Raw genomic sequence first — 49508 nt, forward strand, 5'->3', positions numbered from 1 at the left:
TCGCCGCCGGTGCGAACACCGAGCCCTACAGCCCCTGGTTCATCGCGTACGGCACCGGCGCGGCCCCGCTGAACTGCCGGATCAACGGCAACAAGTGCGACGGCAGTGCCGACCGGGCCCCGGGCACGCCCACCGGGGTGACCGTCACCGGCCGCACCACGCGCACCGTCGCGCTGTCCTGGACCGCCGCCGCGGTGACGGACTTCCCGATCGCCGGCTACGACGTGCTGTCCGGCAGCACGGTCGTGGCCGCCAGCGCCACCACCGGCGCGGTGGTCACCGGGCTGAACCCGAACACCGGCTACACCTTCATCGTGCGGGCGCGCGACACCCGCGGCAACCTGTCCGCGGTCAGCGCGCCCGTCAGCGCCACGACGCTGAACCCGGCGAACGACACCACGCCGCCGACCGTGCCCGGCAACCTGCGCTCGACGGCGAAGACCGCCACCTCGGTGACCCTCGCCTGGAACGCCGCGACCGACGCCAACGGCATCGCCGGCTACGACGTATACACCGGCACGACCCTGCGGGCCAGCGTCACCGGCCTGACCGCGGTGGTCGGCGGGCTGTCGCCGATGACGGCGTACGCCTTCACGGTCAAGGCCCGCGACACCTACGACAACCCCTCCGCCGCCACCAACGCCGTCACCGTCACCACCGACGACGTCGTCGGCGCGGGCAACTACGCGAAGGTCGGCTACTTCGTGCAGTGGGGCATCTACGGCCGGCAGTACTTCGTGCGCAACCTCGACACCAGTGGCGCGGCGGCCAAGCTGACCCACCTCAACTACGCCTTCGCCAACATCGACCCGGTCAACCTGACCTGCCTGCAGGGCGTCACCCGCGGCACCACCGCCAACCCGCAGGACCCGGACCAGGGCACGGGCGCTGGTGACGCCGACGCCGACTACGGCCGCCCGATGGCCGCATCGCAGTCCGTCGACGGGGTCGCCGACACCGGCTGGGAGCCGCTGCGCGGCAACTTCAACCAGCTGCGCAAGCTCAAGGCCAAGCACCCGCACCTCAAGGTGCTCATCTCGATCGGCGGCTGGACCTACTCGAAGTACTTCTCCGACGTCGCGGCCACGCCCGCGTCGCGGGAGAAGTTCGTCAGGTCCTGCATCGACATCTATATCAAGGGCAACCTGCCGACCTACAACGCGGCGGGCGGGCCGGGCAGCGCCGCCAACATCTTCGACGGCATCGACCTCGACTGGGAGTGGCCGGGCTCGGAAGGCCACCCGGGCAACCACGTCAGCCCGGCCGACAAGGCCAACAACACCGCGCTGTGTGCCGAGTTCCGGCGGCAGCTTGACACGCTGACCGCCACCACCGGCAAGCGGTACCTGCTCACCGCGTTCACCCCGGCCGACCCGGCGAAGGTCGCCGCCGGCTGGGACATCAGCCCGACCGGCGTATTCGCGTCGATGGACTTCGCGAACGTGCAGGGCTACGACTTCCACGGCTCGGGCTCGGACAACTCGTGGGAGCCCAACCGCACCGGCCACCAGGCCAACCTGTACCGCGACCCGCAGGACCCCTACTCGTTCGAATTCAGCGTGGACAAGGCGATCCAGACCTATCTGGACGCCGGGGTCAGTCCGCGACGGCTCACCATCGGGGTGGCCTTCTACGGGCGCGGCTGGCAGGGCGTCGCGGCGGGCGGCGTCAACGGCGAGTGGCAGACCGCGACCGGCGCGGCGCCCGGCCAGTTCGCCGAAGAAGCCGGGACCAGGGGGTACGCCAACCTGCTGTCGGGTGTGCCCGGCTGCACGGTGTACCACGACGTGCAGTCGGTCTCCAGCTACTGCTACACCGGCGCGGGCGGCCAGTGGTGGAGCTTCGACGACGCCTGGTCGATCGCGCAGAAGACGGCCTGGCTCAAACAGAAGAACCTGCTCGGCGGCATGATCTGGGAGATGTCCGGGGACACCGCCACCGGCACCCTCATGACCGCCCTCCACTCCGGCCTCTGACCACCGCCAGGCGGCCGAACGCCGCCGAACCGGGCCACGGGCCGCAACTTTCACGGAGTTGCGGCCCGTGGGCTCTCCGGAAGGCGCGAATCTCGCAGAGTCGCGCCAGGCGGGGGAGGCGGGCGGGGTCAGCGGCCGGCGCGGCGGCGCATGCCGGCGGCGAGGGGGGCCTGGTCGAGGTCGCCGGCGGCGAGGCGGGCGGTGATGGTGCGGCGCACGATCGCGGCGGCCACCGAGGGCAGGTGGCGGGCCAGGAACAGCTCGATGCGGCCGCGGCCGGTGGTGGCGACGTCGCGGGGGGCCCTGCGCGCGGTGGCGGCGCCGAGGATCGCGGCGACGACGCCCTCGGCGGGCTCGTACCGGGAGACGCCCTGCAGGGACAGGCCCGCCTCGGCGGAGGCGTCGTGGATCGGGGACGCGACCATGCTCGGGTAGACGACGCTGACGCCGATGTGGGAGCCGACCTCCAGCCGCAGGGCGTCGGCGTAGGCGACCAGGGCACGCTTGCTGACGCCGTACGCGGCGGCCAGTGGCAGCGGCAGCAGGGCCATCCGGCTGGACACGAACACGATCCGGCCCCGGCTGCGCTCCAGCGCGGGCACGGCCGCGGCGGTGGTGTGCCAGGCCGCGATCAGGTTGACCTCGAGCTGGCGGCGGGCGGCATCGCCGGGCGGCAGCTCGGCGGGCGCGGGACCGCCGACCCCGGCATTGTTGATCAGCAGGTCGAGCCCGCCGAGGGTGTCCACGGCCTGCGCGACCGCGCCGGGCACCGCGGCGCCGTCGGTCAGGTCGCAGGCGATGACGGGGGTGGTGCCGACGGTGTCCGCGCGCAGGTCGATGCCGGCCACGCGGGCTCCGGCGAGTTCCAGCCGCGCGCACAGCAGGCGGCCGAAGGTGCCGTTCGCGCCGGTGACGATGACGCGCTTGCCGTGGAGGGTCCTCATCGGGTGATCTCCCTGTAGTCGCCGCCTACGACGTTCATCGGGCGGTGTGCCGGTCCGGTGAGGCTGCGTGCAGGCCGGTCGGCGACGAGTGTGCTCATCGGACGGTCGCCTTGCGGGTCCAGGTGACGCCCTGGCCGCGGCGGGCGCGGGAGGCGCCGTCGGTCAGTTCCTTCGCGGCGAGCGCGAGGTAGGCGTCGAAGTCGATGCGCATGGCGGGGCGGCGCTCGCCCCAGCGGTCGCGGGCGGCGCGCTGCTCGGCGGCGATGTCGGCGGTCTGCCCGGCGGCGTCGGGCAGGTTGTACTGCCCGGCCAGGTGGGCGGCGGCCAGCCGGGCCTGGGCCTCGACCACGGGCAGGGCGGAGCCGGTGGACTGCATCAGGCCGACGAACATCAGGCCGGGGGCCTGTTGGTGGAACACGTGCCGGTAGAGCGGCAGCCGGTCCGCGCCGTCGCCGAGCAGCGCCGGGTCGAGGAACGGCAGGTCGATGTCGTAGCCGGTGCACCAGACGACCAGGTCGATCTCGTCGGCCGTGCCGTCGGCGAAGTGGACGCGGTCGCCGTCGAAGCGCGAGATCGCGGGCCGGACGGCGATCTCGCCGTGGGTGATGCGCGACAGCAGCGAGTCCGACAGGGTCGGGTGGTCCTGCAGGAAGCCGTGTTCCGGGGCGGGCAGGCCGTACGCGGCGGGCCGGCCGACGGCGAAGCGCAGCATGGTCTGGCTGATGCGCTGGCGCAGCCGCCAGGGCAGGCGCTTGGCCAGCGCCCCGTTGAGCGTGTCCGAGGGCTTGCCGAGCAGGTGCTTGGGCACGATCCAGACGCCGCGGCGCAGCGACAACAGGGTGCGCGGCGCGACGTGGGAGGCGTCGACGGCGATGTCCATGGCCGAGTTGCCGCCGCCGACGACCAGCACCCGCCGCCCGGCGAGCTGCTCGGGACCGCGGTAGTCGTGGCTGTGCAGCTGTTCGACGCCGAGCTCGCCCGGATAGGCGGGGGAGGGCAGCCTGGGGCGGCTGTTGTGCCCGTTGGCCACCACGACTGCCTCGACGTGCACGGTGGTGGCGCCGTCGGGGCCGAGTGCGGTGACGCGCCAGCCTGCGCCGTCGCGGGCCGCCTCGGTGACCGTGTGCCGCAGCCGCACCGTGTCGAGCAGGCCGAAGCGCTGGGCGTAGTCGTGCAGGTAGCCGGCGATGCTGGTGTGGTCGGGGTAGTCGGGCCAGTCCGCGGGCATGGGCAGGTCGGCGAACTCGGTGCGGGTGCGCGAGGTGTTCAGGTGCAGCGTGCGGTATGCGGAGGAGTGCGGTGCGCCGTACACCCACAGGCCGCCGACCTGTGCCGCGGCGTCGAAGGCGACGGCGGGCACGCCGCGGTCGGCCAGTGCCTTCAGCGTGGCCAGCCCGGCCGGCCCGGCGCCGATCACGGCGACACGTGGCGTCATGCGTACCCTCCCCAATATCCAACGTCCGTTGGATATTGCGTCGGCAGGGGCCCCCGCGTCAAGCGCCCGCCGCCCGTGATCGCTCGGCTTGCCGGGCAGGTGTGCGAATCATGGGCGGGCTTTCGCCCACTTGCCTGGCAAGTCGAGCGATCAAGGCGGTCAGGCCGGGGGCGGGTACATGCGGTCCAGCCAGCGGTGGGCGAAGGCGCGGAACTCGCGGCGCTGGCGGGCTCCGTTCGCGCCGGACAGCAGGCCCACGACGTGCGCGTGCACGGACCAGACCAGGCTGCGTACGGCCAGGTGCGGCTGCGGCTCGCTGAGCACCCCGGCCGCGTCGGCCTCGGCCAGCACCTGCTCGACCGCCTGGTAGAGCGGCTCGCTGTAGCGGGCGTCGAGTTCGGCGTGCCGGTCGGGCTCCAGCCAGCGGCGCAGCCACAGTCCGGTGACCTCGGGGCGGTCCTCTAGGAAGTCGATGAACACGTCGACCAGCTCGTGCAGCCCGGCCAGCGCCGGGCCGGGTCCGGCGGACAGGCCCTCCCGGGCGGTGGCGACAGCCCTGGTCAGAGCCTCGCTCTCGGCCGCGAACACCCGCGCGAAGCAGCACTCGTACAGCGCGGCCTTGGTGCCCATGTGGTGGTGCACGGTAGCGACGTCCACGCCGCAGGCCGCGGCGACCTCGCGCATGCCGACCGCGTCGAAGCCGCGTCGCGCGAACAGGCCTGCCGCCGCCTCGATGATCACGTCGGGCGTGGCGCGCTGGTCGGCGCGTCGGGGGCGGCCCGGTCCCCGTCGGGGTGTAGTCATGCGTTCCATCGTGCCCTACTATCCAGCAAACGTTGGATTACACCCGCGGACAGGCGAGGAGAGGGTATGGACGAGGCGGCGCGGCTACCCCGCGGCGGCATGCTGGCCTTCGCGAGCGGGTCACTGGGCATGGGCACCTGGGTCACCGTACCCGGCCTGCTGCTGCTCTACTTCCTCACCGACGTGCTCGCCGTCGCGCCGCTGGTCGCCGGATTCGTGCTGCTGCTGCCCAAGATCGCCGACGTGCTGCTGCACCCGTGGGTGGGCCACCTCTCCGACGCCGACCTGGCCCGCCGCGGTCACCGCCGCATCCTGATGATGCTCGGCTGCGGCCTGCCGCTGGCCTTCGCCGCCCTGTTCCTGGTGCCCGGCGGCCTGATCGGCAACTCCGCCGCCGGCTGGGTCGCCGTCGCCTTCATCGCGGGCAACCTGCTGTTCGCCGCCTACCAGGTGCCCTACCTGTCCACGCCCGCAGACCTCGCCATCGGCTACCACGAGCGCACCCGCCTGATGGGCTTCCGGATGGTCGTGCTCACCGTCGGCATCCTGCTCAGCGGCGTGCTCGCGCCGATGATCGCGGGCAAGGAGGACCCGACCCGCTCCGGCTACGCCCTGATGGGTCTGGTGCTCGGCGCGTCGATGCTGGTCACCATGCTGATCGGCATCGGCGGTGTGCGGCGGCTGACCGCGGCCGCCCCGAGCCCGGTGAGCGCCGGGCACGGCAAGCCTGGCCTGCGTACCCTGCTGGTCGCGCTGCGCGACCCGCAGTTCCGCTGGCTCGTCGGCTCCTACCTGGCCATGTCCACCACCAGCCACCTGGTCCTGGCCGCCGTGCCCTACTTCGCCGAATACGAGCTCGGCCGCCCCGGCCTGACCACGGTGCTGGTCGCCGCGTTCGTCGCGCCCGCGCTCATCGCCACCCCGGTCTGGGTCGTCGTCGCCCGGCGCATCGGCAAGCAGCCCGGCCTGCTCATCGCCCAGGGCGCGTTCGTGGCGGGCTCGGTCGTGCTCGCCTTCGGCAGCGCCGCGGGCCTGCCCGTGCTGATCGGCGCGGTCGCGGTGCTCGGCGTCGCGTTCGCCGCGATGCAGCTGCTGCCGTTCTCGATGATGCCCGACGTGATCCGCGCGAGCGGCGCCGACGGCACCACCCGTGCCGGCACCTACACCGGCGTGTGGACCGCGGCCGAGGCCACCGGCGGCGCGCTCGGCCCGTACGTGTACGCGGCCTGCCTGGCCATCGGCGGCTTCGCCGCCAGCAGCGCCGGCACCGAGGTCGTGCAGTCCGAGTCCGCGCACACGATGATCCGCCTCGGCTTCGGCGTCGTCCCGGCGGTGCTGATGGTCGTCGCGATGCTGCTCCAGCGCCGCTACACCCTGGACCGCACGCTGCGCTGAGCCCGGTAGCCTGTGCGTATGCGGAAGACGGCGGCCGAAGGGCGCACCGGTGGCTGACGCGGACGACGTGCGCCGGCTGGCGCTGGCCCTGCCCGAGGTGACCGAGATCGACAGCGAGGGCTTCGACTTCCGGGTCGCGAACAAGGGCTTCGTCTGGTCCTACCCGGAGCGCCGGCCGGGCAGACCCCGCGTCATCCGTACCGACGTCGCGGTGCTGTACGTCGGCGACGAGGCGGAGAAGCAGGCCCTGCTGCTCGGCGAGCCCGACCTGTTCTTCACCACGCCCGGCTACGACGGGTTCCCGCTGGTGATGCTGCGGCTGCCCCGGGTGGACGTCGCCCGGCTCACCGAACTCGTCACCGACGCGTGGCGCATGCGCGCCCCGGCCGAGCTCGCCGCCCTGCTCGACGAGGCCGATCAGTCGCATCCGGCTGCGGGCTGAACGAGGCACGGGCGACCGCGGCAGGGCCTCGTCGACCGCCACCGCCCCGGCGAGGGCCATGCCCCGAGCCGCGCCGCCGTAGCATGAACGGCGGCAATCTTCGGGGGAGTGGTCGGGATGGGATCAGCAGTGGATCTGCGGACGGCGTCGGCCGCTGACGCGGAGGCCGTCGCGACGCTGCACGCGGACAGCTGGCGCCGCCACTACCGGGGCGCGTTCGCCGATACGTTCCTCGACGGAGACCTCGTGGCCGACCGGCTCGCGGTCTGGTCGGAACGCCTGCGGTCGCCGAAGCCGGATCAGGTCACGATCGTGGCCGACGTCGACGACGAGCCCGTCGGGTTCGTGCACGTGGTCCTGGACGACGACGTTCGCTGGGGTTCGTTCATCGAGAACCTGCACGTCACGAACGCGCTGCGGCGCGGCGGGATCGGCTCCGCCCTGATGACCCGGGCGGCGCAGGTCGTGGCGGAGCGGGGCAGGACCGGCGGGCTGTACCTCTGGACCCTGGAGCAGAACACCGCCGCGCAGGCGTTCTACGTCGCGCACGGCGGGAGCCCGATCGAGCGGGCGTACGCGGCCGAACCGGGCGGTGTGCCCGGACGGCTGAACGGCCGCCCCGCGAAGCTGCGCATGGCCTGGGCGAACGCGCACGACCTGCGCAGACGGTGACCGGTCCGGACGACTTGCCGCCGGACCTCCTCACCCGGGTCAGGCGCTCGCCGTGTCCTGAAGCTGGAAGTGCCAGATCACCACGACCGGGCTGCCCCGGTGGGCCGCCTCCGCCGCCTCGGGGCACCAGGTCAACAGGTCCCAGGACATGTCCGTCGGCCGTGTGTCGAGCCCGCGGGTGATGGAGGGCGGCCGGGTGGGCTCCTCGCAGTGGCGCACCTGGAAACCCAGCGGCAGCGCCGCGGCGAGGTAGGCGCTCAGCGGCCGGTGATACTCGGCGAGGATGCTCGGTCGTCCCTCGTGGCCCGGCGGCCGTGGCCCGGTGGGCCGCAGGTATGACAGCAGCAGGTGCGAGTCGGAGACGACCAGGTGCCCGCCCGGACGCAGCACCCGCGCGAACTCGGCCAGCACCTGGCCGAGGTCCGGCACGTGGGCCAGCGCCAAGGCGCACACGACGGTGTCCACGGCGTCGTCAGGCAGCGGGATCCGGTCCAGCCCCGCCTGGTGGAACTCGGCCTCCGGCAGGCGCTCGCGGGCGATCGCGAGCATCTCGGCGGACGCGTCGACGCCGACGACCCGATGGCCGAGCGCGCTCAGGTAGGCCGCGTGCCGGCCGGTGCCACAGGCGGCGTCGAGGGCGACGCCGACGGGCAGCCCGTCCAGGATGCGGCGGACGATCGGCTCCTCCAGCTCGATCATGCCGTTGCCGGGCTGGTCGTAGGTCGCGGCCCAGTCCCGGTACACCTCGGCCGTGCTGATGCCGCCGGGCACGGCCGTGACGCCGCCGGCCCGGGCCAGGTCAGGGGAGTCCAGCAGGGCCCGGATCTCGGCGATTCGGGCCTCGACGAAGGCCTGGTCGGCGTTGCCCTCGCGGATCCCGCGCAGCAGAGCCGCGCCCTCGATCCCCAGCAGGTACGCCAGCGGGCTCAGGTAGGTCACGGGTGGACGGTAGCGCCGTGCCTTCTTCTGCCGCCACGGCTTTTGCCGTGGCCCACGCGGTCACGCGCCGCCGAACCAGTTTCGGTGCAGGGCCAGGGCCAGCCGTCGTTTCCAGACCTCGCCGTCGCCGGCGACCGACGGGTACTCGTCGGTGAAGTTCTCCCAGTCCACGTCCCACTCCAGCACGGATCCCGCGGTGAAGGCGTCCGCCTCCTCGCGCAGCTCGGGCCGCATCAGGTCGCGGACCAGCGCCAGGTCCACCGCGGTGTGCTCGGCGAGCAGGACCGCGTCGTAGAGGTCCTTGCCCTGCGGGTACCGGTCGGTGGCCAGCCACATCAGCTTCCACGCCAGCGACAGCGCGGGCGACGCGGCCCGCATCGCGACGTCGACGCCGTCCAGCAGCACCGCGACCGGCTCGATCGGCAGGTGCTCGTTGAACACGAAGTCGACCTGCACTGATCCGCCCGGCACGCCCGGCGCGGTGAACGGGATGACCAGGCGGCGTCCGTCGGCCCGCTCGTAGGTCCAGATCTCCTCGACCTTGACCTGCTCCGGGTCGAGACCCGCGCCGGGCCGTTCCCGCAGCTCGGCCACGATGCCGTCCAGCATCGCGGTGGCCTCCGGGCTCCTGCTGGCCATGGAGAACGGCTCGACCACGAAGTCGACGTCGCCCGGCTCGCGCGCGTCGCCGCCGAACCAGGCGGACATGGTGACGCTGCCGCGCAGCACGAGCTGCCCGGCCCATGGCGTGCGCAGCACGGCGTTGAGCAGGTGCGCCATCGCGGTCCGCCGGGCCCGCGTCCACTGCCGCCACGCGCCGCGATCGGCGAACTCCGGCTCGCCCGCCCGGTAGGCGTTCGCATGCTGCTTCAGCGCCGGGTCGAACGCCGCACGCTGGGACATGCCGGGGGTGTCGGGCAAGGGGCGACAGGTGGCGGGGTATCCCGCCGCACCGGCCGGGGCGACCCGCCGCTGGTCCTCCCATCGCCGCCGGTGTTCGGGCACCGGGTGCTCCACCAGCCAGTCCGCGTCGAGGGACAGGTGGTCGTCGTACACGACGTACTCCTGCTCGACCGAGGCGATCTCCCAGGAGGCCTCGCGCAGCGCCGCGACGAGCCGGTCGAGCAGGTACCGCGCGGACTCTCGGCCGACGCCGTGGCAGCGCTGGGTCAGGAAGCGCTCCTGTCGGCCGTCCGCGCGGACGCGGCGCGCGTTGCGCGACAGCCGGGCGCCGTGCTGTTCGCCGACGGCGGCGACGGCCAGCAGGGCCGCCACGTCCTCGGCGGGCAGCAGCAGCTTGACGTGGTGCTCGAAGTAGCGCCCGGCAGGCTCGGCCGCCGCCTCGGCATCCGTGGCGGGCACGCCCGTGCACCAGGGCGCGGCCTCGATCTTCGTCCGCGCCGGGTGCAGGCCCACGTCGCGCAGCTGCTTGGCCCAGTTTCCGGCGAGCGAGTGCTGGTCGGCCAGGGAACCGGTCCCGGCCAGCGTCAGCATGGGCTGGGAGCGGGTGATCCCGCGGTCCAGCACGACGTGCACGTATTTGAGCCCATGCCGGGCGGCGAACTCAGCCAGGCGGCTCGACCCGTAGTCGTGCACGGTCAGGTGGATCTCGAAGTCGCCGGTGATCTCGGGCTGCTCGGACATGGCGCACACGATACAAAAGGCGACCTTGTCGCCACGGTCCATTTTCGGGCCGCCGGTGCCGGATCGCCTTGTACGGAACCCGCCCGGCGTCGCGTCAGGGGGCACCGGCATGATCCACGCGGTGGGCGCGGGTGACGCGTCACGGCTCAGGGAGGCAACATGACCGGATCTGCCGCGACGGCGCACGAGGCCGCGTTCGAGGAGCTGAAGGAGTTCCTGCTGCTGCCGGAGGAGGACGCCCATCCGGTGCACGAGGTGCGCGGGTGCGTGTGCCGGCAGTGCGGCGGCCGGTCGTTCGAGGTCGCCGTCATGGCCGAGGACGAGGGTTCGGTGCGCCGCACCTGCGTGTCCTGCGGCGTGCACGGGTTCATCGCCGACAGCGCCGAGTACTGGGACGACGACGAGGAGATCGAGGTCTGCGCCTGCGCCTGCGGGCACGAGGCGTTCGCCGCGGCGGCGGGCTTCTCCCTGTACGAGGACGGCGAGTCCGACGACGTCCGCTGGGTGTACGTCGCCCTGCGCTGCGAGGCCTGCCAGGAGATCGGCGTCTACGAGGACTGGAAGATCGGCTACGGCCCGAGCGGCCTCCTGCTCGACCAGGTCTGATCCGCGGCTCGGCCGTGGCCGGACGAGTGCGGGCCGTGCACGTCATGCGGGCCTGCCACAGCATCGCTTGCTGCGGCAGGCCCGATCCATGCCCTGCGGACGGTGCCCTCGTTCAGACCCGGCCGAAGAACCAGTTGCCGGGGGCGGTCTCGTCGGCTCCGATGTAGAACTGGCGTACGCCGAGCATGAGTTCCTCGATGGTGAGGTAGCCGTCCTCGTCGGCGTCGAGCTTGTCGAAGGCGAGGTTGATCTCGCCGACCGGTGTGCCGAACGCGCGCTGCATGGTGGCGAACTCGTCCCGGCTGACCCGTCCGTCGTCGTCGGTGTCGGCCAGGTGCAGCACCGCGAGGGCGCCGGGGCGGAAGCTGCGGTCGAAGGCGTCGCCGTGTACGAACGCCGCGGTCATGCCCTGCCGCCACTCCTGCGGGCTGAGCCGCTGGTCGTGGTCGACGTCCAGCGCCTTGGCCAGCTCCTGCCAGAACGTGGAGAAGTCCTCGGCGATCCGCTGCGCCTTCGGCGCGTCGTGTGCGGTGCCGAACTCCGCCAGCAGGCGTACGCCGAGATTGGTGAGGTCCTGCTGCTCGACGAAGCCGCTGCGGTCGTGGTCGAGGTGGCCGAAGGCCTTGTCCAATTTGCGGAGCTGCATCTCAGTAGCCATACCCGAAATCTATGGTGTATCCGCGTATAAAGTCGATATCGGGCAAACACTCTTCATTCGGAAGGGTGGTGACCGCCTCCGGCCACTTGACCTGCGGCGGGAAAGTCGGTTGCCGCGGGCCACGGACGCCACCCATGATTCTGCCGTGCGAAATGGCGTAACGAGAGTCGGGCAGCGGTGACGAGGTGGTGACACGCCTGGCCGAACGTGAGTGGCCGGTGCTGGTGAGCACGGTCCGGCTCGGGGAGCACCGCTACCGGGTCGTCCGCTCCGCCCGGCCGCCGGCGTTCGCCGGTCTCCGGGAGGGTCGCCTCGGCGCGCAGCTCTGCGTGGACAAGCACTCGGCGGCGATGTTCGCCATGGCCTGGGGGCTGGCCGCCCGGTCGCCGCACACCATCGTCTACCTTCCGTTGCGGGCGGCGGCCGCGGCCGACCCGTGCGACTGGGGACGACCGCTGGATCTGGTGCTGCTGCACCACAGCCTGGCGTTCCCACCCTCACGGTGGAAGGAGGTCCGCACCCGGCTGGGCGCGGGCAGGCCGCACACCGTCACCCTGCCCGCCGAGGCGTGGCCGAGCCGCCCGGTCGCCGACCATCACCGGACCTGGCACCAGGAATACCGTGACCACCTGCTGTGGTCGGTCGCCGCCGACACCCTGGTGCTGACCGGCAGCCGGGAGGCGTACGAGCTGCAAGCCGCGCAGGTCCGCGAACTCGCCGAGGACAGCCCGGCGTACCTCGCACAGACGCCGGACGCGCACTGCTGCGCCGAGATCCCGATGGGCGTCGCCCACCGCTTTCCGCAGCTGCGGCGACCCTACGGCGAACTGCACATCCAATACTGCCCGTGAGCATCGCCCGCATCGATCTGACGGAGCACCTGCGTGACGGACGGATCGCCGCGCACTTGTGAAGAACCGGCGCCCGACCACGGACTGAACCGGTCGGGTGCCGAGACTCAGAGGCCGGTCATGCGCTCCATATGCTCGGGGTAGCGGGCACCCACGACCTCGATCTGCTTGGTGGCCTGCTCGATCTCGGCGAGGTCGGCGGGACTCAGGTGCACGTCGGCGGCGCCCATGTTCTCGGCGAGGCGCTCGACCCGGCGCGTGCCGGGGATCGGCACGATCCACGGCTGCCGGGCCAGCAGCCAGGCCAGCGCGATCTGCGCGGACGTCGCGCCCTTGCCCGCGGCGATGGTCGCGAGCAGATCGACCAGGGCCTGGTTGGCCTTGCGGTTGTCCTCCGTGAAGCGGGGGATGCCCGCACGGATGTCGGAGCCGGTGAACGCGGTGTTCTGGTCGATCGTGCCGGTGAGGAAACCCTTGCCGAGCGGGCTGAACGGGACGAACCCGATGCCCAGCTCCGCCAGCGTGGGCAGGATCTCGGCCTCCGGGCCGCGTGTCCACAACGAGTACTCGCTCTGCAGCGCGGTGACCGGCTGCACGGCGTGGGCACGGCGGATCGTCTGCGCGCCCGCCTCGGACAGGCCGAAGTGCCTGACCTTGCCGGCTCGAATCAGCTCGCCGACGGCCCCGGCGACGTCCTCGATCGGCACATCCGGGTCGACGCGGTGCTGGTAGAACAGGTCGATCGCATCGACCCGCAGCCGCCGCAGCGACGCGTCGGCGACCTGTCCGATGTGCTCGGGCCGGCTGGACAGCCCGGTCTGGCGGCCGTCGTCGTCGAAAGCGAAGCCGAACTTGGTCGCGATGACGACCTCACCGCGGAACGGTGCCAGGGCCTCGCCGACCAGCTCCTCGTTGACGAACGGGCCGTACACCTCCGCGGTGTCGAAGAAGGTGACCCCGCGCTCCACGGCGGTCCGGATCAGCGAGATCATGTCCTGCCGGTCGCCGGGGTTCGGGCCGTAGCTCTGGCTCATCCCCATGCAGCCGAGGCCGAGGGCCGAGACCTCGAGGCCGCCGGTGCCGAGCGTGCGCTTCTCCATTGCCGCGAGACTCCCGTTCTGGACGACTGCCTGCGCGTTCCCAGGGCCGGGTCCGGTCGCCGGGCTGAACAGCACACTACCGCGCGGCGCCGCTACTTCTCCGTCAGCCGGGGATCGCCCAGTGCCACGTCGGCAGCGGTCTCCGGCTGGCAGGCGATATCGAATCCGAGGCGGATGACACCGGTGACGTCCAGCTCCACCGCGACGGGCTCGGTCAGCTTGACCTTGATCGTCTTGACCGGTTTGCCGTCGGCCAGGATGCGCAACACCCCGGGCTCGGTGAATCGGCTGTCGTCGTCGATGCCGACCGTCGTGAGAAATCTCGTGTACCGGGCGCTGAGAGCGTACTCCCGCAGATGTCCGCATCGCGGGTAGGCGTAGATGAAGCCGGTCGTGAACTCCGTTCCGTTGATGGTGACCGGCTGGTCCCGCCAGACCCGCTCCGAGCCGTACATCTGGTCGCGCACCGGGTGCAGATCGGCGAGCAGGACGCTTGCCGGGGCTGAGCTTGCCTGGCTCGGGGTGGGTGACGCCGAAGTCCCGGACCCGGCCTGTTCCAGGGTGGCACCCGCGACGGGGGTTTCGCTGTTCTTCGTCAAGGGCTGGGCGGACCCGGCCGGTGCGAGCGGTCGCTGATCGGCGAGCGTGGTGATGAGGACCAGCAGCAGCGCGCCCGTGGCGACCAGCCAGACGATCATCGCGGTGCCGAGCCGGCCGCGCGTGCGGTCGCGAACCCCCTGCCACAGCACGCCGGTCACCGCGAAGCAGGCGAGCGCGGCACTGATCTTCGCCAGCGGCGATTGCAGGGTCACCAGCGCCGCGAGCGCCCCGAACAGTCCGCCTGCCGTACCCACCAGGCCGGCCAGCCATCCCCACCGACGCTGCTCTGCCTCATGGCTGTTGTCGATCACGGGATTGGAGTTCACCGCAGAATTGTGCATCGCCGTGTCCAGTCACGACAGTCGGCTCGGGGCGCGGCCTGCCGCCCCTCGCCTGCGGGCTGCGGCGATGCTGGACCAGAAGTTCTCCGACATCTGTTGGCGAAGGTCGGCTGAGCTGGTTATTCTGGCCGAGTGGGAACAGCTGTCAGGGCCGAGCTGTGGGGCACGCACAGTCGCGATCCCAGGGCCGTGCGCACCCGAGCCCGGCTCGCCCAAGCGTTCGCCGCCGTCGCGGGACGCCACCCCGGCGCGCCGGTGTCGGTCAGCTCGATCGTGGCGGAGGCGGGCCTGAACCGGTCCTCCTTCTACGCGCACTTCGACACCACCGGCAGCCTGGCCGTGTACGTCCTGGAACAGGCCCTCCAGGCCATCTCCGAGCAGGACGTCCAGGTCCGGCTGGTCGGCGAGACCACCGGACGGGACGCCTCCCGGATCGTCCTCGGGCACATCCTAGACCAGGTCGAAGGGCAGCGCGCCGAACTGCTGGCGGTCTTCGGCTCGGCCGAGGGCGGGGCCGCGACGGCACGGTTCGGGCGGCGGCTCGCCGACAACATCGGCTACTACTTCCAGCGCCTGCATATCGCGCGGCCCGGCGGCGAGCTGGCGACGACCGCCGTGTTCCTCGGCCACGGCCTGGCGGCCGCGATCGTGGACTGGCTCACCGCGGCCGACCCGTGCCCGCGCGACGACCTGGTCGACATCCTCGTCGGCCTGGTGCCGACCTGGGTGGACTCGGCCCCACGCTGACCGTGACACCGCCACGACGAGATCAACAGGGGGACTCCCATGGCGAACAACTGGCTCATCACCGGAACCTCCAGCGGTTTCGGATACGAACTCACCCGGGCCGTGCTGGAGCACGGCGACAACGTCGTCGCTACCGCTCGTCGGCCCGAAACCCTCGACGACCTGGTGCGCAAGTACGGCGACCAGATCCGTGCGCTGGCGCTCGACGTCACCGACCCCGCCGCGGCCCGCGCCGCCGTGCAGGCCGCGGTCGACGCGTTCGGCAGGCTCGACATCGTGGTCAACAACGCCGGCTACGCGGTGTCCGGGTCACTTGAGGAGACGTCCGACGAGGACTTCCGGGCCCAGATCGAGACCAACCTGTTCGGCGTCGTGAACGTCACCAAGGCCGCGCTGCCGGTGCTGCGCGGGCAACGGCACGGGCACGTCATCCAGTTCTCGTCCATCGGCGGGCGGGTCGGCGGCACGCCGGGGCTCGGGGCATACCAGACCGCGAAGTTCGGTGTGGAGGGCTACTCCGAGGTGCTGGCGAACGAGGTCAAGCCGTTCGGGGTGAAGGTCACCATCGTGGAGCCCGGCGGGTTCCGCACCAAGTGGAGCGGCGGGGCGTCGCAGCTCGCGGCCCCGGTCGGGCCGGACTACGAACCGTCGGTCGGCGCGATGCTGAAATACCGCGAGCAGTACGTCGAACCCGGTGACCCGGTCCGCGCCGCCAAGGTGCTCATCGACATCGCCGGGTCCGATGATCCGCCGCTGCGGCTGCTGCTCGGCTCCGACGCGCTGAGCCGGGCCCGCGAGTCCTCGGCCGCCCGCGCCGCCGAGGCGGAGAAGTGGGCCGACGTCACCGTCTCCACCGACTACCCGGCACAGGCCTGACCGGCCGGGTGGGGCTGGGCTCAGCGGCCGACGGCGTCGAGTTCGGCGACCACGTCGGCGGGCAGGTCCAGGTCGGCCGCCGCGATGTTCTCGCGCAGGTGCTCCCGCGACGACGTGCCCGGGATCAGCAGGATGGTGGGGGAGCGTTGCAGCAGCCACGCCAGCGCCACCTGGTGCGGCGTCGCACCCAGCCGGGCCGCGATGTCGTCGAGCACCCCCGACTGCAGTGGCGTGAACCCGCCCAGCGGGAAGAACGGCGTGAACGCCATCCCCTCCCGCGCGCAGCGGTCGACCAGGTCGTCGTCGTCGCGGCGGGCCACGTTGTAGAGGTTCTGCACACACACCACCGGCGCGATCGACTGCGCCTCGGTGAGCTGCTCCGATGACACACCGCTCACGCCCAGATGCCGGATCAGGCCCTGCTCGCGCAGCTCCGCGAGCACGGTGAACGGCTCGGCGAGCGACCCCGGCGTCGGCCGCTCCGTGCCACCGATCCGCAGGTTGACCACGTCCAGCGTGTCCACGCCGAGCCGGCGCAGGTTGTCGTGCACGGCGTCGATCAGCTCCGCGCGCGACAGCGCCGTCGGCCACGACTTGTCCGGTGCGCGGCGGGCGCCGACCTTCGTCGCGATCCGCAGCTGTGCCGGATAGGGGTGCAGCGCCTGCCGGATCAGCTCGTTGACCGTGTACGGCCCGTAGTAGTCGCTGGTGTCGATGTGGGTGACGCCCCGGTCCACCGCCTCGCGCAGCACGGCGACGGCTTCGGCGGGATCGCGGGGCGGCCCCCACACCCCCGGCCCGGCCAGCTGCATCGCGCCATAGCCCATCCGGCTCACGGTCAGGTCGTCGGCGAGCGTGAGCACGCCCCCGGGAACCGATGTCGACATGTCGTCCCTCTTCCGTGCCTCCGGCCGTCCTCATGACCAACGACCGGAGACCGCGGGCGGGACATCAGCATCGTTGATCAAGTAGTCGTTCTGGTCCGCTCCACGGCGGCGGCGAGCTGCTCGGCGGTGATCAGCTCCTCGTGGGTGCCCGCCGCGCCGCAGGCGAACGCGCCCGAGACCGACCCGGCCAGCACGCATTCCTCGATCGGCCGCCCGGTCAGCCAGCGGCTCATGAACGCGGTGCTGAACCCGTCGCCCGCGCCGTTGCTGTCGACCACGGGCCGCTCGGGGGCGACCGCGGGAAACCGGCGGACCTCAGAGGTGTCCCGGGTGGCGACGCGGCAGCCGGCCGCGCCCTCGGTCGCCACGACGACCTGCGCCCGGCCGCTGCCTAGTACGGCGAGCATGATGTCGTCGATGCGCTCCGGCGCCGCCTCGGCGCTGAGGAACACCAGGTCGGCGGCGCGGGCGAGGGGCCACACCCAGTCGAGCTCGCCGTCCCACGCGTGCAGGTCGGTCGAGGTGGTGACGCCCAACCGGTGGGCGTCGGCGAACGCGCCCGCGGCCCGGGGCGCGGCGATGTGGGCGTGCCGCGCACGCTGCAGGTATGGCAGGTAGAAGTCCTGCGGCAGCACCAGATCGTGGGGGTGGCGGCCGTCGAAGAACGAGAACCGGCGGCCCGCCTTGTCGACCAGGTTCACCGCTCGCGGGGTGCCGTTCGGGGCGGTGACGTGGCTGAAGTCCAGGCCCAGCTCGGCGTATCGGGCCAGCACCAGCGCGCCGAGCATGTCGTCGCCGAGGAAGTCGACCAGTTTGGTGCGCAGGCCCAGCGCGTGGAAGCCCAATGCGACACCGTTGCCGGAGTGCGCGACGTAGTCGCGGATCGGCGGCACGGGGAGGAAGTCACCCGGCGGCACCGCCAGCTCCGGCACCTGCACGATGGTGTCCACCCCGACACCGCCGAGCACCAGGACGTCGTACTCGGACATGACAGACCGCCTCCCCGAAGTGTGTGGTCGTGCACCCGGAGCGGCGGGCTCGCCCACCCTAACCGCACATTGATCCTCCCGCAGTCCCTTGGCCACGAAGCCGCGTGTCTTCCAGCGACGGCCCGCATGCCTCCGAGACCCTCCTATATTGCGAACGTCGTTCGCGGTTAGAGTGGTGGGGTGACGGTTGGTCAGCAGGGGCGCGGCCCGTCGATCTGGGCCAGACCGCAGCGCGGGACGCGCGGTCCCTCGCCGGAGTACCGGCTCGCCGACATCGCCGCGGCCGCGATCCGGCTGGCGTCCGCGGGTGGGCTCGCCGCCGTCTCCATGCGCGCCGTCTCGGCCGAGTTGGACACCACCGCCAGCACGCTGTACCGCTACGTCGCCTCCCGTGACGAGCTGCTCGATCTCATGGTCGACAACGCACTGGCCGGCTTCGTCCACACCCCCCGCTCCGGTGAGGACTGGCTCGGCGAACTGGTCCGGCTCGCCGAGGCCACCCGCTCGCTCTACGTGTCGCAGCCCTGGCTGCTCGATGCGGTCCCCACCGGCTCCGCGCCGGGACCGAACACCTTGCGGTGGTTCGAGCACTGCCTGCAGGCGATCGCGGCACTGGACCGGACACCGCTGCAGAAGATGGAAGCCGTCGGCGTGCTCAACGGTGTGATCATGCTGTTCGCCCGCAGCGCCGCCGCACCCACGGCCATCGACTTCGGTGCCATGGACCCGGCCCGCCACCCGCTCCTGACGTCGGTGCTCACCGGCACCGCCCCCGGCCTGCCCACCGCTGACCTGTTCGAACGCACCATCCGCGCCGTGCTCGGCGGCCTGCTCGACGACCGCGCCGGATAGGACTGCCGCCACTCTCGCCGAGCTGCGCGCAGCAGACGGCAACGGGGCAGGCGCAGCGCCGGTGATGCCGCACCGGACCGACGAGAGCCAGGACTGAAATCCGCGTTGTGGCGTGCGACGGTCGCCGCATCGGCCGCGGCCATGGCGTTGACGATGTCGCCGAGGCAGCCGGCGCGAGCGCGCCGGCTGCATCGTGCAGTTTCGGGGAAACTGCACGAGGGGAGGCACTGATTCGTGCAGTTTCCCCGGAACTGCAAACGGGGAGGGTGGTCAGCGCTGCGGTTGCGTTGTGGGACATAGGATCGCGGCGGGACGTGGGCGAGGGGGGCGATGTGGACATTGTGCGGATGGTCGTGCTGGTCGGGGCGACGGTGACGATGGGGATCATGGCGGGCGTGTTCGGCCTGTACTCCCACACCGTCATGCCCGGCCTGCGGCGCGCCGACGACCGGACGTTCGTCGGCGCCTTCCAGGCGCTCGACCGGGCGATCATCAACCCGTGGTTCATGCTCGGCGGCTTCCTCGGCGCGCTCGTGTTCACGGCCGCGTCCGTGGTGCTGCTGCTCGGGCCGGGCGGCCCGGCACTGATCTGGACCATCGCCGCGCTGGTGCTGTACCTGCTGGTCGTCGTCATCACGGGTGCCGTCAACGTGCCGATGAACAATGCGCTCAAGGCCGCCGGGGATCCGGACGAGATCGCGGACCTGGCGGGCGTGCGAGCCCGGTTCGACGAGGCCAAGTGGTCGCGGTGGAACCACGTCCGCACCGTGGTGACCACCGTCGCGCTGATCTGCCTGGCCGTCGCGCTCCTGCGCTACGGCCGCTGAGTCAGCCGAGCAGTTCCAGGGCCGCCTCCGGCCGGGCCAGGGTGCGGTCGGCGGGTTCCTGCGCGTCGTACAGGTGGCCCCAGGCGGCCGCCGCGCCGACACTGCCCGCCGCCGCGGCCGCACGAAGGTCCAGCGGGGAGTCGCCGATGTACGCGACCGCACCCGGCACGACGCCCAGCCGCTCGGCGGCCAGCAGCACGCCGTCCCCGGCCGGCTTGGGCCGCCGCACGTGGTCGCCGCCGATCAGCACGTCGACGGTCAGCCCGGCCGCGTCGAGCAGCATCCGGGCGCCCCGGGTGCTGGCGCCGGTGAACACCGCCACCGCCCGGCCCCGCGCCCGCAGGGCGGTGAGCGCCTCGACGATCCCCGGATAAGGGGCAACCTGCGCGCCGAGCAGTTCCTCGTAGTAGAGGTCGGTCTCGTGCGGGCCGAGCGGCCGCCCGACCAGGTGCGCCAGGATCACCTCGGGGGTGCCCAGCGGGTACGCGGCGACGGCCTGCGCCGGACTCACCGGCTGACCACCCAGGCGTCCTGCCGCGCGCACGAAGGCCGCCGGCACCACGATCGTGGAGTCGAGCAGCGTGCCGTCCATGTCCCAGACCAGTTCCGCGACCGTCATGCCGCCATCCTCCGACGGGCGCCTCAGAAGATCAAATATGTGCCCATGGGTGTCCCGCGTTAGGCCGGGACACCCATGGGCCACCATGGTGACCATGGCACGAGCACGCAGGAAGCCCGACCCGCAGCCCGCCGCCTGCCCCTGCGGGACCGGCCTGCCCTACGACGAGTGCTGCGGGCGCTGGCATCGCGGCGGCGACGCCCCGACCGCGGAGCAGCTGATGCGTTCGCGGTTCAGCGCATTCGCGCTCGGCGACGCGGCATACCTGCAGCGCACCTGGCACTCCAGCACCCGGCCGCGGGAGCTGGACCTGACCGGCGGCCCGCGCTACACCGGGCTGGAGGTGCTGGCCACCGACCGCGGGAGCATGTTCGACACCGAGGGGACCGTGCTGTTCCGGGCCCACTACCGCGACGGCGGCCGGCCGGGCGTGCTGGAGGAGCACAGCCGCTTCCTGCGCGAGGGCGGCCAGTGGCGGTACGTGAACCCGATCTGATCAGCGCGGCGATATGAGCGGCTCAGGCCCCGAAGAACTCGGCCAGCACCGGGGCGAGCGCCGGCGCGGCCACGTCGTGGGTCTGGTCGTCGAGGGTGCGGTGCTCGGCGCGGGGGAGCGCGTCGGCGGTGGCCTTCGCCGCCTGCTGGAGCGCCGACGGGCTGGCCGACCCGGCCAGCACCAGCGCCGGGACCCTGATCGTCGTGGTGAGCTCGCGTGGCACGCGGCTGCCTGCCATCAGCTGATCGTCGTAGGCGAGCGTCGGGCCGATCGCCGCGGCCGAAGCCGCCCAGCCCGGGTTGGCCCGCATCCCGGCGATGACCTGCTCGGGCACGCCGACGTGGGTCATGAACAGCACGACCGCGTCGACGGCGCGTCCGGCGTCGAGCAGTTCGCGCAGGCCCTCGGTGTACGCGGCGAGCCGGGCGCCGTCCTCGACCTCGGCCAGGAACGGGGGCTCGTACAGGGCGATCGCGGTGATGCCGGGCTCGACGGCCGCGGTCGCCAGGGTGAGCGCGCCGCCGGAGGACATGGCGTACACGAAGGCCTCGCCACCCGCCACGGCGATGAGCGCCCGCAGGTCCTCGATTTCGCGCTCGACCGCGTACGGCAGGGTGTCCGAGCTTTCGCCGCGGCCGCGCCGGTCGTAGGTGTACACGGTGAAACGGCTCTGCAGCAGGGCCGCGAGCGGCCCCATCGGTCCCGCCGTGCGGTGGCACATGGCGCCGTCGACGAGGACGATCGCCGGGCCGCTGCCGGCGCGCTCGTAGGCGATCGTGGTGCCGTCGGCGGAGGTGACTGTCGGCATGGGATGCTCCCTCACTCGGGTCGGCCGGACAGGCCGGCCACGTAGACGTCGAAACGGTCGAGGCTGGTGGCGAACCCGGCCTGCGCCTGGGCCGCGAGGTACGCCTCGGGCACGTTGGTCTGGTGGACGACGACCTCGGTGCGGCCGTCGCCGAGGTCGGTGAAGGTGACCGTGGTTCGCATGCCGCCCTCGACGTCGGCCTCGACCCAGACGAGGCGATCGGGCCGCTCCACCTCGGCGTACACGGCCCGCATGGTGTGCGAGCCGTGGCCGGCGTCGCTGACCATGGTCGTCTCGAAGACCCCGCCGGGCCGCAGGTCGACGGTGATGTTCTCGGCCGGGGTGGTCGTGCCGGTGGGACCCCAGAAGCAGGCGAGGTGTTCGGGTGTGGTCATGCATTCGAACAGCAGCTCGGGTGTCGCGCGGTGGACGCGCCGATAGGTGAGCTCGCCGGTCATGGTGCCTTCTCCTCGTGCTGGTGCTGCCGGGCGCGCAGGTTTTCCAGGTGCGCGTCCAGCCGGTCGTGTCGGTCCGCCCAGACTTGCCGGTGCCGGTCGATCCAGCCGACGGCGGTGTCCAGGCGTTCGGTGTCCAGGGCGCAGGGCCGGGCCTGGCCGCTGCGGGTCCGGGTGATCAGGTGGGCGCGTTCCAGCACCTTGAGGTGCTTGGAGACCGCCTGCTGGGTCAGCGCGAACAGCTCGGTCAGCTGGTTCACCGTCGCGTCGGCCAGGGCCAGGCGTTCGAGGATCGCGCGCCGGGTGGGGTCCGCCAGCGCGGAGAACACCAGGCTTAGTTCGTCGTCGACCACGGTCACACCACGACCCTATACACAACCCAACAGTTGTACAACTGTGTAGTTGTTAAACGCTCGCGAGAAGTGGGATAGCGCAGAATAAATCAAGCACGCTTGACTTTTTTATGGCCCGGAGGAAGGGTGGAGCGGACTGGAGGGAGCACCCCTGATGGCCGAACTCGAGGCGCTGCTGGCCGATCTCGACGCCGAGAGCGCCGACGCCGACCGGCTCGTCGCCGACCTGGCACCGGACCGGTGGACGGCGCCCACTCCAGCCGCCGGCTGGACCGTCGCCCACCAGATCGCGCATCTGCTGTGGACCGACGAACGCTCGCTGCTCGCCGCCGCCGACCCCGACGCTTTCGGCGAGGCACTGCAGGAGATCGCGAACTCACCAGACCCGCTGCGCTTCGTCGACGCCGGAGCCGAACAGCTCGCCGTGCTCCCACCCGGACAACTGCTCGGCCGCTGGCGGGAGACCCGTGCCAAGCTGCGGGCCGCGCTCGCGGCCGTTCCGCCCGGCACCCGGCTGCCCTGGTACGGCCCGCCGATGAGCGCCGCCTCCATGGCCACCGCACGCATCATGGAGACCTGGGCCCACGGCCAGGACCTGGCCGACACCTTCGGGGTCACCCGGCCGCCCACCGGGCGGCTGCGCCACGTCGCCCACATCGGCGTACGCGCCCGCGACTTCGCCTTCGCCGCCCACGGCCTCGACGCGCCCAGCGCACCGTTCCACGTCCGGCTCACCGGTCCCGACGGTGACGAGTGGACCTGGGGACCCGACGACGCCGCGCAACGCGTCACCGGCCCCGCGCTCGACTTCTGCCTCCTGGTCACCCAGCGGCGGCACCGCGCCGACCTCGCCGTACGCGCCGAGGGGCCCGACGCCGACCGCTGGCTCGACGTCGCCCAGGCCTTCGCCGGACCGCCCGGCACCGGCCGCGCTCCCGGCCGGTTCACCGCGGAGGGCGTCGCATGAGCGAGCGAACCGTGTCGTCGCACTCCCCGACCGGAGCGCGCGCGAGCGGGCCGTTGCGGATCGCGAACATCTCCGGGTTCTACGGCGACCGGGCGTCGGCGATGCGGGAGATGCTCGAAGGCGGCCCGATCGACGTGCTCACCGGCGACTACCTCGCCGAGCTGACCATGCTCATCCTCGCCCGCGACCGGATGAAGGACCCGGCCACCGGCTACGCCAAGACGTTCCTGCGGCAGCTGGAGCAGTGCCTCGGCACGGTCCTGGACCGCGGCGTAACCGTCGTCACCAACGCCGGCGGGCTCAACCCGGCCGGACTCGCCCAGGCGGTCGGCACGCTGGCCGGGCGGCTCGGCCTGAGCCCGCGCATCGCCCACGTCACCGGCGACGACCTGCTCGGCCGCGCCGACGAGCTGGGGCTCGGCGCGCCGCTGGCCGCCAACGCCTACCTCGGCGCGTGGGGCATCGCGCACGCCCTGCGGCAGGGGGCCGACATCGTGGTCACCGGCCGGGTCACCGACGCGTCGCTGGTCGTCGGCCCGGCCGCGGCGCACTTCGGGTGGGCGCGCGACGACTTCGACGCCCTCGCCGGGGCCGTGGCCGCCGGGCACGTGATCGAGTGCGGCGCACAGGCCACCGGCGGCAACTACGCGTTCTTCACCGAGCACCGCATCGGCCTGCCCGGGTTCCCGATCGCCGAGGTGCACGCCGACGGCAGCAGCGTCATCACCAAACACCCCGGTACCGGCGGCGTCGTCACCACCGGCACGGTCACCGCGCAGCTGCTGTACGAAGTGGACGGCCCGCGCTACCTGGGACCCGACGTCACCACCCGCCTCGACACGATCGTGCTGGCCGACGACGGTCCCGACCGGGTGCGGATCACCGGTGTGCGCGGCGAAGCGCCGCCGCCGACGCTGAAGGTCGGCCTGAACTCGCTCGGCGGGTTCCGCAACGACGTGACGTTCCTGATCACCGGACTCGACGTCGAAGCGAAGGCCGCGCTGGCCCGTGCGCAGCTCGAAGCGTCGCTGAAGCGCCCCCCGACGGAGCTGGTGTGGCGGCTCGCCCGCACCGACCACCCCGACGCGGACGGGCAGGAGGAGGCGAGCGCGCTGCTGCACGCCACCGTCAAGGACACCGACTCCGCCGTGGCCGGGCGCGCCTTCAGCGGGGCCGCCGTCGAGCTGGCACTGTCCAGCTACCCCGGTTTCACGCTGCTCGCCCCACCCGGCGAGGCGACCCCGTTCGGCGTGTTCACCTCGGCGGCCGTCCCGGCCGAACTGGTCCCGCACCTGGTGGTCCTGCCCGACGGCACCGAGCAGGCCATCGAGCCCTTCGGCACGACCGGCCGTGCCGCGCACGACACCCCGGCGCGGGTCGGAGCCGTGCCAGGCCCGGCGGGCCCAGGTGACGCAGGTCAGGGAGCCCGGACGGCGGTACCGCCGTGGACCGGGAGCGGGCCGGCGCGACGAGGGCCGCTGGGGTTGGTCGTCGGGGCGCGCAGTGGGGACAAGGGCGGCAGCGCCAACATCGGCGTCTGGGCGCGCGGCGACGCGGCCTACGCCTGGCTGGCGGCGACGCTCACCGTCGACACGCTGGTGAAGCTGCTGCCCGAGGCGGCGGGGCTGCCGGTCGCCCGGCATGTGCTGCCGAACCTGCGGGCGCTGAACTTCGTCGTCGACGGGCTGCTCGGCGACGGCGTCTCCGCGGGCACCCGGTTCGACCCGCAGGGCAAGGGCCTGGGCGAGTGGCTGCGCTCGCGGCATGTCGACATCCCGGAGGAGCTGCTGTGATCCTGCGATCCACCCTGGACACCGGCGCGGCCGCGTACGCGGGCAACCGCGGCGCGCTGCTGGACAAACTCACCGCGCTCGACGCCGAGCACCACAAGGCGCTGGGCGGAGGTGGGCCGAAGTACGTCAAGCGGCACCACGACCGGGGCAAGCTGCTGCCGCGCGAGCGCATCGAACTGCTGGTGGACCGGGACTCGCCGCTGCTGGAGCTGTCGGCGCTGGCCGCGTACGGCACCGACTATCCGGTCGGGGCGAGCGTGGTCACCGCGATCGGGGTCGTCGAGAACACCGAATGCATGATCATCGCCAATGATCCGACGGTGCGCGGTGGCGCGTCCAATCCGTACACCCTGCGCAAGACCCTGCGCGCGATGGACATCGCGCGGGAGAACCGGCTGCCGCTGGTGAACCTGGTCGAGTCGGGCGGCGCGGACCTGCAGAGCCAGAAGGACATCTTCATCCCCGGCGGGCGGCTGTTCCGCGACCTGACCCGGCTGTCCGCGGCGGGCATACCGACGGTGACGCTGGTGTTCGGCAACTCCACCGCGGGCGGGGCGTACGTGCCGGGCATGAGCGACCACGTCGTGATGATCAAGGAGCGGTCGCAGGTGTTCCTGGCCGGGCCGCCGCTGGTCAAGATGGCCACCGGCGAGGATGCCGACGAGGAGTCCCTGGGCGGCGCGGCCATGCACGCCCGGGTCTCCGGCCTGGCCGACCACCTGGCCGACGACGAGGTGCAGGCCATCGGCATGGGCCGGCGCATCGTCGCGTCGCTGCGCTGGCGCAAGCTCGGCGCGGCCCCGACGTCGGCCGCCGACGAGCCGTTGTTCGACGCCGAGGAGCTGCTCGGCATCGTGCCGCCGGACCTGCGTACCCCGTTCGACCCGCGGGAGGTGATCGCCCGGGTGGTCGACGGTTCGCGCTTCGAGGAGTTCAAACCCGAGTACGGTGCGAGCCTGGCCACCGGCTGGGCGAGCGTGCACGGGTTTCCCGTGGGCATCCTGGCCAACGCGCGCGGCGTGCTGTTCAGCGCGGAGTCGCAGAAGGCGACGCAGTTCATCCAGCTCGCCAACCAGACCCGCACGCCGCTGCTGTTCCTGCACAACACCACCGGCTACATGGTCGGCAAGGACTACGAGCAGGGCGGCATCATCAAACACGGCGCGATGATGATCAACGCGGTGTCCAACAGCACCGTGCCGCACATCTCCGTGCTCATCGGCGCGTCCTACGGCGCCGGGCACTACGGCATGTGCGGGCGCGCGTACGACCCCCGCTTCCTGTTCGCGTGGCCCTCGGCGAAGTCCGCCGTGATGGGCGGCGCGCAGCTGGCCGGGGTGCTGTCGATCGTGGCACGGCAGTCCGCGGCCGCCGCGGGTCGGCCCTACGACGAGGACGCGGACGTGGTCGTACGCACCATGGTCGAGAACCAGATCGAGGCCGAGTCGCTGCCGATGGTCCTGTCCGGGCTCGGCTACGACGACGGCGTCATCGACCCGCGCGACACGCGCACCGTGCTCGGCATGTGCCTGTCCGCGGTCCAATCGGCACCCGACCCCGGCCCGGGTCCCTACGGCGTCTTCCGGATGTGACGAGATGATCTCCCGACTGCTGGTCGCCAACCGGGGCGAGATCGCCCGCCGCGTCTTCCGCACCTGCCGCGAACGCGGCATCACCACCGTCGCCGTGCACTCCGACGCCGACGCCCGCGCCCTGCACACCCGAGAAGCCGACATCGCGGTACGCCTGCCCGGCGTCACCGCCGCCGACACCTACCTGCGGGCCGACCTCGTCATCGAGGCCGCGCTCGCGGCCGGCGCAGATGCGGTGCACCCCGGCTACGGCTTCCTGTCCGAGAACGCGGCGTTCGCCCAGGCGGTCATCGACGCCGGGCTGACCTGGGTCGGGCCGTCGCCGGACGCCATCGACGCGATGGGCTCGAAGATCGCGTCAAAGAAGCTGATGGCCGCCGCGGGCGTGCCGGTGCTGCCCGAACTCGACCCGGCTGCGATCACCGAGGCCGAGCTGCCGGTGCTGGTCAAGGCGTCGGCGGGCGGCGGTGGCCGCGGCATGCGCGTCGTGCGGACTCTCGCCGAGCTGGCCGACCAGGTCGAGGCCGCCCGTGTCGAGGCCGCCGCCGCGTTCGGCGACCCGACGGTGTTCTGCGAGCCCTACCTGGCCACCGGGCGGCACATCGAGGTCCAGGTCATGGGCGACGTGCACGGCACGATCTGGGCGCTGGGCGAGCGCGAGTGCTCCATCCAGCGCCGCCATCAGAAGGTGGTCGAGGAGGCCCCTTCGCCGATGGTCGACCCGGCGATGCGGGAACGTCTGCACGCCGCGGCCACCGCCGCGGCGGCCGCGATCTCCTACCGCGGCGCGGGCACCGTCGAGTTCCTGGCCGCCGAGGACGGATCGTTCCACTTCCTGGAGATGAACACCCGCCTACAGGTCGAACACCCCGTCACCGAACTCGTCACCGGCCTCGACCTGGTCGCCCTCCAACTCGACATCGCCGAAGGCCTCGCGCTCCCGCTCACCCCACCCCCCGTCCACGGCCACGCCATCGAGGTCCGCCTCTACGCCGAGGACCCCGCCCACACCTGGCGCCCCCAAACCGGCACCCTCCACACCTTCACCCTCCCCGCCGCCACCACCGAGTTCGGCACACCCCCACCCTGGCCGACTCCCACCTCCACGCCCGCACCCGCACCCGCGTCCGGGTCCGGGTCGGGGTGGGGGGCCTGTTCGGGGCAACGTCCGCCAAGGGCGGGGTAGATCCCCCCCCTTCCCCCGAAACTGCAGGGCCACGGCGCGGCAGGTGGCGTCGTGGTGCGGCTCGACAGTGGGTTCACGGGTGGGGACGTGGTCGCGGCGCACTACGACCCGATGCTGGCGAAGGTGATCGTGTGGGCGCCGACGCGGGCGCAGGCCGCGCGGGCACTCGTGGCGGCGCTGGCGCAGGCGAGGATCCATGGGCTGGTGACCAACCGGGATCTGCTCGTCAACGTGTTGCGGCATCCGGCGTTTCTGGCCGGGCGGATCAATACGGCGTTCTTCGAGCAGCACGGGCTCGACATGCTCGCGCGGCCGCTGGCCGACGAGGACGCGCAGCGGCTGTCGGCGATCGCCGCCGCGCTGGCCGCGTCGGCCGCCGAGCGGGCGGGTGCGACCGTCGTGACCGGACTGCCGGGCGGCTGGCGCAATGTCGCCGCTGCGCCGCAGACCCGTGCCTACCAGGGACCGGCCGGTCGGATCGACGTCGGCTACCGGCGTACCCGGGACGGGATGCAGGTCGAAGGGGAGCCGGATCTCGTCGTCGGCGAGGTCACGGCGACCCGGGTCGAGCTGGGCCGCGGCAACGTGCGCCACGTGTTCGCCGTCGCGGCGTACCCGGATGTGGTCTGTGTCGACTCGGTGCTCGGGCCGGTCAGCCTGCGGCCGGTCGAGCGCTTCCCGGAGGCCGATGTCCAGGTCGCGAGCGGTTCGCTGCTCGCGCCGCTGCCCGGGGCCGTCATCCGGCTCGCGGTCGCCGAGGGCGACCAGGTCAGCGCCGGCCAGCCGCTGCTGTGGCTGGAGGCCATGAAGATGCAGCACGAGATCACCGCACCGACCGACGGCACCGTGACCAGCCTGCCCGTGGCCATCGGCCGGCAGGTCGAGGTCGGTGCGGTGCTCGCCGTCGTCACCCCCGCCGACCCGGAGGCCCACCCGTGATTCTTGAGAGCGACGAGCGCCAGGCCCTGCGCCGCGCCGTGTCCGATCTGGCCGGCAAGTACGGCCACGACTACTACCTGCGCTGCACCCGGGCGGGGGAGAAGACCACCGAGCTGTGGCAGGAGGCGGGGCGGCTCGGCTACCTGGGCGTGCACGTGCCCGAGGAGTACGGCGGCGGTGGTGGTGGCATCGGCGACCTGGCCGCGGTCTGCGAGGAGCTCGGCGCGGCGGGCTGTCCGCTGCTGATGATGGTCGTCTCCCCGGCGATCTGTGCCACGGTGATCTCCCGTTTCGGCACCGATGCGCAGAAGCAGCGCTGGCTGCCGGGCCTGGCCGACGGGACGAGGATCTTCGCGTTCGCGATCACCGAACCCGATGCCGGATCCAACTCGCACAAGCTCACCACCACCGCGACCCGTGACGGCGACGGCTGGCTGCTGTCCGGCCGCAAGACCTACATCTCCGGTATCGACGAGGCCGAGGCGGTGCTGGTCGTGGGGCGTACCGCCGACGAGCGCACGGGTCGGCTCAAGCCGGTGCTGTTCGTCGTGCCGACGGACGCGCCAGGTTTCACCGCCACGCACATCCCGACGGAGCTGGTCGCGCCGGAGAAGCAGTACAACCTGTTCCTGGACGAGGTGCGGCTGCCGGACGACGCCCTGGTCGGCAGCGCCGACGCGGGGCTGCTGCAGCTGTTCGCCGGGCTCAACCCGGAACGCATCATGGCCTCGGCGTTCGCCCTCGGCATGGCCCGGTACGCGCTGGCGCGGGCCGTCGGGTACGCCAAGACCCGCACCGTGTGGGGGCCGCCGATCGGCGCGCACCAGGCCATCAGCCACCCGCTCGCGGCCTGCCACATCGAGGTCGAACTGGCCCGGCTGATGACCCGCGAGGCGGCGTACCTCTACGACAGCGGCGACGACCAGGCCGCCGGCGAAGCGGCGAACATGGCCAAGTACGCCGCGGGGGAGGCCACCGTGAAGACGGTCGACCAGGCCATCCAGACCCACGGCGGCAACGGGCTGGCCACCGAGTACGGGCTGGCCACGCTGCTCGTCGCGTCGCGGCTCGGGCGGATCGCCCCGGTCAGCCGGGAGATGATCCTCAACTTCGTCGCCCAGCACAGCCTGGGCCTGCCCAGGTCCTACTGAGCCCGGGTAGCGTGATCGCCGTGCCGACCGCCCCCGTACGTGAACCGCGCCAGGACCGCAGCCGTGCCACCCGCCGGCGGCTGCTGGAAGCCTCGGTGCAGTGCATGGCCGAACTGGGGTGGTCGGGCACGACGGTCGCCGTCGTCGCCGAGCGCGCCGGGGTCTCGCGCGGCGCGGCCCAGCACCACTTCCCGACCCGGGAAGACCTGGTCACCGGGTTGATCGAGCACATGTCCGAGGTGCGTGCGGCCGAGATCGAGGCGGCTGTCGCCGGGTTGCGCAGCGGACCGCGGCGCACCGAGCAGGTGCTGGTCGTGCTGGTGGGCCTCTACCGCGGGCCGCTGTTCCGGGCGGCGCTGCACGTGTGGACCGCGGCCGCGGTCGACGAGTCGCTGCGGGCCCAGGTGCGCCCGCTGGAGGCGGCGCTCGGGCGCACCGCGCACGGCATGGCGGTGGAGCTGCTGCGCGTCGACGAGCAGACACCGGGCGCGCGCGAGACGGTCCAGGCGACTTTGGACCTGGCGCGCGGCCTGGGCCTGGGCGAGCTGCTGCACGACGACACGGCCCGCCGGGCCCGGGTGCTGCGCCAGTGGGCCGCCACCCTCGACACGGTCCTGCCGCCGACCTCCTGAACGTCTGGCCGGAGTCGGCCGGGCACCATCTGTCAGGATCGCCCGGACACTTCCGGTTTTGCCGAAGGGCGCCGGAATGCGCGGCACCCGTTGCATGCTGCCGACCTCCGGAGTCGGCTGCCCCGCCCGACCGTGACGCCCTGGTTCTGCTCGCACTGATCAGCATGCATGGACATCCATCACATTGATCTCTAGGCTTTATGTTCATTGGACATAAAGTCGGAGGTGATGTTCGTGAACGCGAGACGGACAGGTGCGGCGCGAGTCGTCGCGAGCCTGGTGGCGGCTGCCGTGGTGCTGACGCCGCCCGTGCCGGCGGCAGCCGGCGAGGAAAGGCCGCCGGGCTGGGTGCAGGCACTCGGCGCGACGTCCAGGGGAGCCCGCAGCGGGGCGGTTCCGTGGACGGGGTCCACGAACGCGCCGCCGGCCAGGAGCGTGCCGGTCCCGGCGGCGAAGGCGACCTTCCCGGCGGCCGCGACATGGTCGACCGGCCCCGCAGAGCGGGCCGCGGTCGCGCCGGACGGCACGGCACGGCCGGTGCGGGTGGGCGCCCCCGGCGCCGCGACGGAGCCCGCGCTGACCGTCCAGGTTCACGACCAGCAGACCGCACGTCGCGTCGGCGTATCCGGATTCGTGTTCACCATCGGCGGGGCGGCACGGCCGCAGCCGAAAGCCGCTCCCGTCACGCTGACCGTCGACTACGCCGCCTTCGCCGATGCCTACGGCGCCGGGTACGCCGACCGGCTCACCATCGTCGAGCTGCCCGACTGCGCCGTCTCGGCGGCGCCGCCCGCAGGGTGCGCGGTGCGCGGACGGTCGCTGCCGACGCGCAACGACCTGCAGGCCAAACGGCTCGCCGTCGATGTCGCCGATCTGGGCGTCGCGGCCGCCGGGACGCGGTGGGCGGCCGAACGCGCCCCGGCGGTACGCGGCGTCACGCCGGCCGCCGGCACACCCGCGGATCTCGACTCGCGGTCGGTGACGTTCGCGGTCTCCAGCGACCCGGGTGGCCCGACCGGCACCTTCGCCGCGTCGCCGCTGCCGCGGGCGGGCAGCTGGCAGGTCGCACCCGGGTCGGGCGCGTTCACCTACGCCTACCCGATCACGGTCCCGGCGGCGGGCGCGGGCGACGCCCCGGCGGTGTCGCTGAACTACTCCTCGGGCGTCGTCGACGGCCTCACCCTGGCCGGCAACACCCAGGCCGGTCCGGCCGGGCTCGGCTGGTCCGATTTCGCGAACGCGTACATCGAGCGCGCCTACACCCCGTGCTACGAGGCGCCGCTGCACACCGCCGACCTGTGCTGGAAGTCCGACAACGCGACCATCTCACTGGGCGGGGTCACGGGCCCGCTGATCCCGACCAACGCCGACCGCACGCAGTGGAGGGTGCAGAGCGATCCGGACTGGACGATCACCCGGCAGAGCGGCGCGATGTACACCAACACCCACGGCACGCAGTACTGGACGGTGACCGGCCCGGACGGCACACAGTATCTGTTCGGCTACGGGCACATGCCCGGGCGCAGGACGAACTCGCTGCTGAGCGTGCCGGTGATCGCCGACGGCAGCGGGGAGCCGTGCCGTGGCGCCGGTGACGTCGTCGGCGCGTGCGAGCAGGGCTGGCGGTGGTACCTGGACCGGGTCGTCGACCCGCGGGGCAACGTGCAGGCGCTGCTGTACGAGCGCGAGGAGAACTGGTACTCGGCGCTGCGGGGCCTGGGCGCGAACATGCTCTACCACCGGGCGGCCCTGCTCAAGGAGATCACCTACGGCGGCCGCGACTGGGACGCGAACACGTACTCGGCCCGGGTCACGTTCGGGATCCAGTCGCGGTGCATCCTGCTCGACGAGCGATGCGGTGACGCCGACAGGGGCAACGGGGCGTGGTTCCGCGACGTGCCCAACGACCTGATCTGCACGCAGAGCGCCACCTGCGCGGTGCACGCGCCGTCGTTCTTCAGCGGCCGGCGCTACTCCCACGTGCGTACGGAGGTCAAGGTCGGCGCGGCCTGGAAGCTGGTGGCGCAGCACAACCTGATCCACAGCTTCGGTGACGACCAGCTCGGCGCGGCCGCGAAGCTGCAGCTGGAGAAGATCCAGCACGCCGGTGTCGCGTTCGGACAGCTGGCCGCGCTTCCGCCGACCGAGTTCGGGCACCAGGTGCTGGACAACCGGGCCGACCACGGCTCCAACATCCCGGTGGCGATGCGCCACCGCCGGGTCAACCGCGTCACCACGCCGCTGGGCGGCACCATCGACGTGGCGTACAACGTGAACCGGTTCTGCGACCCGGCATACCGGCCCGCACGCTGGGACCGCAACGTGCGCGACTGCTTCCCCCAGCGCGTACGCGGCGACGTCTTCAGCGAGACCGGGATCTTCCACAAGTATCTCGTCATGGCGGTCGTGGAGCGGTCCGGCACCGGCCCGGTGGCCGGGCCGCCGGTGCGCACCACCTACACCTACCAGGGCGATCCCGGCTGGGGATTCGACACCAGCTCCTTCGCCCGGGACGACGACGAGGTCGGCTGGTCGCGCTGGGCGGGCTACGGCCAGCTCACCGTCGCCAAGGGCACTTCCAGGACCCAGCTCAAGCTGTATCGCGGCCTGCACGAGGACTGGGAACTGGTCGAGGTCCCCGGCAGCGGCGACCTGATCCCGCGTCCGGGCCGGCAGGTGCGGCTGACCCATCTGGACGGCACCGGCTCGTTCGACGACGTCTACCCGCTGGCCGGGCGGACGATGGAGGAGCGCCAGCTCGGCACGCTCGACGGCGTCGCGGACGCGGTCCTGCAGACCAGGCGCCACACCTACACCCTGTCCGCGCCGCCGACCGGTGAGGTCTACGACGGATTCCTCTACGCGCCGATCTGGGCCGGTGTCGCGACGACCCTTGAGCGGGTCTACGTCACGACCAGCGCCTTCAAGGAGCGCCGCAGCCACACGACCTACGGCGTGAACCGGCAGCCGGTGTCGACGCTGGAGGAGGGCTGGCTCGACACGACCGGCGACGAACGCTGCACCCTGACCGGCTACGCCGGCAACGGCACCGGGACGATGCGCAACCTGGTGTCGGTCAACCGGACGGTCGCCGGCGGCTGCACGTCGACCCAGGTCCTGCACCGCACCGAGACCTACTACGACGACATGGACACCCTCGGCGCGGCGCCGGTGAAGGGGCTGCCGACCCGGCAGCGCACCCAGCTCGACGCGACCCGCTGGAGCGAGACGCGCACCGAGTACGACAACTTCGGCCGCCCGGTGAAGGTGACCGACGCGGGTGGCGGGCAGACCACCACCGTGTACGGGGTCACCGCCGGGGCTCCGGCCAACCAGGCGCCGATCCGCACCACGGTCACCAACGCGCTCGGCCACGTCGACACCACGACCTGGCTGCCGGAGTTCGGCGTCGCCGCCGCGAACACCGACGCCGACGGCGACCTGACCAGCTACAGCTACGACGCCTTCGGGCGGCTGACCGCGGTGTGGCAGCCCACCGAGCCGCTGAGCAGCGTCGAGGAGCCGTCCTGGCGGTTCTCCTACGACATGACCCAGCGCAGCGTGCGAACGCGTCGGCTTACCTCGGACGCCCGCAGCGGCGCGCAGGTCACGTTCCAGGACACCTGGAGCGTCGCCGACGGGCTCGGCCGCCCGCGCCAGACGCAGAGCACCTCACCGGCGGCCGGCCGGATCCTGGTCACGGAGACGCGCTACGACGAGCGCGGACTGCTCGCCGAGCAGACCGTGGAGCAGGCCTTCACCGGCACCGCGGGCGCATTCGTCGACGGCGGCACCGGCTGGCTCAACCGCGACCGGCACCGCTACGACGAACTGGGCCGCCAGACCGGCCTCGACTGGTATCGCGGCACCGTGCTCGCACACACCACCACCACCGCGTACGGCGTGGACTCGGTGACCGTGACCGGCCCGACCGGCCGGAAGGTCCGCGAGCGGGTCGACGCGCACGGGCGCACCGTGGGCGTCGACGAGTGGGCCGGCACCGGCTGGGTCACCACCGCCTACGGCTACGACCTGGCCGACCGGCTGATGTCGGTCACCGATCCCGCCGGCAGCCGGGTCGACTACGGCTACAACCTCGCCGGGTGGCGCACCAGCCAGCAGGACCCCGATCGCGGCAGCGGCACCGTCGGCTACGACACCGCCGGACGCCGGACCAGCGTGCGCGACGCCCGCGGCAACGAGATCTTCACCGCGTACGACCTGCTGGGGCGGCCCACCGAACGCCGGATCGGCACGGCGACCGGGGCGCTGCTCGCCTCGTGGACCTACGACACGGCCACCGGCGGCAAGGGCCGGCTGCACCGCGAGACCACCTACTCCACCGCCGGCACCTGGACGTCGGAGACCACCGGCTACGACCAGCGGGGCCGGGCGCTGGGCGTGCGGGCCACCGTGCCGGCCGGCCTGGCCGGGCTGGGCGGCACCTACACCAGCACGCAGACCTACGACCGGGCCGACCGGGTCCGCGCCGTCACCCATCCGGCGATCGGCGGACTCGCAGCCGAGACGGTCACCACCCACTACGACGCCGCCGGTCTGCCGGTCCGGCTCAGCGGCCTGGCCGAGTACGTGTGGAACGTGGCCTATGACGACCGGGGCCGCCCGGCCCAGGCGGGCTACGGGCCGCGCCCGGGCGGGGCGACGTGGCTGGGCCAGGCCTGGACCTACGACGTCGACCAGCGCCGCAACGGCGCCGAGACGTACCTCGCCGGATCAGGCACGCCCGACGGCGTGGTCGCCGATCACGACCTGGTCTTCGACGCCTCCGGCAACCTGACCCGCAAGGCCACCAGGCACCTGGGCCAGTCCTGGCAGGAATGCTTCGGCTACGACGACCGGGCCCGGCTCACCGGCGCGCACACCGTGCCGGTCACTGCCACCTGCGAGTCGGGCACGCCCGGCACCGGCGACCGCGCCTACCGCCACACGTACGGCTACGGCCCCGACGGGCGCATCCTCAGCCGCTCCGAGCAGGGCGCCACCACCACCTACAGCTACCCGGCAGCCGGCGCGGCCCGGCCGCACGCCCCGACGGCGATCGGCGGCCGAGTCCACACCTGGGACGCCGACGGCAACCTCAGCACCCGCGCCGTCACCGGTGGCACCGAGACGTTCTCCTGGAACGTCGAGGGCATGCTCGCGTCCGTCGCCGGACCCGGCGGCCAGACGTCCTTCATCCACGATTCCGCGGGCAACCGGCTGCTGCGCACCGCCCCTGACGGATCCCGCACCCTCTACCTGTTCGGCCACGAGGTCACCGCGAACAACGCCGGCACGGCCGTGACCGCGGTGCGCCCCTACGCCCTCGACGGGAAGCTGGTCGCCACGCGTACCCCCGCCGCCCTGGAGTACGTCGTCACCGACGTCGACGGGTCCGTCGAACTGACCGTGCCCGCAGGTGGCACGCCGACCGCCGACCGCAGCTACACGCCCTACGGCCGGGTGCGCGCCGGGAGCGGCGAGCCGGCGAGCGACCGCGGGTTCATCGGCCAGATCGAGGACGCCACGACCGGACTGTCCTATCTCAACGCGCGGTACTACGACACCGCCACGGCCCTGTTCCTGTCACCCGACCCGGTCTACGACACCGGCGAGCCGAAGTCGCTCAATCCCTACACCTACGCGATGGACAACCCGGCCGCCCGGTCGGACCCGAGCGGCCTCTACTCGGCGTACACGTGGGGCCTCGAGCTGGAGAACGACCAGCTCAAGGGATACAACCGGGAACTGGTCGCGCAGCTGGGGGTGCTCGGCAACCACATCGAGCAGCTGCAGGACGTCATCCGCCAGCAGCAGGACGTCATGCGGCGGATGGCCACCTACATCGCGGCCCTGGAGGCCGAGATCCGGCGGCAGGCCACCATCATCGTGCAACTGCGGTCACGGGTGGCGTACCTGGAACGGGTGGTCGCCTCGCAACGCCGCGAGATCAGCCGCCTGCGCCGGGTCGTGGCCGCCCAGGACGCCTACATCAGGCGGCAGAACGCCATCATCAGCTTCGCCGTGCACCGGATGTGGACCCTGGAGATGGCCCACAAGTACCAATTCGTCAACGTCGACACCCGGCCCGTGGTCATGCGGATCGCCAACGCCGGGTTCGCCGCGGGCCAGGACCGTGCCCAGATCGAAGCCTCGATCCGCTTCGAGACCGGCTCCATGGCTGCCTCGGCGGCCATGGGCATGGTCAACCGCCCGTACGTGCCGTCGCGAGCCGAAGCGGCGCAGGCCGCGGAGATCGCGGAACTACGTGCGCAGGTCGAGGACCTGACCAGCTACAACCCCGACGACCTCGCCTGGGACGTGCTAGGGCTGGTGCCCTACGTCGGTGACGCGGCCGGCGTCGGGGACATCGGCCAGGGACTGGGCTGCGAATTCGCGCCCCATTTCTGGGAAGGCGTGGTCGAGGGTCTCACCCTCTCGATCAGCCCGTCAGTGTCTCACTACAGCTGCTGAGACACCTGCCGGCCCGTGCGCCCACCCGCTGCGGCGGGCGCACGGACCGGCCTACGATGCCGAGGTGACCCGGGTGTTGCGACCGCATGCGGCGGCGCGCGTGACAGTGGACCTCGTGATCCTCACCGTCCGGTCACGCCGGCTCGACGTGCTGCTCGTCGAACGCGGCAACGAACCCTTCCGGGGGCGGTGGGCGCTGCCCGGCGGGTTCGTACGCGACGACGAGAACCTGCTCGCCGCGGCCCGCCGCGAGCTCGATGAGGAGACCGGCATCGGCAGCGCGGCGCTGCACCTGGAGCAGATCGGCACCTACGGCGACCCCGGCCGCGACCCCAGCGGCCGGGTCGTCTCCGTGGCCTATCTCGCAATCGCGCCCGACCTGCCTACACCGCAGGCGGCCAGCGACGCCACGGCCGCGCGCTGGCAGCCCGTCGCCGACACCGCCGGGCTCGCGTACGACCACGACGCGATCCTCGCCGACGGCCTCGAACTCGCCCGCGGCAAGCTGGAGACCACCACCCTGGCGACGGCCTTCTGCGCCGACCTGTTCACCCTCGTCGACCTGCGCCGGGTGTACGAAGCGGTCTGGGGCCGGCCGCTGGATCCGCGCAACTTCGAGCGCAAGGTGAACCGGACCGAGGGCTTCGTCGTCCCCACCGGACAGCGCCGCAGCCTGCCCACCGGCCGCCCGCCGGCGCTGTACCAGCGCGGGCCAGGAACGGTGCTCTACCCGGCGATGCTCCGTACCCGCATCGACAGTCCGCACACCGGGGACGGCGGCGACGACCGCCGATAGAGTGGGCCGCGCCGGGACGCCCGACCGCGCGGGCCGGTGCGTGTCCGGCGGCGGAACGGGGGACCAGGTGGACTCAGGCAACGCCCCCGGCGCGGACGTCGTCATCCTCACCGCGCTGAGCCTGGAATCCGATGCGGTGGTGCGGCAGCTCGCCGGTGGCCGTGACGCCGCCGACGCCAACGGCACCCGCTACGTCGTGGGCCGCATCCGCGGCGGGTCCACCACGGTGGCGGTCGCCCAGCTCGGCGAGGGCAACCTGGCCGCCGCCGCGCTGGCTCCCGCCGCCGTCGACCGCTTCCACCCCCGCGCTCTGCTCTTCACCGGCGTCGCCGGAGGGCTCGCCCCCGACGCCGACCTCGGTGACGTCGTCGTGGCGACCCGCATCCACGCCTACCAGCCGGGCCGGTCCGAATCGGCCCGGTTCCGGCCACGACCCATGGGCTGGCCCGTGCCGCACCGCCTCGAACAGCTCGCCCGCCAGGTCGCCCAGAGCGGCGAGTGGCGTGGCCGCCTGACCGCCGACGCCCGGCCGCGGGTCCTGTTCAAGCCCGTCGTCTCCGGCGAGGCCGTGCTCGACGCCACCGACTCGCCGCTCGCCCACCTGCTCACCGAGCACTACAGCGGTGCCGTCGCCATCGACATGGAGAGCGCGGGTCTGGCCGAGGCGATGCACCGCATCGGATACCACGACGTGCTCATGGTGCGCGGCATCAGCGACCGGGCCGGTGGCCACAAACGAGCCACCGACGCCTCCGGCTGGCAGCAGCGCGCCGCGGGCAACGCCACCGCGTTCGCCCTCGCGCTCGCCGAACGCGTCGGGGCTTCGGCCGTCGCGGCGCAGCCGACCGCGCCGTCGGCCCCGGTCCGGCTGGTCGCAGGCCGATGGCCGGCCGGTCTCGCGGCCGTGCTCATCGCCTCGGCGGCGCTGCTCGCCGCCAGCGCCGCCCGCGAACAGGCTCCGCCTGCCTGCAACCTCAAGGTCGGTTTCTTCGGCGCGCTCACCGGCGGTGACGCCGAGCCGGTCACGCCCATGGCCGACGGCGCGGCCCTGGCCCTGCTCGACCACAACCGCGAACACCCCGACTGCCCCATGACGCTGGCCGAGTTCGACACCGGCAGCGAATCGGCTGCCGAGGCCGCCGCACGTGCCGTGCGGGATCCGTCCGTCGTCGCGATGGTCGGACCCGTCTTCGGGGACGACGTCGAGGTCGCCGCGCCCGTGTTCGAGCCGGCCGGCCTTCCGATGATCACACCTTGGGCGAACCGGTTCGACCTCGGCGAGCGGGGCTGGTCGGTCTTCCATCGCGGGGTGGCCCACGAGCGGCGCCAGATCACGGCCGCGACGAACTACCTGGCGGCAGACCTGGCGGCCGACCGGGTGTTCGTCGTCGACGACGGCACCGAGTACGGACTGCAGCTCGCCGGGCAGGTCGCCCAGCTGCTGGGCGCGAGGCTCAGCGGCCGCGGCCGTGCCGACGACGAGAGCGGCGGCCCGGTGCCGCTCACCGCGGCGGTGACCCGCGCCGACGTCGCGGCGCTGTTCTACGCCGGTGCCGTCGGGGAAGGCCGCAGGTTGTATGCCGACCTGCGCCGGGCGGGGTGGCAGGGCGCCTTCGTGGGCGCGGACCTGCTCCACGACCCGGAGATGTTCGCCGAGACCGGGCCGCAGGCCGCCGAGGGCGCGATCGCGCTGTGCACCTGCGGCCCGCCGGGCCGGGCGGCAGAAGGGTTCGGGGCGGCCTACCGCGACCGTTTCGGGACGGCGCCGGGCCCCGGATCCGACGTCGCCTACGACGTCACCCGGGTCCTGCTCGACGGCATCGCCGCGGGCCACCGCACCCGGGCGGCACTGTCGGGGTACCTCGACCGTCACCGGGGATCCGGACGGGCGAGCGGCACGGTCTTCCAGTGGCAGGACAACGGCGAGCTGACGCCCTCCGGTGCTCCGGTGTGGGCGTTCGTCGCGCGCGCCGGTGAATGGGTCCCGCTGGCCGAGCTGAAACCGTGAGCCGACGCCGCCGGGATGGCCCCCGCAGCGCAGACATCGGGCGCCGGTCACCCGCTTCCCGGCGGCCGGCCGGTGTCGGCCGGGACACGTTTCCATTGACCTCAACCATGATTGAGGTAGCAGGCTTTTCAGCATGAGCATGACTTACATCGCCTCCGAAACCGCCGCCCTGGCGCGGGTGGTCGCCGCCGTCGAGCACGCCCAGCGCCACGAACTCGTCGACGAGTTCGTGGCGCTGTTCCGCGAGGACGCCATCTGGACCACCGGCGGCGGCAGGCTGCTGATCGGCCGGGACGCCATCGCCGCGTTCACCGCGCAGGTGCTGCCCGGTGCCATGGCTGGCCTCGTGCCCTCGTACGAGGTGGTGCACGTGCTGTTCATCCGGCCGGACGTGGCCGCGGTCAAGGTGCGTCAGCGGTACTTCTCGCCGGACGGGGTGCTGATGACCGAGCAGGGCGAGGGCACGCCCATGTACGTGATGTCCAAGGAGGACGGCGGCTGGCGGCTGGTCGCCAACCAGAACACGTCCGTCGCGGACGCGCATGGCTGACGGCATGGACCGGTGCAGCGGGAACACGGGGCACCGGGCCGGCCGCGGCGAACGTGCGGCCGGCCCGAGGTGCTCAGCGGCAGGGGTAGTTTGACTTCGTGCAGGTGACGCCGGTGTTGTAGGCCTCGTTGAAGTGTGTGTAGTAGGCGTCGTAGAGCGGGTGCGCGGTGCCGGTCTCCGGTCCCATCTTCACGAAGATCTCGTCGTTCTCGTTGAGGGCGTCCTGGGTCCAGTTCTGCGAGCCGGTGTAGACGCGGTACTGGTAGGTGCCGCCGTAGCTGCCGTACGCCAGGAAGAACTTGTTGTGGATGTCGTCCTTGCGCCGGATGGCGACCCCGGCGGTGAGCAGGTCGTCGTAGACGGACCGGGTCATGGCGATCCCGCCCGCGGAGTCGGTGCCGACGGCCATCCAGACGTTGCAGCCGCCTGCCCTGTACGCCTTGACCACGTCGACGACCTTGGGCCGTCCGCTGGTGACCGATGCCATGCCGATGCGCAGGCGGCAGTTGCTGTTCGGGGTGAGGTCGTTCAGCCGGGTCGCGATGGTGTCGGTCTCGCCCGCGCCCTCCGGTGAGGCGTACGCGTCCGCGGCGGTGGCCTGGTAGTAGCCGCGTCCGGAGGCTGAATCGTAGTAGTTGTTGCCCGAGTAGTGCCGCCGGTTCCACATGTCGGCGAAGTTGGCGTTGAGCCCGTTCATGAGCGCCGCGTCGCCGTACACGGTGATGGTGTTGTTGAAGGCGTCGGTGCCGGTGGCGTAGGTGAGGTTGGCCGAGCCGAACCAGGTGACGTTGCTGCGCGCGGTGCCGTTCGGATCCTTGGTCGCGGTGAAGGTGAACATCTTGGTGTGCATGTCGCCGTCGGCGCTGGTGCTGATGCAGCCGTTGCCGCCGCTGGCGTTGGTGCAGAACTTGTGGTTGGTGAGCAGGCGCACGGTGGCGACGGCGGGGTCCGTGGAGGGCGCGTTCTTGCCGTCCACGACGACCATGACGGTCACCCCGCGCTGCTGCGCCCGCAGCAGGGCGTCGGCGACGGAGTCGATGCTCAGCGAGTGGATCGTGCCCCGGACGGTGGACCCGGCAGGCGCGCCGTCGATGAGCCGCTGCAGCTCGTTGATGATCGTGTAGTCGCGGCCCGCGGTCGGGTTGGTGAAGTGGGCCCACACCGGGTGGCCGCCGATGGTGGCGGACGCGCTGTGCAGCGCAGCCGCGGCCGGTGCCGCGGTCAGCAGGGTGGCGGCCGTGGCGAGCGCCGCGACGGCGGCGAGCGCTCGCCGGGTACCGCCCGGCGATGAGAAAAGCTTCATGAACGTAGATGCTGTGAAAGAAAGTTGCGCGCGTCAACCGGTCCGGATCAGACGGTGACCTGATCGTCGCTGCGCTCCGGCGCGTCGGGCGCCGGGGCCTGTTGCGGGATGCGGCGCGCCCCGGCCAGGCGGGCGATCCACAGCCCGAGCGCGAAGATCGCGGCGAGGATGAACACCCCGGCGTACTCGGCGGCCGGCACCCGGGGCAGCTGGCCCAGCGCGCGCGTGCCGAGTTGGGAGATCACCAGGCCGGCCGAGCCCACGTAGGCGAGGCCGATCACCCACTTGGTCCACCGGGGCAGGCCCAGGCCGTGCATCTGGGTGATCACGAAGATGGTGGCGAAGCCCCAGCCGAACTGGAACCACAGCTGCTTGGGGCTGTTCAGGGCGACGATCGCGCCGTGGAACAGCACCATGACCTCCAGCGTCACCGTCCACCAGCGGTTGACGTGCGCCCGGGTGAGGAACAGGCTGCCCTGCACGAGGATCAGGAACATGTACAGGAAGCCGATCAGGTGCCCGGTCGTGGTCTCCATCGGGTGGTACCAGAACGTGTACACCGCGGCCCAGGCGAAGTAGTAGCCGTGGTACTTGCGGGCCCAGGCGCGCACGCCGCCGCCGCCGGGCGTGGGGACCGTCTTGCCGAAGAACAGCCCGCGCCGGTCGTTCTCCATGAGCAGCACCCAGACCAGCAGGATGATGACGGAGAACTGCGACGACCAGATCGACACGTCCTGGGCCAGTGCGTCGTACCACAGCTGGGTCTGCCCGAAGTGCAGCAGCACGAAGACGAGGTTGAACGCCAGCGCGGCGGCGTTGACCAGGTGCAGCCGGTCGCTGTACTTGCGCACGCGCTGCTGGCCGTACCAGATCAGGGCCCAGAAGCCGACCTGGTGCACGGCGTACAGCGCCCAGACGCCGACCATGATCATGGTGGAGCGTTCGGGCCGCTGCCAGACGTACCACGAGGAGCCGGCGTCGGGCAGCAGGTCCGGCCGGGACAGCCAGGCGGTGCTCACCGCGATGAGCCCCGTCATGAGCAGCCCGGCGACGATCGCGCCGAGCAGTGCCCGGCTCGACCGCAGGTCGGTCACCTTCATCGCCAGCGTCCTCCGTGGTTCGGTGGCCGACCCGTGGCCGGCGGCTCGGCGACGGTGCGGTCCTGCTCCGTCGCATGGGCTCGATCAGCTTCGTACCCCGACGCCTCGAGCGCAATCGTTCCGGAGGGCGAAACACCGTTTTCCACGACGACGGCCTATCTCGTCGAAAATCCGTGGCTCGGATTCGACGAGATAGGCCGTCGTCTACATCGGACGCGGCGCGGGAACGCCGACCGGCGGCATCGATGCGGGCCGGGTCAGCAGGCGCCCTGGTCGGACCAGACCGCCCAGGAGCCGGGCGCGCCGGGCTCCGCGCCGGTCGACCACCAGGTCGCCTTCCACCGGCGCCCGTGGTGCGAGACGACGTCGTCCGGCACGTACGGCGCGGTCGCACTCCACGCCGGCAGGCCGCCACAGCCGCCACCACCACCCGTGACGGTCAGCGTGAACACTGCCGTATGCGTCGCCGACGTACCCGCCCCGGTCACCGTCAGCGGATACGTGCCCGCGGAGGTGCCCGCCGCGACCGCGATCGACAGCGTCGCGCTGCCGCCCGAGGTCACCGACGCCGGGCTCACCGAGGCGGTGACCCCGGTGGGCGCACCGCTCACCGACAGGTTCACCGCCTGCGCGCTGCCCGACGTGGTCGCCGTGGCGACGGCCGCGCTGGTGCTGCTGCCGGCCGCGACGGTCGCGGCCGTAGGCGAGAGGGAGACGCTGAAGTCGTTCCCGCTCGGCACGCTGGTGACCGTCACCGTGTACGTCGCGCTGTGGGTGACCGCACCGGTCCCGGTGACCGTGATCGCCGCCGACCCGGTCGCCGCGCTCGCGCTCGCGGTCAGGGTGAGCGTGCTGGAGCCGCCGGAGGTGACCGACGACGGGCTGAAGCTCGCCGTCACCCCCGAGGGCAGGCCGGTCGCGGTGAGGTTCACCGTCTGCGCGCTGCCCGAGGTGGTGGCCGTGGTGACGGTGGTGGTGACGGTCGACCCGCGCTGCACGGTGCCGCTGCCCGGGGTCACCGACAGGGAGAAGTCGTTGCCCGGGGCCGTGCTGCACTGCGCCTCGCCCGACTGCGCGGGCACGCTGACGGCGTCCCAGGCCGCCTTGACGGTGCGGCACTCGGCCGACGAAGCGCCGAACAGGTTGACCGCCGCGCGCAGCGTCGCCGTACGCACGTTGACGTAGCGCCAGGCCGAGGTCTTCAGGTTCAGCGCGGCCATGTAGATCTGGCCCGCCTTCTGCAGGCCGATGCCGGTGACGGTGGAGCCGTTGCAGGTCGGGCTGGCCGGGTTGCCGCCACCGCCGGCCGAGCCGACCGCGGTCAGGTAGAACCAGTGGTTGTTCGGCCCGGCCGCGGCGTGCACCTCGGTGCTCGGGATCGCCGACGAGTAGCAGTTCGGGTCGCCGAGCGCCTGGGGGTTGTACATGTTGCGGATCGGGCCCTGACCGGTGAGGTTGACCTCCTCGCCGACGAGGTAGTCCGGCGGATCGTTGGGGTTGTTGGCGTACGCCTCGGTGAGCGCGCCGAAGATGTCGCCGGTGGACTCGTTGAGGCCGCCGTTCTCGTTGCCGGACCCGGCTCCGCCCGGGGTGGTCTGGAAGATGGCGTGGCCGTACTCGTGCGCCACCACGTCGATCGGGGTGGCCTGGCCCGTGCCGGCCTGGTTGCGGCCGAAGTTGGTGTAGCTGCCGTTCCAGTAGGCGTTGACCTCGGCCAGGCCGACCCGGGCCGGGAAGCCGCCGCCGGTGCCGTTGATGCCGTTGCGGCCTAGCCACGAGCTGAGCATGTCCCACTCGCGCTGCACCGCGTAGAGGGCGTCCACGCAGGCGGTCTCCAGGTTGGTCCCGGATCCGCTGCCCCAGGCGTCGTCGGTCCCGGTGTACGCGGTGCCGCCCTGGCCGCCGCAGCGGATGCCCGGGCGGCTGCTGTCGGTCATGGACCAGGAGCTGCCCGATCCGCTGGTGGTGATGGCGACCTGGCCGTTGTAGTAGCCGTTGCCGGTGCCCATCCGCACGTCGTCACGCACGTCGAGGACGGCGGCGGTGACCGCGTCGACGACGACGTGCAGGCGGCTGGGCGCGTTCGCGCGTACGCCTTCCAGTACGACTTCATACGCCAGCCGGTCACGGTCCGGGGTGGCGAACACGGCCAGCCTCGGCGGTGTGGCCTGGCCGACCTTGTCGAGCCGCCGTCCGGCGACGGCCGCGGCCTGTGCGGCGGACACCTGCGGCGTGGTCGTGGCCAGGCGCACGCCCCGGCCGAGGGCGGACGCGGTGCCGCGCACGTTTCCGGCGCTGTCGGTCACGACGACGGCGTCGCCGCCGAGCACCGGCAGGCCGCGGTGGCTGCGCTCGTAGGAGACGTACCGGAATCCGCCGGACCCGGCGACGACGTCGCGGCGTACGAAGGATTCGTGCGGGCCCTTGGCCAGCGCGTCGTAGCCGCTGTCGGCGGCCCGGTCGGCGGCGGCGACGGCGAGCGCGGCCGGGTCGGCGGCGCGCGCCGGTTCGGCGGCAGGTCTGGCATGGGCACCGGACACGCCTGGGATGACCAGGGCGAGACCCACGGCCGCGGCGGTGGCCGCGAACGTGATCCGAAGGCCGATGGATTTCACGGGATGGACTCCTTCTGCTGCTGCGCAGCGGGGGTGGAGGGTGGCCTGGGCGTCTCTCCGGGACGCCCAGGCCACCTGAGGGGAGGGTCGGGTCAGCAGGCGCCGCGGTCGGCCCAGACGGCCCAGGAGCCGGGCGCGCCGGGCACCGCGCCGGTCGACCACCAGGTCGACTCGTAGCGGCGGCCGTTGTAGGCGACGGTCGCGCCGGGCGCGTACGCCGTGGTGGCGCTCCAGCCGGGCAGCCCGCCGCAGCCCGGCGGCGGCCCGCTCGGCCCGGCGGTCGGGCTCGGCGGGTTCGTGGGCGGCGTGCCGCCGCTGACGGTCAGGGTCAGGCCGTAGGTCTGCAGGATCTCGTTGACCGGCTGGAAGTACGTGGTGCCGCCGGAGCTGCAGTTGCCGGAGCCGCCGGAGGTCACGCCCTGCGCCTGGTCACCGGCGATGAGCGAGCCGCCCGAGTCGCCGGGCTCGGCGCAGACGTTGGTGCGGATCAGGCCGGACACGGTGCCCTGCGGGTAGGTCACCGAGCTGTTGAGGGCGTTGATGGTGCCGCAGTGCCAGCCGGTGGTGGAGCCCGACCGGCACACCGACGCGCCGACCCCGGCGGCCTGCGAACCGGCGACCGGCACCGTGCCCGGGTAGCGGTTGACCAGGGCCCGCGGGGTGTTGCCCGCAGCGGTGCGCACCCAGGCGTAGTCGTTTCCGGGGAAGCTGGACCCGGCGAACGTGCCGCTGGGCTGCGTGGTGCTCGCGCCGGTGCTGCCGCAGTGTCCGGCGGTGACGAACCCGCCGGTGACCGCGAATCCGACCGAGCAGCGGGTGCCGCTGCCGATGTAGTAGGCGTTGCCGCCGACGATGTCGATCAGCGGGCGCGGCTGCTCCGCGCTGGCCTCGAACCGGACCACGGCGGTGTCCACGCCGCTGCCGGCAGCCCAGGTGCGGGCCGTGTCGAGCGCGCCGTCGCGGTAGAGCACGACGATCCGGTTGGTGCGCACGTCCGGGTACCAGCCGGGCACCTGCTTCGGCGCGGTGGCGGCGCGGTGGTCGAGGCGGGCCGCGCCGTCGAGGAGCCGGGCCTCGCTGTGCGTCACCGTGACCGGGACGGCCCCGGCCGCCCGCACGCGCGGGCTGTCGGCGGCGCTGGTCACCGCCACGGTCAGCGTCGAGGCATCGCCGTCGAGGTAGGCCCCGCCGAAGCCGTCGCCCAGTGCGCGGCGCAGGTTCTGCTCGGCGCGGGCGAACGCCGCCTCCCGGCCCAGCCGGGCCAGTGCCTGATCAGGACTGATGCCCAGGGTGTGCGCGAGTTCGGCGACCATGCCGCGGTCCGCGGCGACGGGCGGCGGAGCGGGGACCGGGCTTGCGGAGCCGGCGGTGGCGGCCGACGTGATCAGCATGGCGGATGAGAGGGCCGCCACGGCGATCAGAGTAGTGAGAACCTTGGATTTAGTGACCACACGGGGAATCTAGGAAGACCACTGGAAACCTTGTAGTTCCAAACAGGTCATAATGTTTACGATAGGTAAGCCCTCACCTGAGTCCCCGATGCCGGCTCAGTCGTCGTACAGCTCGTAGTCGTTCGGGTTCGGCCCGGTGTCGTCGACGCCGATCGCTCGCAGCTCGGCGGGGGAGAAGGTCGCGTCGGCGCGGTCGCCCAGCATCTCGGCGACTATCGCGTCCAGCATCTCCAGATGGACCTGCCGCGACTGCGTCGTGAGCTGGTTGATGCGCTCGCCGGCCTCGGTGATGCGCTGCCCGTTCACTCCCGCCTGCTCGATCTTCTTGGCCAGCAGGCTCGATTCCAGGAAGCCCGACCAGGGGGTGCCGAGCGTGAGCAGCGACCTGGCCGTCGAGGCGAACAGCATGAACAGCACACGATTGTCGAAGTTTCCGGCGCCCTCCATGTTCAGGCGCAGCCCGAACAGCTGCTCCAGCCCGTCGAGCATCGCCTCATGGTGCGCCTTCAGTGCCGCGTTGAAGGTCGAGGACTCGGCGTAGTAGCCGCCGAAGCCCTTGGCCTGCGCGCCGAGGTATGCGTGAACCAGATCGCCACGGTCGTACAAGAGATCCTCCCTGGCAGGAAGCCGGGACGATACACGGTTCGCCGAGCGCCGACCGACTCGACCTCGATCTTCGAAGGCCGTGGTGGCGTCGGCGGCTCGCGGGCTCCCGCCATCAAGGCGTGATAGGACCGGGCTGGTATCTGCCGCGCCGCCGCCCAAGACACCACGCTCGGGGGATGTCCCTGCCATTGCACCGGCTCACGGTGCCGCAGCCGCTGTCGGTGCCGTTCGCGATCGATACCTTCGCCGCGCTCGGCCCCCTGTCCCACGCCCCGTTCCCGCACCGGCACACCTTCTACGAGGTGGTGGTGGTCCGTGCGGGCACCGGCGCACACGTGGTCGACCTCGCGGCGTACCCGCTGGAGCCGCCGCAGCTCGCCGTGGTGCTGCCGGGCCGCGCCCACCACTGGCAGGATCTCGCGGATCTCGACGGCTGGCTGATCCTGTTCGGCGAGGAGTTCCTCGCGGGATGCCCGCGTGTCCGCGAGCTGCTGCACCTGCTCGGGCACCAGCCCTGCCGGACCCTCGCCCCGGACCTCGCCGCGGAGGCCTTCAGCCTGGTTACCCGGATGCGGAAGGAGTACGACGAGCCCGCCGCGGACTCGCTCGGGGTGGTGCAGGCATACCTGCGCGTCCTACTGACCAAGGCCGCCCGTGCCACCGGAGCGTCCACCCCGCCGACGGCGACCGGGCAGCGGGCCGAGCTGGCGGCACGATTCCTCGACCTGCTGACCGGGCCCGGCGGCGGGTGCCGTTCCGTGCGCGAATGCGCGTCGGCGCTGGGCGTCTCCCAGGGCTACCTGGGCGAGGCGGTCCGCGACGTGACCGGGCGCTCGCCCGGTGAACTGATCCGCCATGCGCGCACCGTGGAGGCCATGCGGCTGCTGGCGGGCACCCGGCTGGGCATCGCTCAGATAGCCCGCGAGCTGGGCTTCGCCGACCAGTCGTACTTCTGCCGTTTCTTCCGCCGCGAGACCGGGTCGAGTGCGGGAGAGTTCCGTCGCGCGGCCTCGTGGACATGGAACACGGCCGCCGAAAACACCACGAACACCCGATCACGTCCATCGAGTGGTGGCTATGCGCCGCTCTAGGGTTTCCGGCGACGCCCCACGAAGGAGACCCGCTCATGAACGACGACGAGGCCCGCACCCCGGGCATCTCACGCAAGACCCTGCTCCGCGCGGCGCTGATCGTGCCGGCCGCGCCGCTGCTGCTCGCCGGGGTGCCCGCGCTGGCGAGCACCCCCTCCGGGCAACCGCTCACGGTCACGCCCGAATCCTGTGACGACGACGATCTCACCCCGCCGCAGATGGAGGGTCCCTACTTCAAGCCGGGCTCGCCGCTGCGCACGACCATGGTCGACGGCGCGGGCACCCGGCTGACCGTCACCGGCTACGTCGTCGGCCTGGCCTGCCAGCCCGTCACCGGTGCGCTGCTGGACTTCTGGCAGGCCGACAACGCCGGCGCGTACGACAACGTCGGCAACCGCTTCCGCGGCCACCAGTTCACCGATGCCCAGGGGCGGTTCACCCTGTCGACCATCGTGCCGGGCCTCTACCCGGGCCGCACCCGCCACATCCACGTCAAGGTGCAGGCGCCGGGCCGCCCGGTGCTGACCACGCAGCTGTACTTCCCGAACGAGCCGCGCAACAACACCGACTCCCTGTTCGACCCGGACTTACTGATGAACGTGCAGCAGGTCGGCTCGGCCCGGCAGGCGACATTCGACTTCGTGCTGAACGTGCCGGGCACGCCGCCCTCGCCCTCCCCGACGGGGACGGCATCACCGAGCCCGACCCCGCCCGGCGGCGGGACGTGGCAGCCCTACCAGCCGTATGCCCTCGGCGCGCAGGTCACGTACGGCGGAATGGCGTACGTCTGCCAGATCGCGCACACCTCGCTGCCCGGCTGGGAACCGCCGAACACTCCTGCCCTCTGGCGTCGGCTCTGACCGGGCTTGGACCCGACGTGGGGGGGGGCGGGCGGCCCGGGCGCCCCCCCGCCGGCCAAGAGGGGGGGGGGCCCCCGG

Annotated in this window: 42 protein-coding genes and 3 pseudogenes (1 of these 45 running past the window's edge); 26 read left to right on the top strand and 19 right to left on the bottom strand. The window is 72.3% G+C overall.

What is annotated here, in order from left to right; translation table 11 throughout:
* A protein-coding gene (locus FLL47_RS04445; protein ID WP_144119127.1) for a glycosyl hydrolase family 18 protein crosses the window boundary here: on the top strand, positions 1–1976 show its 3' portion. 301 nt of this gene lie to the left of the window's left edge; 1976 of the gene's 2277 nt are visible here — the last part of the coding sequence; its start codon lies off the left edge, out of view; the stop codon is at positions 1974–1976.
* A gap of 128 nt (positions 1977–2104) precedes the next feature.
* On the opposite strand, the gene FLL47_RS04450 is transcribed toward FLL47_RS04445, so the two are convergent.
* The 3 genes from FLL47_RS04450 to FLL47_RS04460 form a co-directional block, all read right to left on the bottom strand.
* Positions 2105–2920: an SDR family NAD(P)-dependent oxidoreductase gene (locus FLL47_RS04450; protein ID WP_144119128.1), complete on the bottom strand. Its 816-nt coding sequence runs from the start codon at positions 2918–2920 to the stop codon at positions 2105–2107.
* 94 nt (positions 2921–3014) lie between these two features.
* Positions 3015–4355 (bottom strand): flavin-containing monooxygenase, encoded by a 1341-nt coding sequence (locus FLL47_RS04455; RefSeq protein WP_144119129.1) that lies wholly within the window; start codon positions 4353–4355, stop codon positions 3015–3017.
* Between the two features lie 159 nt (positions 4356–4514).
* On the bottom strand, positions 4515–5159 hold the full coding sequence (locus tag FLL47_RS04460; protein WP_144119130.1) for a TetR/AcrR family transcriptional regulator: 645 nt from the start codon (positions 5157–5159) through the stop codon (positions 4515–4517).
* 66 nt (positions 5160–5225) lie between these two features.
* Between FLL47_RS04460 and FLL47_RS04465 the strand changes: the two genes are divergently transcribed.
* From FLL47_RS04465 to FLL47_RS04475, 3 genes are all read left to right on the top strand, one after another.
* Entirely contained in the window at positions 5226–6554 is a 1329-nt protein-coding gene (locus FLL47_RS04465; protein ID WP_144119131.1) for an MFS transporter, read from the top strand.
* A 49-nt stretch (positions 6555–6603) separates the two neighbouring features.
* Positions 6604–6996: an MmcQ/YjbR family DNA-binding protein gene (locus FLL47_RS04470; RefSeq protein WP_144119132.1), complete on the top strand. Its 393-nt coding sequence runs from the start codon at positions 6604–6606 to the stop codon at positions 6994–6996.
* A 117-nt stretch (positions 6997–7113) separates the two neighbouring features.
* Complete coding sequence (locus tag FLL47_RS04475) at positions 7114–7668, top strand: GNAT family N-acetyltransferase (RefSeq protein ID WP_144119133.1); 555 nt, start codon at positions 7114–7116, stop codon at positions 7666–7668.
* Between the two features lie 39 nt (positions 7669–7707).
* On the opposite strand, the gene FLL47_RS04480 is transcribed toward FLL47_RS04475, so the two are convergent.
* Positions 7708–8607 carry a class I SAM-dependent methyltransferase gene (locus FLL47_RS04480; protein WP_144119134.1) on the bottom strand — a complete coding sequence of 300 codons (900 nt, stop codon included), beginning with the start codon at positions 8605–8607 and terminating at the stop codon, positions 7708–7710.
* Positions 8608–8667: 60 nt separating this feature from the next.
* Entirely contained in the window at positions 8668–10251 is a 1584-nt protein-coding gene (locus FLL47_RS04485; protein WP_144119135.1) for a nucleotidyl transferase AbiEii/AbiGii toxin family protein, read from the bottom strand.
* 159 nt (positions 10252–10410) lie between these two features.
* Here FLL47_RS04485 and FLL47_RS04490 point away from each other — a divergent pair, with 159 nt between their 5' ends.
* Complete coding sequence (locus FLL47_RS04490) at positions 10411–10857, top strand: hypothetical protein (RefSeq protein WP_144119136.1); 447 nt, start codon at positions 10411–10413, stop codon at positions 10855–10857.
* Positions 10858–10969: 112 nt separating this feature from the next.
* Here FLL47_RS04490 and FLL47_RS04495 read toward each other — a convergent pair whose 3' ends face one another.
* Positions 10970–11515 (bottom strand): EF-hand domain-containing protein, encoded by a 546-nt coding sequence (locus FLL47_RS04495; protein WP_144119137.1) that lies wholly within the window; start codon positions 11513–11515, stop codon positions 10970–10972.
* Positions 11516–11700: 185 nt separating this feature from the next.
* Here FLL47_RS04495 and FLL47_RS04500 point away from each other — a divergent pair, with 185 nt between their 5' ends.
* Positions 11701–12366 carry a hypothetical protein gene (locus tag FLL47_RS04500; RefSeq protein ID WP_144119138.1) on the top strand — a complete coding sequence of 222 codons (666 nt, stop codon included), beginning with the start codon at positions 11701–11703 and terminating at the stop codon, positions 12364–12366.
* 107 nt (positions 12367–12473) lie between these two features.
* Here the strand turns inward: FLL47_RS04500 and FLL47_RS04505 are convergent, their stop codons facing one another.
* Both FLL47_RS04505 and FLL47_RS04510 read right to left on the bottom strand, forming a co-directional pair.
* Positions 12474–13466: an aldo/keto reductase gene (locus FLL47_RS04505; protein WP_144119139.1), complete on the bottom strand. Its 993-nt coding sequence runs from the start codon at positions 13464–13466 to the stop codon at positions 12474–12476.
* Positions 13467–13558: 92 nt separating this feature from the next.
* Positions 13559–14392: an NPCBM/NEW2 domain-containing protein gene (locus tag FLL47_RS04510; protein ID WP_186315557.1), complete on the bottom strand. Its 834-nt coding sequence runs from the start codon at positions 14390–14392 to the stop codon at positions 13559–13561.
* A gap of 147 nt (positions 14393–14539) precedes the next feature.
* On the opposite strand from FLL47_RS04510, the gene FLL47_RS04515 reads away from it, so the two are divergent.
* Together FLL47_RS04515 and FLL47_RS04520 are read left to right on the top strand one after the other, a co-directional pair.
* Entirely contained in the window at positions 14540–15154 is a 615-nt protein-coding gene (locus FLL47_RS04515) for a TetR/AcrR family transcriptional regulator (RefSeq protein ID WP_144119141.1), read from the top strand.
* 39 nt (positions 15155–15193) lie between these two features.
* Positions 15194–16030: an oxidoreductase gene (locus FLL47_RS04520; RefSeq protein WP_144119142.1), complete on the top strand. Its 837-nt coding sequence runs from the start codon at positions 15194–15196 to the stop codon at positions 16028–16030.
* A gap of 20 nt (positions 16031–16050) precedes the next feature.
* On the opposite strand, the gene FLL47_RS04525 is transcribed toward FLL47_RS04520, so the two are convergent.
* Both FLL47_RS04525 and FLL47_RS04530 read right to left on the bottom strand, forming a co-directional pair.
* Positions 16051–16917 (bottom strand): oxidoreductase, encoded by an 867-nt coding sequence (locus FLL47_RS04525; RefSeq protein ID WP_144119143.1) that lies wholly within the window; start codon positions 16915–16917, stop codon positions 16051–16053.
* A gap of 77 nt (positions 16918–16994) precedes the next feature.
* Complete coding sequence (locus FLL47_RS04530; RefSeq protein ID WP_144119144.1) at positions 16995–17906, bottom strand: carbohydrate kinase family protein; 912 nt, start codon at positions 17904–17906, stop codon at positions 16995–16997.
* A gap of 180 nt (positions 17907–18086) precedes the next feature.
* Between FLL47_RS04530 and FLL47_RS04535 the strand changes: the two genes are divergently transcribed.
* Together FLL47_RS04535 and FLL47_RS04540 are read left to right on the top strand one after the other, a co-directional pair.
* Positions 18087–18758, top strand: a complete 672-nt coding sequence (locus FLL47_RS04535) for a TetR/AcrR family transcriptional regulator (RefSeq protein ID WP_144119145.1) — start codon at positions 18087–18089, stop codon at positions 18756–18758.
* 332 nt (positions 18759–19090) lie between these two features.
* Positions 19091–19585, top strand: a complete 495-nt coding sequence (locus tag FLL47_RS04540; protein ID WP_246157529.1) for an anthrone oxygenase family protein — start codon at positions 19091–19093, stop codon at positions 19583–19585.
* A gap of 1 nt (position 19586) precedes the next feature.
* Here the strand turns inward: FLL47_RS04540 and FLL47_RS04545 are convergent, their stop codons facing one another.
* Positions 19587–20204 carry an HAD family hydrolase gene (locus tag FLL47_RS04545; RefSeq protein WP_144119146.1) on the bottom strand — a complete coding sequence of 206 codons (618 nt, stop codon included), beginning with the start codon at positions 20202–20204 and terminating at the stop codon, positions 19587–19589.
* A 94-nt stretch (positions 20205–20298) separates the two neighbouring features.
* On the opposite strand from FLL47_RS04545, the gene FLL47_RS04550 reads away from it, so the two are divergent.
* Positions 20299–20700 (top strand): YchJ family protein, encoded by a 402-nt coding sequence (locus FLL47_RS04550; protein ID WP_144119147.1) that lies wholly within the window; start codon positions 20299–20301, stop codon positions 20698–20700.
* A 22-nt stretch (positions 20701–20722) separates the two neighbouring features.
* On the opposite strand, the gene FLL47_RS04555 is transcribed toward FLL47_RS04550, so the two are convergent.
* From FLL47_RS04555 to FLL47_RS04565, 3 genes are read right to left on the bottom strand one after another with little or no spacing between them, the layout of a single operon-like run.
* Positions 20723–21508 carry an alpha/beta fold hydrolase gene (locus FLL47_RS04555; RefSeq protein WP_144119148.1) on the bottom strand — a complete coding sequence of 262 codons (786 nt, stop codon included), beginning with the start codon at positions 21506–21508 and terminating at the stop codon, positions 20723–20725.
* Positions 21509–21519: 11 nt separating this feature from the next.
* Positions 21520–21966, bottom strand: a complete 447-nt coding sequence (locus FLL47_RS04560) for an SRPBCC family protein (protein WP_144119149.1) — start codon at positions 21964–21966, stop codon at positions 21520–21522.
* The gene (locus FLL47_RS04565; protein WP_144119355.1) at positions 21963–22316 is read right to left on the bottom strand and encodes an ArsR/SmtB family transcription factor; all 354 of its coding nucleotides are present in this window, start codon (positions 22314–22316) and stop codon (positions 21963–21965) included. The genes FLL47_RS04560 and FLL47_RS04565 overlap by 4 nt, the downstream gene beginning before the upstream one ends.
* 154 nt (positions 22317–22470) lie before the next feature.
* Here FLL47_RS04565 and FLL47_RS04570 point away from each other — a divergent pair, with 154 nt between their 5' ends.
* The 13 genes and pseudogenes from FLL47_RS04570 (at position 22471) to FLL47_RS04620 (ending at position 40404) form a co-directional block, all read left to right on the top strand.
* Positions 22471–23283 (top strand): TIGR03084 family metal-binding protein, encoded by an 813-nt coding sequence (locus FLL47_RS04570; RefSeq protein WP_144119150.1) that lies wholly within the window; start codon positions 22471–22473, stop codon positions 23281–23283.
* Positions 23280–25076 carry an acyclic terpene utilization AtuA family protein gene (locus FLL47_RS04575; protein ID WP_144119151.1) on the top strand — a complete coding sequence of 599 codons (1797 nt, stop codon included), beginning with the start codon at positions 23280–23282 and terminating at the stop codon, positions 25074–25076. Before FLL47_RS04570 ends, FLL47_RS04575 begins: the two co-directional genes overlap by 4 nt.
* Positions 25073–26668: an acyl-CoA carboxylase subunit beta gene (locus tag FLL47_RS04580; RefSeq protein ID WP_222105955.1), complete on the top strand. Its 1596-nt coding sequence runs from the start codon at positions 25073–25075 to the stop codon at positions 26666–26668. The genes FLL47_RS04575 and FLL47_RS04580 overlap by 4 nt, the downstream gene beginning before the upstream one ends.
* Positions 26669–26672: 4 nt before the next feature.
* Positions 26673–27806 (top strand): annotated as a pseudogene (locus FLL47_RS04585) (ATP-binding protein); the annotation flags it as partial.
* 48 nt (positions 27807–27854) lie between these two features.
* Positions 27855–28145, top strand: a pseudogene (locus FLL47_RS45110) (hypothetical protein); the annotation flags it as partial.
* Between the two features lie 66 nt (positions 28146–28211).
* Positions 28212–28481, top strand: a pseudogene (locus tag FLL47_RS45355) (acety-l/propionyl-CoA carboxylase subunit alpha); the annotation flags it as partial.
* Positions 28482–28493: 12 nt separating this feature from the next.
* The gene (locus FLL47_RS45115) at positions 28494–28793 is read left to right on the top strand and encodes an acyl-CoA carboxylase biotin carboxyl carrier protein subunit (RefSeq protein WP_484051819.1); all 300 of its coding nucleotides are present in this window, start codon (positions 28494–28496) and stop codon (positions 28791–28793) included.
* Positions 28790–29944 (top strand): acyl-CoA dehydrogenase family protein, encoded by a 1155-nt coding sequence (locus tag FLL47_RS04595; protein WP_186315558.1) that lies wholly within the window; start codon positions 28790–28792, stop codon positions 29942–29944. The genes FLL47_RS45115 and FLL47_RS04595 overlap by 4 nt, the downstream gene beginning before the upstream one ends.
* A 20-nt stretch (positions 29945–29964) precedes the next feature.
* Entirely contained in the window at positions 29965–30576 is a 612-nt protein-coding gene (locus FLL47_RS04600; RefSeq protein ID WP_222105956.1) for a TetR/AcrR family transcriptional regulator, read from the top strand.
* A 234-nt stretch (positions 30577–30810) separates the two neighbouring features.
* Positions 30811–37050 (top strand): RHS repeat-associated core domain-containing protein, encoded by a 6240-nt coding sequence (locus FLL47_RS04605; RefSeq protein WP_144119155.1) that lies wholly within the window; start codon positions 30811–30813, stop codon positions 37048–37050.
* A 73-nt stretch (positions 37051–37123) separates the two neighbouring features.
* Complete coding sequence (locus FLL47_RS04610; RefSeq protein ID WP_144119156.1) at positions 37124–37846, top strand: NUDIX hydrolase; 723 nt, start codon at positions 37124–37126, stop codon at positions 37844–37846.
* A 67-nt stretch (positions 37847–37913) separates the two neighbouring features.
* Positions 37914–39854, top strand: a complete 1941-nt coding sequence (locus tag FLL47_RS04615) for a phosphorylase family protein (RefSeq protein ID WP_186315559.1) — start codon at positions 37914–37916, stop codon at positions 39852–39854.
* 133 nt (positions 39855–39987) lie between these two features.
* A complete protein-coding gene (locus FLL47_RS04620; RefSeq protein WP_222105957.1) occupies positions 39988–40404 on the top strand; it encodes an SgcJ/EcaC family oxidoreductase in 417 nt (138 codons plus the stop codon).
* Between the two features lie 73 nt (positions 40405–40477).
* Here FLL47_RS04620 and FLL47_RS04625 read toward each other — a convergent pair whose 3' ends face one another.
* The 5 genes from FLL47_RS04625 to FLL47_RS04645 all read right to left on the bottom strand — a co-directional run bounded on the left by FLL47_RS04625 (position 40478) and on the right by FLL47_RS04645 (position 47479).
* Positions 40478–41707, bottom strand: coding sequence for a phospholipase D-like domain-containing protein (locus tag FLL47_RS04625; RefSeq protein WP_144119158.1), 1230 nt, complete (start codon positions 41705–41707; stop codon positions 40478–40480).
* A 47-nt stretch (positions 41708–41754) separates the two neighbouring features.
* Positions 41755–42807: a hypothetical protein gene (locus FLL47_RS04630; RefSeq protein WP_186315560.1), complete on the bottom strand. Its 1053-nt coding sequence runs from the start codon at positions 42805–42807 to the stop codon at positions 41755–41757.
* Positions 42808–43064: 257 nt separating this feature from the next.
* Positions 43065–45422, bottom strand: coding sequence for a M4 family metallopeptidase (locus FLL47_RS04635; protein ID WP_144119159.1), 2358 nt, complete (start codon positions 45420–45422; stop codon positions 43065–43067).
* A 92-nt stretch (positions 45423–45514) separates the two neighbouring features.
* Entirely contained in the window at positions 45515–46834 is a 1320-nt protein-coding gene (locus FLL47_RS04640; protein ID WP_246157530.1) for an alpha-lytic protease prodomain-containing protein, read from the bottom strand.
* Between the two features lie 135 nt (positions 46835–46969).
* On the bottom strand, positions 46970–47479 hold the full coding sequence (locus FLL47_RS04645; protein WP_144119160.1) for a hypothetical protein: 510 nt from the start codon (positions 47477–47479) through the stop codon (positions 46970–46972).
* Positions 47480–47655: 176 nt separating this feature from the next.
* Here FLL47_RS04645 and FLL47_RS04650 point away from each other — a divergent pair, with 176 nt between their 5' ends.
* Both FLL47_RS04650 and FLL47_RS04655 read left to right on the top strand, forming a co-directional pair.
* Entirely contained in the window at positions 47656–48570 is a 915-nt protein-coding gene (locus FLL47_RS04650) for a helix-turn-helix domain-containing protein (RefSeq protein ID WP_144119161.1), read from the top strand.
* 35 nt (positions 48571–48605) lie between these two features.
* The gene (locus FLL47_RS04655) at positions 48606–49430 is read left to right on the top strand and encodes a dioxygenase family protein (protein WP_144119162.1); all 825 of its coding nucleotides are present in this window, start codon (positions 48606–48608) and stop codon (positions 49428–49430) included.
* The last annotated feature ends 78 nt before the right edge of the window (positions 49431–49508 follow it).

Source organism: Catellatospora sichuanensis, from assembly GCF_007483665.1.
GTDB classification, from domain to species: domain Bacteria; phylum Actinomycetota; class Actinomycetes; order Mycobacteriales; family Micromonosporaceae; genus Catellatospora; species Catellatospora sichuanensis.

Bases quoted from the DNA above. Each gene is read 5' to 3' on its own strand.
- FLL47_RS04450 (WP_144119128.1), bottom strand. From the start codon at position 2,920: ATGAGGACCCTCCACGGCAAGCGCGTCATCGTCACCGGCGCGAACGGC.
- FLL47_RS04455 (WP_144119129.1), bottom strand. From the start codon at position 4,355: ATGACGCCACGTGTCGCCGTGATCGGCGCCGGGCCGGCCGGGCTGGCC.
- FLL47_RS04460 (WP_144119130.1), bottom strand. From the start codon at position 5,159: ATGACTACACCCCGACGGGGACCGGGCCGCCCCCGACGCGCCGACCAG.
- FLL47_RS04465 (WP_144119131.1), top strand. From the start codon at position 5,226: ATGGACGAGGCGGCGCGGCTACCCCGCGGCGGCATGCTGGCCTTCGCG.
- FLL47_RS04475 (WP_144119133.1), top strand. From the start codon at position 7,114: ATGGGATCAGCAGTGGATCTGCGGACGGCGTCGGCCGCTGACGCGGAG.
- FLL47_RS04485 (WP_144119135.1), bottom strand. From the start codon at position 10,251: ATGTCCGAGCAGCCCGAGATCACCGGCGACTTCGAGATCCACCTGACC.
- FLL47_RS04490 (WP_144119136.1), top strand. From the start codon at position 10,411: ATGACCGGATCTGCCGCGACGGCGCACGAGGCCGCGTTCGAGGAGCTG.
- FLL47_RS04495 (WP_144119137.1), bottom strand. From the start codon at position 11,515: ATGGCTACTGAGATGCAGCTCCGCAAATTGGACAAGGCCTTCGGCCAC.
- FLL47_RS04505 (WP_144119139.1), bottom strand. From the start codon at position 13,466: ATGGAGAAGCGCACGCTCGGCACCGGCGGCCTCGAGGTCTCGGCCCTC.
- FLL47_RS04520 (WP_144119142.1), top strand. From the start codon at position 15,194: ATGGCGAACAACTGGCTCATCACCGGAACCTCCAGCGGTTTCGGATAC.
- FLL47_RS04525 (WP_144119143.1), bottom strand. From the start codon at position 16,917: ATGTCGACATCGGTTCCCGGGGGCGTGCTCACGCTCGCCGACGACCTG.
- FLL47_RS04530 (WP_144119144.1), bottom strand. From the start codon at position 17,906: ATGTCCGAGTACGACGTCCTGGTGCTCGGCGGTGTCGGGGTGGACACC.
- FLL47_RS04545 (WP_144119146.1), bottom strand. From the start codon at position 20,204: ATGACGGTCGCGGAACTGGTCTGGGACATGGACGGCACGCTGCTCGAC.
- FLL47_RS04550 (WP_144119147.1), top strand. From the start codon at position 20,299: ATGGCACGAGCACGCAGGAAGCCCGACCCGCAGCCCGCCGCCTGCCCC.
- FLL47_RS04555 (WP_144119148.1), bottom strand. From the start codon at position 21,508: ATGCCGACAGTCACCTCCGCCGACGGCACCACGATCGCCTACGAGCGC.
- FLL47_RS04560 (WP_144119149.1), bottom strand. From the start codon at position 21,966: ATGACCGGCGAGCTCACCTATCGGCGCGTCCACCGCGCGACACCCGAG.
- FLL47_RS04570 (WP_144119150.1), top strand. From the start codon at position 22,471: ATGGCCGAACTCGAGGCGCTGCTGGCCGATCTCGACGCCGAGAGCGCC.
- FLL47_RS04575 (WP_144119151.1), top strand. From the start codon at position 23,280: ATGAGCGAGCGAACCGTGTCGTCGCACTCCCCGACCGGAGCGCGCGCG.
- FLL47_RS04620 (WP_222105957.1), top strand. From the start codon at position 39,988: ATGAGCATGACTTACATCGCCTCCGAAACCGCCGCCCTGGCGCGGGTG.
- FLL47_RS04625 (WP_144119158.1), bottom strand. From the start codon at position 41,707: ATGAAGCTTTTCTCATCGCCGGGCGGTACCCGGCGAGCGCTCGCCGCC.
- FLL47_RS04630 (WP_186315560.1), bottom strand. From the start codon at position 42,807: ATGAAGGTGACCGACCTGCGGTCGAGCCGGGCACTGCTCGGCGCGATC.
- FLL47_RS04650 (WP_144119161.1), top strand. From the start codon at position 47,656: ATGTCCCTGCCATTGCACCGGCTCACGGTGCCGCAGCCGCTGTCGGTG.
- FLL47_RS04655 (WP_144119162.1), top strand. From the start codon at position 48,606: ATGAACGACGACGAGGCCCGCACCCCGGGCATCTCACGCAAGACCCTG.